Consider the following 57,671-nt stretch of genomic DNA (forward strand, 5'->3'; position numbering starts at 1 on the left):
TTCCTCATCACCGAAAGTACTTTACAACCCGAAGGCCTTCTTCATACACGCGGCATGGCTGCATCAGGGTTTCCCCCATTGTGCAATATTCCCCACTGCTGCCTCCCGTAGGAGTCTGGACCGTGTCTCAGTTCCAGTGTGGCTGGTCATCCTCTCAGACCAGCTAGAGATCGTCGCCTTGGTGAGCTTTTACCCCACCAACTAGCTAATCCCATATGGGTTCATCAAATGGCACATGGTCCGAAGATCCCATGCTTTGGTTTCTCAACTTTATGAGGTATTAGCAGTCGTTTCCAACTGTTGTCCCTCGCCACTCGGCAGATCCCCATACCTTACTCACCCGTCCGCCACTCGTCATCAAGTGCAAGCACTCATGTTACCGTTCGACTTGCATGTGTTAAGCCTGCCGCCAGCGTTCAATCTGAGCCATGATCAAACTCTTCAATTTAAAGTTTGATGCTCAATAACTGTCTCTGACATATTCAAATGAATCTTCAGTGTCACTTATCAAGACTTTATCTTTTAAGTCCGTAGACTTTATTCTTTCGTCTCGCAAGTGCCCACACAGATTGTCTGTTTCTTAATTTTTAAAGAGCTGACAGCTTATCATTTTACCAATCTTTTATTGAATTGGTTTGCTGTCTCAAGGGTTGCGTATATTACTCACTTCACTTTGCCTCGTCAACCCCTATTTTAGTTTTTTTGTCTTTTTTGAATTGAGTGATTGCTTTTTATTCAAATCACCTTGTTATAGAGCAATTTCTATTTGTTTAGCCACCTTGATAGCTTTATTGACGGCTTCTTGAATATTTTCTGCACGAGCCAGAGCCACGCCCATTCGTCTTGTACCTTTTACTTCAGGTTTGCCAAATAAACGTATATCAGTTTGTGGTTCATTAAGCGCCTTTTCTATATTAATAAAAGAGACTTCTTTTGAATAGCCATTAGCTATTATTACTGCTGATGCACTTGCACCATATAATTCAATATTGGTTATTGGTAAGCCTAAAATAGCCCGAGCATGTAGAGCAAATTCAGATAGATTTTGAGAAATTAATGTCACCATGCCTGTATCATGAGGACGAGGAGATACTTCACTAAACCACACTTGATCCCCTTTAACAAATAACTCAACACCAAATACACCATACCCTCCTAATGCTGCTGTTATTTTAGTAGCAATTTCTTCAGATAGTGCTAAAGCTTGGCTAGACATGGGTTGTGGTTGCCAAGATTCACGGTAATCACCGTTTTCTTGTCGGTGACCTATAGGCTTACAAAATGAAATACCGTTAATATGGCTAACGGTTAATAGAGTAATTTCATAATCAAAGTCAATAAAGCCTTCTATAATGACTTTCCCTTTACCAGAACGCCCACCTTCTTGAGCAAATTTCCATGCAGTATCAAGATCAGTTTCACTTCGTAGCAAAGATTGTCCTTTTCCTGACGAACTCATAACCGGTTTTACTAAACAAGGGAAACCAAGTTCTTGTACCGCTTTTCGAAATTCAACTTCATTCGAAGCAAATTGATAAGGCGATGTTGGTAATTTTAATTCTTCAGCGGCGAGACGGCGTATACCTTCTCTATTCATGGTAAGTTGTGTTGCCTTTGCTGTTGGGATAACGGTAAATCCTTCTTTTTCCAACTCAACTAAAGTAGCTGTTGCAATTGCTTCAATTTCAGGAACAATATAATCTGGTTTTTCAGCTTCAATGACTTTTCTTAAAGCATTGCCGTCAAGCATATTAATAATATGAAAGCGGTGAGCTACTTGCATTGCCGGTGCATTAGCATAACTATCTACAGCAATGACTTCGCAACCCAATCGTTGTAATTCAATTACGACTTCTTTAGCAAGCTCGCCAGCACCACAAAGTAGGACTTTAGTCGATGAAGATGAGAGTGGAGTACCTAATTTGGTCATAACTACCTCTAATACTTAACCTATATATTGTTCAGATATGCTAAAAACAAAAATCGGGACTATTATCCCGATTTTTTGATATTTACGATTATACTTGGTAAGGATCTCGTAAGATCATGGTCTCACTTCGATCTGGTCCGGTTGAGATAATATCAATTGGCGTTTCAGTTAACTCTTCAATTCGTTTAATATAAGCTTTGGCTGCATGTGGTAATGCATCATAACTTTTAATACCAAAAGTTGACTCCTCCCAACCCGGCATTGATTCATAAACTGGTTTGACTAAGCTCCACTCTTCAGCAGCAGCCGGTGCAGTTTTGATTACTTCACCATTTGGTAATTGATAACCTACGCAGATTTTCACTTCTTTAAGTCCATCTAATACATCAAGCTTAGTTAAGCAAAAACCAGAAACTGAGTTAAGTTGTACCGCTTTTCGAACAGCAACTGCATCAAGCCAACCTGTACGACGACGACGACCTGTTGTAGCACCAAATTCGTTACCTTGCTGACAAAGATATTCACCGATATGATCAAATAATTCTGTTGGGAATGGGCCTGCACCAACTCGGGTAGAATAAGCTTTAACAATACCTAGCACATAACCGACATAGCGAGGACCAAAACCAGATCCCGTTGCAACGCCACCTGCTGTAGTATTTGATGATGTTACAAAAGGATAAGTACCGTGATCAATGTCAAGTAATGTGCCTTGTGCGCCTTCAAACATGATTCTTTCGCCCTTTTTACGAGCATCTTCTAAAAGCGCTGGTATATCAGCAATCATGTCAACTAGAATATCAGCAATGGCTAGCGTCTCATCAAGAACTTTCTGATAATCAACAGCTTCTGTTTTGTAATAGTTAACTAATTGGAAATTATGATAAGCCATTACTTCTTTCAATTTTTCAGCAAATGCAGCACGGTCGCGCAAATCACCAACACGAAGTCCACGGCGAGCGACTTTATCTTCATATGCAGGTCCAATACCTCGTCCAGTGGTGCCAATGGCCTTACTTCCACGGGCAACTTCTCTTGCCTGATCAAGCGCTATATGATACGGAAGAATTAAAGGACAAGACTCAGAAATAAGCAATCTTTCTTTGACAGGAATACCTTTATCTTCAAGTGCCTTCATCTCTTTCATTAGAGCGTCCGGGCATAGCACAACACCATTAGCAATAATACTAATAACATCGTTACGTAATATACCTGAAGGAATTAAATGGAGAACTGTTTTTTCACCATTAATAACTAAAGTATGGCCAGCATTATGTCCACCTTGATAACGTACAACATATTTAGCTTTTTCTGTGAGTAAATCAACAACTTTACCTTTGCCTTCATCACCCCATTGTGTACCGAGCACAACAACATTATTACTCATAAATTATTTACTCATTGTGTTATTTAATAGATTTCAATTTCATGTATTGAAAAAATTCACTCTCAGGGCTGATGACCATAACATCATTACCTGTAAAACTTTGTTCATAAGCTTTTAAACTTCGGATAAAGCTAAAAAACGCTAAATCGTTACCAAAAGCATCGGCATAAAGCTTAGCCACATTAGCATCACCTTCACCACGAATAGTACGTGATTGTCGTTGAGCTTCTGATAAAATTTTAGTTGCTTGCAGGGTCGCTCTTGCTCGTTCTTCTTCAGCCTTTCTAACCCCTTCGAATCGTTTATCTCGCGCGATAACTTCTCGTTCTGCTCTCATTCGGGCATAAATCGATTCGGATACTTCTGTTGGGAAGTTTATTTTTTTAATTCTAACATCAATTACTTCAATACCAAATGCCCTTAGGCTAGTTTTAGTACTCTCAGGATCTTTTTGGGTATCGGCAACCAATTTTTCAATTGGTTCATTTTCTACAGCAACTTGAGTAGTACCATTTAAAGCATCTTTTACTCGAATCATGAGAGAGTTACGTGATGTTGTATCGGCGTTAGAATCATTAATAATGTCTTCATTACTCAATTTACCGATTTCTGCTCGTAAGCGACCATTTAATCTTGCTAAGAGTAAATCTTCAACATTATTACCGCCTGCCACAGTTTCATAATAGCGATTAAAGTCTATAATTTTCCATTGTACGAAATAGTCAACAATGAGTTCCTTTTTCTGTACATTAAAAAATCTTTGTTCGTTACTTTCATTAGGACTACTGGAGCTATTGGTTGTTTGAATTTTTGCATCTATAACTTTGACGCTATCCATACCGGGTATTTTAAAATGTAAGCCGGGTTCAGATAAACCAATAATCTTATTAAACCGTAAAACAACACCTCGGTAACCTTCTTCAATGACATAGGCACTTGAAAAGAAAGCACCAATTAAAATTAAAACCAGAGGGATCAATAATTTTCGCATACTCAATTTTTCTCCTTATCGTCCCAATTCTCTTGTTGATTTTCTAGTATGAACATCATTGTTATTACTATTGTCACTATTTGTTACGCCATTTTTTGACTCGGATTGCGTCGGCGGTAAGCTTTTTAACATTTCAGAAGAATTAGGTAAGTTAAAATTATAATCACTCTCTGAATTAGATGTATTGGAATTTGAAGCTTGTTCGCCTTTGTTTTTTAACAATTGCTCTAATGGCAATACCATTAAATTACCACTTTTATCATTAACAACCACTTTGTTGGTTTTCGCTAATATTTTTTCCATAGTTTCAATATATAAACGCTCTTTGGTAATTTCTGGAGCCGCTTTAAATTGTGGTAATATTTGTTCAAAGCGTGCTATATCACCGGTAGCTTCGAGTTCTACTTTAACTTTATAAGCATTGGCATCAGCTAAAATTCTCGCTGAACGTCCTTCAGCTTGTTGAACTAATTGAACTTTATCCGCTTCTGCTTGTTTAATTTCTCGTTCACTATCGCTTTGAGCTCGGATAGCATCAGCATAAGCATCTTGTACTTGGTCTGGTGGACTTGCAACTTGGAAATTCAAGTCAACAATAGTAATCCCCATATCATAATTAGTTATAACCCGAACTAGTTCGTCTTTAGTACTACTTTCAAGCACCGCTCTACCGTCAGAGATGATTGCATCAATATTTGAACTTCCCACAACTGTTCTAAGCGCACTATCGGCAGCTTGAGTTAGACTATTATCAACATTTGTCACCTTAAACAAATATTTTGCAGGATTACTGATACGATACTGCACATTCATTTGAACTTTAACCAAGTTTTCGCCTGTGGTGACAATAAGTCCTGTCACATCAAAATTTTTGGTACCTTGTGTATCAACTCTATAGACTTTGTCAATTAACGCTGGGCGCCAATTTAAACCAGGCTGAAGTATTTCTGATTGAACTTGACCAAAACGAGTAACAACACCACGTTCGCTTTGATTAATTGTATAAAATCCATTGATTCCCCAAATAAAAATTAATACAACAACTACTATACCTATTATTTTAGAGGCATTCATAGGTAGTTTAATTCCTGAAGAACCTTTATTATTATTTGAATTACCTTTTTTTAAGAGGTTTTTAATTTTATCCAATAAACCAACCGATGAACCGGAAGGTTTTTTGTTGTTATTATTACCCCATGGATCGTTATCTTGTCCGTTATTTCCGGGCTGATTCCACGCCATATTTTATATGCTCCATTTAACAATTAGTTGTTATTTTGCGTATTGATTAAGTATAACAGATCTGGCTCTTGTTTACAGAGACGATTCCATTCAATTGAGGGCATTCTCACATCCAAATGAAAACTACCATCGTCGTTAATAAATTCATTTTCTACCGCATTTAGCTGATACAAACGACTCCTTAATTTGGCTAAATGAGTGGGTAAATTCAATTTACAAATTTGAATCTGTTTAGCAAGTCGCTCTTTTAATGCGATAAATAGGAGATCTAATCCTAAACTATTTTGTGCAGAAATCCAAACACGAATTGGTATACCATTTTCATCACGATCTATACTCGCTTGTTTACCTTCAATTAAATCGATTTTATTCATAATGATAAGCGTTGGGATGTCATGCGCTTGTATTTCAAATAGAACTTCATCTACAGCATGCATGTTGTCCAATATATTAGGATCAGCGGCATCAACCACATGTAATAATAATGTTGCTTCTTGAGTTTCAAGCAAGGTAGCTTTAAAAGCAGCAATTAAATCATGTGGTAAATGGCGAATAAAACCAACAGTATCAGCAAGAACGACTTCACCAACATCTTCAACATTGATGCGTCTTAAGGTGGGATCGAGTGTAGCAAACAGTTGATCGGCGGCATAAACATCTGCATTGGTTAGTACATTAAAGAGTGTTGATTTACCGGCATTAGTATAACCAACTAGCGATATGGTTGATAAATCAGCTTTATTACGTGATTGGCGATTTTGATTACGCTGTTTTTCGACTTTGGCTAGTCTTGATAAAATTAATTGAATTCGATGACGAATTAATCGTCTATCTGTTTCTAATTGTGTTTCACCTGGTCCACGTAAGCCAATCCCACCTTTTTGTCGCTCTAAATGAGTCCAACCTCGCACTAAACGAGTTGATAGGTACTGTAACTGTGCTAATTCAACTTGTAATTTGCCTTCATGAGTTCTGGCTCTTTGGGCAAAAATATCCAATATTAATCCTGTTCTATCAACGACTCGGCATTCACATAATTTTTCGAGATTACGTTCTTGAGTTGGCGTTAATGTATGATTGACTAAAATGACTGAAGCCTCAAGTTGTTTAACTTTTTCAGCAATTTCGAGTGCTTTACCTTCACCAACAAAGTATTTCGCTTGCGGTGCTTTTCTGGAGGTAGTCACGATATCGAGAATATCTATTTGAGCTGAAGAAACTAAAACTTCAAACTCTTTAAGATCCTCGATATCGCTTTCTTGAGGAAAAAATACGTGGACTAATAAGGCTGATTCACCGCCTTTATATCGCTCAAACAATCAAACTCTCCACTGAAATAATCAGCTTTCGCTTTCCTCTTCAGGTTGAGATATCAAACCAGAAATAGGTCTTGATGGTACAACTGTTGAGATAGCATGTTTGTAGACCATTTGGCTTACAGTATTTTTTAATAGAATCACAAACTGATCAAACGATTCAATTTGTCCCTGTAATTTGATGCCATTAACCAAATAAATTGATACCGGAATATGTTCGCGACGTAGCAAATTTAAATAAGGATCTTGTAATGACTGCCCTTTTGACATGAGTATTTCCTTTAAGATGAAATAAAATAATAAGATGAAGAAATAAAACTGTACTCGCATTTTTATCTGACTGCGACACGCCACAGTATTATTACTTAAATTAACATAAAAAGCACCTATCTTAAACCAATCAGCCAAAATTTATGCACAAATAACTAAAATTTGTATAAATTGATAAAATCTTAACTAAGGAATATACTGAAACATTAGTTTAACCTGAAACTTCTTTACAACATGAACTTTTGTTGCTGGTAAAAATGGCAAGACAATAAGCTACCGGGTAGATAATTAATGATGCTAACTAAAACAGGTTGTTAAATGTAGCATTTATATTATCACTATTTAACCATGTGATAGGTTGCTTCCAACCTCTTAACCAAGTAATTTGTCTTTTGGCGAGTTGACGAGTTGCACAAATACCTTTAAATACCATTTCATCATAGCTGATATCACCATTTAGATATTCCCACATTTGGCGATACCCTACACAACGAATAGAAGGTAAGTTTAAATGTAGATCTGAACGTTGCATCAGTACTTTTACTTCTTGCTCAAAGCCCTGCTCCAACATCTGTATAAAGCGCTTTTCAATACGTTGATGTAAAATAGATCTGTCTTCTGGCATGATAGCAAATTGCATAATTTCATAGGGTAACGCTTCACCACTATTTTGTGTTAGTTCGGTCAAACTTTTACCTGAAATTAAATAAACTTCTAAAGCCCGATTAAGGCGTTGTGGATCGTTGGGATGTATTCTTTGTGCCGAAATTGGATCTACTTTTTTTAACTCCTCATGGATGGCCTGCCAACCCAATTTATTAGCTTTTTCTTCAATTTGTTGACGGATCTCACTATTAGCAGCCGGAAGTGGGGATAGACCTTCGATTAAAGCTTTAAAATAGAGCATTGTTCCACCCACTAAAAGTGGAATGCGATCATTTTTTAATGATGTTTCAATTTCAGCAAGCGCATCATGTCTGAAATTTGCCGCAGAGTAACTTTGTGAAGGATCGCATATATCAATCAATTTATGTGGATATTTTTGTTGTTCTTGCTTGCTTGGTTTAGCGGTACCAATATCCATACCCCGATAAATTAATGCAGAATCAACACTAATAATATCAATTGGATAACGATCATAAAGTTCCATAGCAAACGCGGTTTTACCCGATGCTGTCGGCCCCATTAACGAGATAATTTTTGGTTTATTCATGATAAAAATGATTGAGTAAATAATGATATATCAAGTGTGTGTAAAAATGTTTCCTGTTGTAACAAATTAGTATCGATTTGTTCTAACTGAGCCAATAATTGAATAACTTTAGCTACACTCCAACTTACGGTACGACTGTCATCACACTGGTTAGCTAACCAACTTGCAATTATGGTCGGATCTAATGTTACCTGTTCAGATGAAGATATAAAAGCAATCAAGGCTGGTAGTAACTGCTGCCAGTTCATTGTACGTAACATTTTAGGTACATTTTGTAGATACAATTTGGCTTTTTCAACATGAAAATCAAAACCTAAAAAAAGCAATTGCGGTTTATAGTTAGCCAGTGTTTGTTGCTCTTTGTGGTTAATTAAGATGGTTAAAGGAATAAGTAGTTTTTCAGATTCTTGCGATAATAGCTTTATTGCTGTTACTCTTTGCTGAGCAATTGGTAAATTCATTAACATTAATTTTTGCTGATTATCTTCATACTTTTCAAGCAATGCAATATCAGGTTGAATAACGGTTAATACCCGACCAAATTGAACTAAAGAAGAACAGTCAATTTGCTGTTGTAATGATTGTAAAGGTGAATTTCGTTTAGGAAACAAAGCGTCAATAACCGCTTTTTGTGATGAGGTTATTTGCTTATCATCTTGGGATAATAATGGTGGTTGTAAACGCTCAGTTGATTTTTTTTCCGGCTCATTAACCACATTAACTAATTGAGCATATAGCGCATTTTCTTTTATATGACTAGTAACCTTTTTCGCTGGTTGATTAGATGACAAATTGGGTTTTGGATTAGAAGGGTGATCAAAAATATTCTCACCAGCTGCTTGTCGATTGGGCGCAAGTGCAACTTTATCATCAACAATAGGTAAATTAGATTCTAATGCCATGACAATTGCTTGATAAACAAAATCATGAACTAACCTTGCTTCATGAAAACGAACTTCATGTTTAGCTGGGTGAACATTAACATCAACTTGTTTAGGATCTATTTGTAAAAAGACTACATAGCTTTGTTGTTCATTGGTTCGGCTTATATAAGCTTGACGTAAAGCATGATTGAGTAATTTATCTTTAATAACTCGACCATTGACATAAAAATATTGTAGTTCGCTTGTTTCGCTGCTTGCAACCCAACCTTGAATCAATAAGTCATCATGTTGCCAATCCAACTTCACCGCTTTTTGCATGAAAGCACGTCCACAAACTAACTCAACTCTTTTTTCAAGTGATGAAGATCGATATTGTTTAACCAATTTACCATTATGTTGTAAATTAAAAGTTACATCCGGTCGAGCAAGTGCAATACGTCTTACAAACTCCTCAATATGCATAAATTCTGTTTTTTCGGTCTTTAAAAAACGACGACGCGCAGGAGTGTTATAAAAAAGATCTAACACTTCAACGGTCGAACCAACAGGGTGAGCTGCCGGTTTAATCGTTGGCGTCATATCTCGACCTTCAGCATAAACTTGCCAAGCTTCAGATTGATTTGTTGTTCGAGAAGTTAAGGTTAAGCGAGATACAGAACTTATACTCGCTAAAGCTTCTCCTCTAAATCCAAGACTGACGATAGCATCTAAATCATCGAGTGTACTAATTTTGCTAGTAGCATGGCGAGCAAGCGCTAACGCCAATTCGTCTTTAGCAATACCACAACCGTTATCACGAATGCGAATTAATTTACAACCGCCTTGCTCAAGATCTATATCAATTTGGGTACTACCGGCATCAAGACTATTCTCAACTAACTCTTTGATGACAGATGCGGGGCGTTCTACCACTTCACCAGCAGCAATTTGATTAGCCAATTGTGGTGATAGAATATGAATTGCCATTAATGTCGCTCTCCAAACTTTGGATTTTGTTTTACATAATTTTTGATACCTTGATAGATCGCTTTAGCGATTTTATCTTGATGAGCATTACTATTTAGCAAACTCTCTTCACTTTCATTTGAAATAAAACCAACTTCGACCAAGATTGAAGGAATATCCGGTGATCGTAACACCCCTAAGCTTGCATGTTCGGGTTTACGCTTATGCAATTTAATAGTACCATTCATCTCTTTTAAGACTTGAGTAGCTAACTCATAACCTACTCGCTGAGAATAGGAAAATTGTAAATCGAGTACCGCTTGACTTAAATGGGGATCATGATCATCACTCAGGGCATCACCTGCACCACCTAATAATTGCGATTGTTTTTCATCCTGTTCGATCCAGCGACCAAGCTCTGTATCAGCGCGTTTAGTTGAAAGAACCCAAACTGATGCACCTGTTGCACTTCGATTAGGCGCGGCATCAGCATGGATCGATATTAATAGATTGGCTTTATTTTTACGGGCAATTTCAGAACGTTGAAAAACCGAGATAAAATTATCACTAGTTCGGGTTAACACACCTTTAAAACTCGGATCTTTATTTAATAGGTTAATTAATTTCTTAGCGATTGAGAGCGTCACCGTCTTTTCATATAACTTATTTTGACCGATAGCACCAGCGTCTTTACCTCCATGTCCAGCATCAACAGCAATAACCACTTTTGCGGCATATACAGAACTACAAAGTAGCAGTAACATAAAAAAAGTAAGTATTTTTTTCATTTCGTTTTTTATCGCGCGTTTTTATTATAATAAGTTAATAATAGCTTGACCTATATCACTTTTTGCTTTCACGCAAACAGTCCGTTCAAGTGCTAAGTAGGTCAAATGAATTTCAATATCAGCTTTTGGCAATACACCTTGAGCTTGCTCGGGCCACTCAATTAAACAAATAGAGCGCGATGAAAAATATTCACGAATGCCCATAAACTCTAACTCTTCTGGATCATTAAGGCGATACAAATCAAAATGGTAAACCGAAAAGTTAGCAAATTGATAAGGTTCAACCAAAGTATAAGTTGGACTTTTTACCGCCCCTGTATGCCCTAATTGTTGCAAAAATCCCCGACTTAGAGTTGTTTTACCTGCACCTAGATCACCAATTAAATAGATCACAATAACACTATCATGCATAGATAAATAATTTAAACAGCCGTTAGCTAGCTGTTTACCAAATGCAATTGTTTCTTGCTCATTAGCTAAAATAGTCGGTTTCATACAGATTCTTTGCTCAATAAATAGTGTTTATTATATACTAATAACCCTTGAAGATGCACGAAACAACATTATCTTGATTTTTTGACAAGAAGTTTCAGGTTAACTATACGTTTAAATATAATAAAAGTGTAAAATCATGTTACATACTATCGCAACCGCTAATCAATCAGCAATTGATCTACAACTTATTTCAGCACAAGATGTTGTACTATTTTGGCAAAATGGTGTTTTTATTTCATTAAAAGGTAACATATTATTAAATAACATTATCGAAAAAACAAATAATTGCTACATTTTAGACAGTGACATTAATGCTCGTGGATTAAGTCAGCTGATCGATCCAAGAGTAAAAGTAATTAATATGAAGCAAGTTATTGCACTGACAGCAAAATATTATCCGCAAATGAATTGGCAATCATGATCATTAACAAACCAATTTATACCAAGCTTTTATAGATCAATATTATAAAATATGAACACCACATGAGTAATTCACTCACGCAAATTTGCAAATACTGACACCTAGGTTTAATATAATTTTCATTTATCGTTAACTAAATTTTAAATCTTAATGGCAAATTTATTAACCTTAACAGAAAGTTATGAGCTGTTAAAAAAAGGTGAAGTTATTGCTTATCCAACCGAAGCTGTTTTTGGATTAGGTTGCGATCCCGATTGTGAAACAGCCGTATTAAAATTACTTGAATTAAAACAACGAAGTATTGAAAAAGGTTTAATTTTAATTGCCAGTGATTATCAACAACTCCAACCTTATATCGATGAAACAATGTTAACTACTGCGCAAAAACAACAAGCTTTGATGAGTTGGCCGGGACCGGTTACTTGGATTTTACCCAAAAATATTAAAACCCCTTATTTTTTAACTGGTAAATTTAATACCATTGCCGTACGCGTTACTAATCATCCACTAGTGTGTAAATTATGCGATCTTTTTGGTAAACCTTTAGTATCAACCAGCGCCAATCTTTCTGCTCATGAACCATGTCGCACTTTTAGTGAGATCGAAAAACAATTTGGTGCAAATTTCCCGATATTAGAAGGTGAAACAGGACAAAGATCGCAACCTTCAGAAATCAGAGACATTCAAACGGGTCAGATTATTAGGCAAGGATAAGCTTATGCAAAATTTATATATTGGAGTCATGTCAGGAACTAGCATGGATGGTATTGATATTGTGTTAGTAGATATTTCAACTGAAAAAGTCACTTCTCTCGCCAGTAATTGTTACCCAATGCCACCCGATCTTAAACAGGATCTACTTACACTTTGTGAAAATAAACAAACAACATTACAAAATTTAGGTGAGATCGATCATCGACTTGGTAAACTATATGCTCAAAGTATCAATCAATTTTTAGTAGAAAATCAAATTGATAAATATAAAATTAAGGCTATTGGTTGTCATGGGCAAACAATTTATCACTCACCAACGGGTCACTATCCATTTACCATGCAAATTGGTGATGCCAACATTATTGTGGCAAAAACAGGGATCACAACGATTGCTGATTTTCGTCGTAAAGATATGGCTTATGGTGGACAAGGTGCGCCTTTAGTACCAGCTTTTCATAAAGCGGTACTACAAGATCCTAATATTAATCGTGTGGTATTAAATATCGGCGGAATAAGTAATATTACAGTATTAATACCCAATTTACCGGTTATGGGTTATGACACAGGTCCTGGCAATGTATTACTTGATAGTTGGATACATCAACATCTTGGAAAGGCCTATGATAACAATGCCCAATGGGCCAAAACCGGTAAAATTAATATTGATCTATTAAAAAAATTATTACAAGAGCCATATTTTCAATTAGCACCACCCAAAAGTACCGGACGTGAACTATTTAATCTCGCTTGGCTCTATCAAAAATTGACTGGTTTTCATTTAAAAGCAGAAGATATTCAAGCTACGCTGGTTGAATTTACCGCTCTATCGATTGCACAAGAATTAAATAAACTCTCTGTCATCAAAACGCTGCCTTGTGAACTGTTAGTTTGCGGTGGGGGAGCAAAAAATCCATTAATTATGCAAAGATTAGCCAATTTGCTCCCTAAATGGTCAGTATTGACTACCACAGAAAAAGGGATAAATAGTGATTATATGGAGGCTATGGCATTTGCTTGGCTGGCTTATTGTAAAATCGAGGAGATACCGTCAAATATTCCTGAAGTTACAGGTGCTAGCCAAGCTGTTAGCTTAGGTGTGATATACCGATAATTTAACCAGTTACTCAGAGGATTTTGCTGGTTTATTAAATCCAATTAATTCTGAAATTTTAGCTGCACATTGACTTATTTCATTGACCAATTTAGCTTCATCTTCCGGAGTCTTACATCTGAAAATAGAGGTCGATAAGCTTAATGCGGCAATAATGTTTCCTAAACGATTATAGATAGGCACAGCAAAACATCGTAAACCTAGCTCTGATTCTTCATCATCTTTACCATATCCACAACGTTTAACTTCATCTAGTTCAGCTAAAAAGGCTTGTTTATCCGTGATCGTTTTCGGTGTGTATTGGTCAAAAGTGATGTTATCAACTAAACTTCTTTTGCTCTCTTCATCTAACCAAGCAAGCAAAACTTTACCTAAGCCACTGGCATGAATACTTGCTTGATTACCAATTTTAGAAGTTAAACAAAGACTATATTGTTCTGAAGCAACTTTATTAATATAAATAATCTGATCACCTTCACGCACGGCTAAATGTACGGTTTCTTTAGTTTTATCTCTTAGTTTTCGCATCTCTAAATCAGCAATTGCTAAGAAATTTTGGTGATACAGCACTCGATTACCTAAATCGAGTAATTTCAAATTAAGTGAATATTTATCTGAATCTTCTTCTTGATTGACATAACCTAACGTCTTCATTGTTTGTAAAAAGCGATAAGCTGTACTTTTCGGCATCATTACTTTTTGCGATAATTCTGATATTGCAATATCTTTCGATTCAGATAAAGCCTCTAAAATTCCAAAAACTTTTAAGACCGAAGCAACCGATTCTGGTGAACTATCGTTCATAATGAGCAAATCTCCTTACTAAAATTAGCCACGTTATTGATATTAATTGAAAAAATATAACTAATTAACACAGTTGGGTATATATCATAATTAGTTATGATCTGTTTTACTAGCTATTTTATAAAAAATCCAATCTTTGTGGCGTAAACACATCGAGAAGAACGCCTGCCTGTTTACAAACACATCCATGTTCAATATTTGGTTTTTTATATAATGTATCACCACTTCGAACAATTTTGGTTTCACTACCGATAGTAAATTCAAATTCGCCAGATAAAACATAAGTTAATTGCTCATGTGGATGATGATGCATTGCGCCAATAGCGCCTACTTCAAAATGTACTTCAACAGCCATCATATTACCATCATGCGCCAAAATTTTACGCTTAACCCCATTACCTAAATCATTTAATTCTACATCTGAATTAAAGCAAAACATGAAGATCTCCTACAATCACATAACGAATAAGAGATAATAATAACAACTTATTATCTCTTTGATTAACAAATATAAAATGCTATAAATTAAGGTTGTTTTCCTATATAAGCTAATATGCCACCGTCAACATAAAGAATATGACCATTAACAAAATTTGACGCCTCAGAAGCAAGAAAAACGGCTGCACCGGCTAAATCATCAGGTGTACCCCATCGTCCAGCAGGTGTTTTAGCGATAATAAACTGATCAAACGGATGACGAGAGCCATCAGTTTGTTTTTCACGTAATGGCGCAGTTTGTGGTGTGGCAATATAACCCGGACCAATACCATTACATTGAATATTGGCATGACCAAATTCTGAACAGATATTTTTGGTTAACATTTTTAATCCACCTTTTGCCGAAGCATAACCGACAACGGTTTCACGACCAAGTTCACTCATCATTGAACAGATATTAATAATTTTTCCACTACCTTTATTTATCATTGATGGTAATACAGCTTTAGCCATAATAAATTGACCGGTCAAATCAATATCAATAATTTTTCTATAATCAGCAGCACTGGTTTCCAGCATAGGTTTTCGCTGAATAATACCGGCATTATTTACTAAAATATCAATAACGCCATGCTCTTTTTCTATTTGAGTAATGGCTTGTTTAACCGCTACTTCATCGGTAATATCAAATAGGTAACCATGAGCATCAATACCTGCTGCTTTATAAGCATCAAGTCCTTTTTGTAAATTTTCTGGAACAATATCATTGAATACGATTTTTGCTCCAGCGGACGAAAGTGCTTTTGCAATTTCAAAACCGATACCATAAGAAGCGCCGGTAACAAGAGCAATTTTATTGTTAAGTGAAAATCTATTTAAAATCGACATAATTATATTCTCCAATATATTTCAGATAGACAGAAAATTATCTATCACATTTCTTTTAAGATATTAACAGGTACTTTGGTTAGATAAAGCGCAGGTACATCTTGTGCATCACATGAGTATAAAACATATTGATTATCAGGAGAGAATGAAGGATGAGGATGAGTCACTTGACGATCTCCTGCTAAAACTTTCCAAGAACTATTATGTTTAACTAGCTTATGTGCTGTTTTAGTCTTAGGCGCCAAAATATATAACCAAGGGTCATTTTCAATTTTATAACCACTAGTATCAATTACATCAACCGGACTTCCTGTTCCATCACCAATATACAGTGAGCCATCAAAATTACTCATTAAATGTGAACAAGCAGGCATCTCCATAATTTCTTTATCTTCATTTGTTACTGGATTATAAAGACGTATATAACGTTCTTGTTGTCCTTTCATATAAGAGACATAAGCAAGTCCTGATCCATTTGGAACCCAAAACTCATGTGTACAACTTTCTCCTGGTAAATTATCGTGCGCTTTACGTTCATTATCACCATTACTATCAACTAACCATATTCTGGCATCGACTAAATCATGAGGACCTTCATGGCAAAAAGCGATAGTATTATCATCAAATGGTCTAAAAATAGGGTGACCTAACCAAACGTTTTGATCTATCACTGTTTTAGCTATTCCGGTTTGAATATCAATGTTAATTAAACGACAATGTGGATTTTTGTCATAAAAGGCTTTAAATATTGTCCAATCGGTAAGAGGCGTCCAATCTTTTTTATCAATCTCAATCCCAACAATTTGAGTACAATCACTATTTGCCACCCAAGTTCCATAGCCTACCCAAGCATCAGGAACAGTATAAATATTTTTTTCTTCCAATGTGGCTAAATTTACCTGCTGTAAATTGCGTTCATTTTTAACATAATATAAAAATTTATCATCAGGGGATAAAAATCCGCCAAAAGTATTATCACCTGAATCTTCCGTTAGTTGCATAGCTGTTTGGGTTGCTATATCAAGTAAATAATAGTTACGATTTACATCAAATTCACCTGCAAACAATATTTTGCCATCTTTGGTAAAACATTTTTGATAGAAATAATTACGATGACAAAGTACATTTTCAGGTGTTAATCGTATAATTTCATTCTTTGAATCTTCGTCAATAAACGATGAAAACGATAATCGTACTATATTACCTTTTGCCATAAAAACTCCTGAATATAAAAGATCCTATTTTTTTATGAATAAATAGTAATATAAAAATAATCCTCGTTTTGTGACAAACATCACATTGCAATAAATTTATTAAAACATCGTTTTATTTTAATTAAAAAAATTGATATATTTTTTGGTAAGCATATAATGAAAATGAAATAATTTGAATATCAACACAGTAACAATTTTTGTGTAATTTGTTATTACTTTTTAATAGGTTAGAGGTAAATTATGAAAATAGCACTAATGAATGAATTTAGCCAAGCAGCTAAAAACCCAATTATTTTAAATGAATTGACAGGTGTGGCAAACAAATATGGACATACTGTTTTTAATGTAGGGATGGATGGCGACAACGATAATAAATTAACTTATGTTCATTTAGGTATTATTGGTGCTATTTTGTTAAACAGTAAAGCGGTGGACTTTGTTATCTCTGGTTGTGGTACTGGACAAGGTGCATTAATGGCATTAAATGCGTTTCCGGGTGTTAATTGTGGATATTGTTTAGATCCAACTGATGCTTATCTTTTTGCACAAGTTAATAATGGTAATGCTTTAGCATTAGCTTTTGCTAAAGGATATGGTTGGGGAGGAGAACTTAATGCTCGATATATTTTTGAAAAAGCATTCGAAGGTGAAAAAGGTTTAGGTTATCCACCAGAACGCCGTGAATCACAAAATGCCAATGCGATTATCTTAAATGATATGAAAAAAGCAGCCGGAAAATCATTAATTGAGTCATTAAAATCGATAGATCAAACTTTACTTAAAGATGCAATTAAAGGTGAACGTTTCCAAAAATGCCTATTTGAAAACAGCCAAGATGCAGAGTTAACCGCTTATATTAAAAGCGTTTTAGCTTAATAAGCATTTTTTAGATTGCTGTATTTTTGTGTCATTTTTAAATTTGTATCTTGAAATGACACACTACTTTTGGCGAAATTAAAGTATCTTTTTAATTTCGCCGGCACACTTAAATCAAACCAAATTTCTGTAATGCTTTGGCGATACCATCTTTATTATTAGTATCAGTAATAAATTCAGCTTGTTGTTTTAATTCATCAACCGCATTACCCATAGCAACAGGATGATCAACAGTTAAAAACATCTCAAAATCATTCATTCCGTCACCAAAAGCATAAGTAGGCACATCGGTAAAATCTTTATTTTGTAATAACTTATTAATACCAAAACCTTTAGATCCACCATGATTAAAAACATCAACGCAATAAGGCGCATTACGGATAAAGGTTAATTCAGGAAAAATTTCCCGATAATGTGATTCACCTTCCTCACATAATAATAGCAACATCTGTATAGATTCTTTTAAATAAAACTGATCATCAACAGGTGGAACTTGCTGTTTAAGGTAATGATAAAAAGCTTCCGCTGGTTTACCATGTTCTGACACTCGCATCTTTTCATGATTATAAAAAGATAAAGGAATGTTCATTTGTTGTTTAGAAAATTGATATATTCGATTAATGACATCTTGATCTATATTATTAGTAAAAACTGTTTCGCCTTCGTATAAAACTGCTTGTCCATTCATGCCTATAATAGAATCAATCTGTGTTTTTTCCATTAAATTAGCAACTTCACAAGGTGTTCTACCTGTAGCAATAACAGGAATAATATTATTATGTTTTAGCTTTATTATAGCTTCAAGTGTACTTGGTAATACTTCGATTTGGCTATTAAACAGCGTTCCATCTAAATCGAAAAAAACGATAGCTTCCGGTTTTTTACTCATTTTACAAATCCAAAATATGTTTAATAAATGGTATAGTTAATTTACGTTGTTGAGCTAAAGTTGCCACTTCAAATTTTTCTAATAATGAAAACAGCGTTCGCATATCACGATTAACACGTTTTAATAAAAATAGTCCTACTTCGGTTGATAATTCAAATCCACTCAATTGCGCCCTTAATTGCAAAGCCTTGAGCTTATCATCATCACTTAACTCTTTTAATTGATAAACTTGTCCCCAAGTCAATCTAGACACTAAATCGGGTAACATAAATGAGAGTTGTTTAGGTGGTGCATTAGCAGTAATCAATAATTTAGTAATATTTTTCTCAGTTAAACGATTAAATAAATCAAAAATAGCTTCCTCCCACTCACGATATCCTGCAATAGCATCAATATCGTCTAAGCAAACTAAGTCATAATTATCTAGTCCTTGTAAGATTTCAGGTACTAAATAACAATGTTGTTTCAAAGGAATATAACTAGCTAATTTATTTTGACTGGAGGCATGCAACAGATGAGTTCGACCCGCAGCAGTAGTCGACCACATATAAAAGACGTTAAAACCTTCCTTATCAAGTAAAGTTTGTAATGAATCAAACAATAACTGATTATCACCCACATAAAAACTGTCAAAAGTCTCATTGCTAGGTAATATAAAAGGTAAAGGTAGCTGCGAAAGAGTAATAAAATAGCCTCACAATAGAAAAAAATTCATACTAAGTATAAATTTGCTTTCACAAAAATCAATCACTTTTATAGAAAAGAGATAAGATATCAAAAGATACTATAAAAAATTAGGTTCTTAGACAATTATATGCCGATCAAAACGTCCATAAATAATAGCAAAGCCTGATTGTAAAATAACTTAAAACTACATAAAGATCTCATCATTATCTTCCACAGTAAAACAAACTGTTTTTTTTAACCCTAAACTATTTCTCTTAGCAGATTTAAGATTATTCTATTACTTGCGTAACTTTAGTTTTGTTACTGTTATTGTACGTATAATTGTAGGTTATTTTTCAGCGAAATAATTGGATCACAACTTAACTAATCGCTTTAAATAGATCATCATATCGATTTATTGTCACTTACATAAGCATAAAATATAAGCAATAAAAGATAAATTTTAAGCGATCAAACTTATTTTTTGTGGATAACTCTGTGATAAATCCCCATAATAACTTGTGATAAGCATATTAATAACCTTGAACTAGAATTCACATGTGGATAACTTAGCTATTTATAAACAGGTTTAATTTAAAAAAGATCGGATCAATTAACAGAATTCACCGATAAATAAGATCCTATAAAATAATCATAAAATATAGTTATACACAAAAACGATCCGATCTAATAATAATAAAAATAAAAAGATCACATAAAAGATCTTATTTAATTTATTTGGCGATCCAAACAGATCATTTGACGTAACCAAAAAGATGAGTAAAATCCCTTACGCTAAATTAAACCAAATCACCATGTCTAAAATTACGATCATTTACATGCAAAACAATAACGAGGCTTTTTATGTTTTATCCAGATCTTTTTGATGTCATCATTGTCGGTGGCGGTCATGCAGGAACAGAAGCGGCAATGGCATCAGCAAGAATGGGGCGAAAAACACTACTTTTAACCCATAATATCAATACATTAGGTCAAATGTCTTGTAACCCCGCAATAGGTGGTATAGGTAAAGGACATTTGGTTAAAGAGATCGATGCTATGGGAGGATTAATGGCTCATGCTATTGATCTTGCAGGGATCCAATTTCGGATCTTAAACAGTAGCAAAGGGCCAGCAGTTAGAGCAACCCGCGCTCAAGCCGATCGATCTTTATACCGTAAAGCTGTGAGAACCGCACTGGAAAACCAAGAAAATTTAATGCTATTTCAACAATCCGTTGAAGATGTGATCATTGAGAACGATCAGATCACCGGTGTAACCACTCAAATGGGCGTTTCGTTTAAAGCTAAAGCTGTTGTCTTAACGACCGGTACTTTTTTAGACGGAAAGATCCATATCGGACTTGATAACTACAGCGGTGGTAGAACAGGCGATCCTGCTTCTATTGGCTTATCTAAAGCGTTGCACCAATATCCATTTAGAATGGGTCGATTGAAAACAGGAACACCACCTCGTATTGATGCCAGAACCATTGATTTTTCACAATTAGGTACACAATATGGTGATGATCCTGTTCCTGTATTTTCGTTTTTAGGTAAAGCAAGTGAACACCCACAACAGATCCCTTGTTATATCACAAGCACTAATGAAACAACGCATGAGATCATTCGTAATAATTTAGATCGTAGCCCGATGTATACTGGTGTTATTGAAGGCGTTGGTCCAAGATATTGTCCTTCAATTGAAGATAAGATCATGCGTTTTGCTGATCGTAATTCACATCAGATCTATTTAGAGCCTGAAGGATTAGATAGTAATGAAATTTATCCTAATGGGATCTCAACGAGTTTACCTTTTGATACTCAGCTTGCTTTTGTTCGTAGTATGAAAGGACTTGAAAACGCAAATATTGTAAGACCAGGCTATGCGATCGAATATGATTACTTTGATCCTAGGGATCTTAAGCCAACGCTTGAAAGTAAAGTTATAAAAGGACTCTTTTTAGCAGGACAAATCAATGGTACAACCGGTTATGAAGAAGCCGCAGCTCAAGGTATGCTTGCCGGTCTTAACGCTGCTCGTTTTGTTTATGATCAAGATCAATGGTATCCAACGCGCGATCAAGCTTATTTAGGCGTGTTAGTTGATGATCTTTGTACGCTTGGTACTAATGAACCTTATCGAATGTTTACCTCACGCGCTGAGTATCGTTTGATGCTTCGTGAAGATAATGCAGATATTCGCTTAACTGAGATAGGTCGAAATCTTGGAATGGTTGATGATTATCGTTGGCGACGTTTTAATGAAAAATTTGATGCTATTGAACAAGAAAGAGCGCGTTTACGTGATATTTGGGTTCATCCTCATATTGAATCAATTGACGAAGTTAATGCAGTATTAAGCGCTAATTTGACCAAAGAAGCGAATGGTGAAGAGTTACTTAAACGTCCAGAAATGAACTATCAAACATTAAAATCACTATCATTATTTGCACCGGGCTTAAGCGATGAACAAGCTGCCGAACAGGTTGAAATTCAAGTCAAATATGACGGTTATATTAAGTTACAAATTGAAGAAATTGAACGTCAAAAACGTAATGAAGAAACATTAATCCCAGATCATATTGATTATGCTGAAATTTCTGGTTTATCTAATGAAGTTGTTGCGAAATTAAAACAACATAAACCGGTCTCTATTGGCCAAGCTTCACGTATATCAGGTATTACGCCAGCTGCTATTTCGATGTTATTAGTTTATTTGAAAAAGAAGAATTATGTTAAGAAAGAAACTCTCTAATTTAATCGATCAAACTGATCTTTCGATCTCAGAACAACAAAAAGATCAGCTTATTCACTATGTCACCTTGCTAGATAAATGGAATAAGGCGTATAACTTAACCGCAGTACGTGATCCTAATGAAATGCTAGTAAAACACATTATGGATAGTTTAGTTGTTTCACCTTATTTAGTCGGTAAAACCTTTATTGATGTTGGTACCGGACCAGGTTTACCTGGCATACCACTTGCTATTATTAATCCGGATAAGCAGTTTGATTTGGTTGATAGCTTAGGTAAAAGAGTTCGTTTTTTGAAACAGGTTCAGTTTGAATTAAAATTACCCAATATAAATCCAATACAAAGTCGTATTGAAGAGTATACACAAAAACAGTTTGACGGTGTTATAAGTAGAGCTTTTGCCTCTTTGCAAGATATGCTTAATTGGTGTAAACATCTTCCTAATGATCAAGGATCTTTTTATGCTTTAAAGGCGAATGATCTCGATCCGATCCCAGAAGGATTTACCTTAAAACAAACCGTCAAACTAACGGTTCCACAACTAGATGCGCAAAGATGTTTGGTTATTATTCAGTAATTTTATACTGAAACGTATAGTTAACCTGAAACATCTTTACAATGTTAATTTTTGCGTTTTTTCAAGTAATCCTTAATTCCGTCAACAATGGCTTTAGATACTTGATTTTGGAATGAAACAGTCTTTAATTTTTGTTCTTCACCAATATTACTGATAAAGGCTGTTTCGACTAATACTGACGGGATATCTGGAGCTTTTAATACGGCAAAACCAGCTTTTTCTATCGATGGCTTATGTAATTTATTTACACCTTTCATACGATTTAATATCGCTGTGCCAAGTAATACACCATTACTTAGTGTTGTTTTTTGCACTAAATCTAAAATAGTATTATCTAAATACTTATCCCCGCTTCGGCTCACGCCCCCTATTTGGTCGGCTTCATTCTGGGTTTGTGCTAAGTAGCTCGCAGCAGAACTACTCGCACCACGCGTGGATAATGAAAAGACCGAAGATCCTTTTACTGCTCGACTAGCAAATGCATCAGCATGGATAGAGATAAAAAGATCTGCATGTAAAGATCGTGCTTTGGCAACGCGTACTTTCAAAGGGATAAATATGTCTTCGTTACGTGTCATATAGACTTTAATCTGAGGTTCTTTCTTAAGCAGATTATAGGTTCGACGTGCAATTTGTAACACAATATCCTTTTCTCGGGTCTTTTTATAACCAATAGCGCCCGGATCTTCACCACCATGACCGGGATCGAGCATAACAATAATAGGTGCATTCTTCTTTTTATTGGTTGGCGTTTTTATTTCTGCCTGTTTTTTATTAAGATCCCCTTTTTTATACTCTTCTAATAATGCTAATAAAGGATCATCATCAGCTGAATTTGGTTTTGAAGGATAAAGATCGATGACTAAACGATCTTTAAATTCTGCAACCGGTGCTAATGTAAAAATATTAGGCTGTACATCTTGTTTTAATTCGATCATGATCCGAACTGTTTTGGGATCACGTTGAAGAACACGAATTGATTTTATATAAGGATCACGGCTTAAGACTTTTGATGAAATTGTTTTTAAGGTTGGATTTAAATTTAAATTGTCAATATCAATGGCAATTCGTTCAGGGTTACTTAGAAAAGTACGTTTATAACTAAGATTAACGTTCGATTCTAATGTGATTCTGGTATAGGTTGACGACGGCCAAACGCGAACGGCGACGATTTGTGCCATTGGCGCAGCCAAGCCAATTCGAGAGACTGACAATAAACAAGTAGCAATAATACCTTTAATTAAAAGGCGCTTTGTTGGACTAAATGTTTTTGGCATACCTAAACACTTTTTTGTTATATGAATTAAGCGCGAATAATACCATAAAATAAAAAGATGTTAAAAAGAATGATTCTCATCATAACGTGTTTTTTCGTTAAAGAGATAGCTTATTTTTCATTATAATTCATCTATTTTATAGTTTGCTAAATTTTAGCATGTCATAGTAATCGATGTTTATAATCTAACATTTTGAATTAATACATAAAAAAACGAAAAAAGTGTTAAATTATTATTAATCATCATAAGTAATATAAGTGACAGACTTTATAATATCATTTTATATTTTATTATAGACCCTACATTAACAAAGGATTACAATATATTTCGCTAAAATCGCGGATTTAAAGCCGTTTTCATTTTAACAATTAAATATAGCTGAGTTATTGATGAGCAAGAAACTACATATCAAAACTTGGGGCTGCCAAATGAATGAGTATGACTCTAATAAAATGGCAGATCTCCTTTTATCTACCCACGGGTTAACTTTAACAGATGATGCAGAAGAAGCCGATATTTTACTATTAAATACTTGTTCTATTCGTGAAAAAGCCCAAGAGAAAGTCTTTCATCAATTAGGTCGTTGGAAGAACCTTAAACAACATAACCCAAATATAATTATTGGTGTTGGTGGTTGTGTTGCTTCTCAAGAAGGCGCTCATATTCGTAAACGCGCTCCTTTTGTTGATATTATTTTTGGACCACAAACTTTCCACCGTTTACCCGAAATGATCGAACAAATAAGAAGTGGTAATGGTAATCATGTGGTCGATGTAAGTTTTCCGGAAATTGAAAAATTCGATCGCCTTCCTGAGCCTCGTAGTGAAGGGCCAACTGCATTTGTATCGATTATGGAAGGATGTAATAAATATTGTACTTACTGCGTTGTGCCATATACACGAGGCGAAGAAGTCAGTAGGCCTTGTGATGATGTGATTTATGAAATAGCGCAACTTGCTGAACAAGGCGTACGAGAAGTTAACTTGCTTGGTCAAAATGTTAATGCTTATCGTGGACCAACGTTTGATGGTGATATATGTTCATTTGCTGAGTTATTACGTTTAGTTGCCGCTATTGATGGTATTGATCGTATTCGTTTTACCACCAGTCATCCTATTGAATTTACTGATGATATTATCGATGTTTACCGTGATACCCCTGAACTGGTCAATTTTTTACATTTGCCGGTGCAAAGCGGATCAGATCGTGTGTTGAATCTAATGAAACGTACTCATACGGCAATTGAATACAAATCAATTATTCGTAAATTACGTAAAGTGCGACCAGATATTCAAATTAGTTCCGATTTTATTGTTGGATTTCCGGGTGAAACGCAAGAAGATTTTGAACAAACCATGAAACTCATTGCTGATGTTAATTTCGATTTAAGTTATAGTTTTGTTTACTCTTCTCGCCCAGGTACGCCGGCAGCCGAAATGGAAGATAATGTATCCGAAGAAGAGAAAAAACAGCGTCTTTATATTTTACAAGAACGCATTAATCAGCAAGCGATGCAATTTAGTCGTCGTATGCTAAATACAGTACAACGTATTTTAGTTGAAGGACCATCTAAAAAAGATATTATGGAATTAACTGGTCGAACTGAAAATAATCGAATTGTTAATTTCCAAGGTCGTCCTGATATGATTGGTAAGTTTGTGGATGTGGAAATAACCGATGTTTATCCTAATTCACTACGAGGTAAAGTTGTGCGAACAGAAGATGAAATGGATTTACGCGTCAGTGAGTCCCCATTGTCTGTTATTTCACGTACACGTAAAGAAAATGATTTAGGCGTAGGAATTTATCACCCATAAGAAATGAGTAGTAAAGAATTTAACAATTTAAATTAAAAAAAATTTATTCAATGAAATATAAGGACGATAATATAATGTTTATTATATTTGGAACGCGTGGAAGGGAAGTTCACGAAAAAAGTGGGCAATTTAATTGCCCAAAATGTTGTTCTCAACAAAATACAGTTACTGATGAAAAACAGCAACAATATACACAAATAAAAGTAGCTAAATATTTTACTCTGTTTTTTATTCCTATTTTCAGTTATGAAACATTAGGAAGATACATCAAATGTGATCATTGTCATTCTGAATATAATGAAAAGGTTTTAGAGTATGTACCGCCAACATTTGCAGAACAATTAGCCTCTTATGTTGAACAAGAGTTAAAAACGGGTACACCTATCTCAATGCTAATAAATAAATTAAAAGCACAAGGACTTGATCAAGATCAATCAACAAAAGCAGTTGATTATATTGTGGCTAATAATATTGTCACTTGTCATCAATGTAATATGGACTTTTTAAAAGGCGTTGAAAAATGTTCATTATGTGGACAACGTATTAGTCAGTAAAAATGAATTATTAGAGGACTTATTTTTGAATATTACGAAACATGAAATATTGCTTGAACCAGCAGATAATCAAAGACTTAATAGCCTTTGTGGTCCTCATAACGATAACCTTAAACAAATAGAACGTCGTCTTGGTATTGAAATTAATCATCGTGGAAATCAATTTACAATAACAGGTGATGTTATTTGTGTTAAAGCAACCGGTGAAATTTTACAAACACTTTATAAGCAAACGAAAGTAAAAGATAAAATCGTAGATATTGAACCTGAACAGATCCATTTAGCCATTAAAGAGTCAGGTGCGCTGGAAAAAGCAAGTGAACATCTACCTGCTTATGTGGATCAGCATGGTAGCAAGTTAGTAATGATTAAGACCAAACGAGGTATAATAAAACCAAGAACACCTAATCAAGCGCAATATATTGCCCATGTTTTAGATTATGATATCTCATTTGGTATTGGGCCTGCTGGTACGGGTAAAACTTATTTAGCCGTTGCTGCTGCGGTTGATGCGCTGGAAAAACAGCAAATTCGTCGCATTGTGTTAACCCGACCAGCGGTTGAAGCAGGTGAAAAACTTGGCTTTCTACCCGGTGATTTAAGTCAAAAAGTCGATCCATATTTGCGTCCACTTTATGATGCATTATTTGAAATGCTCGGTTTTGAAAAAGTAGAAAAACTTATCGAGAAAAGTGTCATTGAAGTTGCTCCTCTAGCCTATATGCGCGGACGCACACTTAATGATGCATTTATCATTCTCGATGAAAGCCAAAATACTACTATTGAACAAATGAAAATGTTTTTGACTCGTATTGGTTTCAATTCTAAAGCGGTAATAACTGGTGATATTACGCAAATAGATCTACCTCGTCATCAAAAATCAGGTTTGCGCCACGCGATCGAAGTATTGAGCCAAGTAGATGAAATTAGTTTCAATTTTTTCAATAGCGAAGATGTAGTACGCCATCCGGTGGTTGCCAGAATTGTCAATGCTTATGAAAAATGGGAAGAGCAAGAACAACTTCATAATCAACAACCTACGGAAAGAAATAACTAAAGGAGTATTATTATTTCTATCGCACGTAATAAAAATAGAACCGAAATTCGGGACCACTCACAAGAGGCCAATCTTTTTTTGCGTCGGGCGCTGTTTGCCTTTGTTGTGATCATTTTATTGGTGATAATTTTACTCACCAATTTAGCCGATCTCCAGATCTCCAATTTTAGCTATTACAGTACCAAATCCAATAATAATCGTATTGAAATCATTCCTATTCCACCTAGTCGCGGTATGATTTATGATCGTAATGGTACAGCATTGGCCATTAACAACATCACTTATCAGCTTAATATCATTCCTGATAAAATTAAAAATCTAAATGACCAGTTTGATGAATTAAAAAAAATCGTTGATTTAACTGATGAAGACATAGAAAATTTTCAAAAAGAACGACGCAACTATAAAGCGCATCGCCCGGTACCACTAAAAGATAATTTAACTGAAAAGCAAATCGACCGGTTTGTTGTCGATCAACATCGTTTTCCGTTTGTTTCTATTGTTGGTATACAGCATCGTTACTACCCTTTTGGTGCATCACTGACCCACATTCTTGGTTATATTTCTAAAATCAATAGTCAGGACAAACAACGTTTAGATGACGAAAATAAAACCAGTGATTATGTTGCGACGCAAAATATCGGTAAAATGGGCATTGAACGTTATTATGAAGATGTGCTGCATGGTTATCCAGGTTATGAAGAAGTAGAAGTAAATAGTCGGGGACGTATTGTCCGTCAGCTCAATCAACACCCACCTCAAGCTGGTGAAGATATCTATTTATCTATCAATTTGAAATTACAACTCTATATTGAACAACTTTTAGAAGGAAGAAAAGCGGCTGTAGTTGCATTGAATCCTAATAATGGTGAAATCTTAGCTTTAGTTTCAAGTCCTAGTTATGACTCTAACCCTTTTGTTGGAGGGATCTCTAGTGCCAAATATAGCGCATTACTAAATGATCCAGATAAACCCTTGTTTAATCGCGTATTACTAGGTGCTTATCCTCCGGCATCAACCGTTAAACCATTTATATCTATTGCTGCGCTAAGTGAAGGAGTTGTTAGTCCTAAAAGTGTAATTAACGATCCCGGCTGGTGGCAATTACCCGGAACAGAAAAACGATATCGTGACTGGTTAAAATGGGGACATGGTCGTGTTGATGTATTAAAAGCAATTGAAGAGTCAGTTGATACTTACTTTTATCAAGTAGCCTACGACATGGGGATAGATCGCTTAAGTCTTTGGATGAATAAGTTTGGTTATGGTGAACGTACAGGTATTGATATCTCACCGAATGAAGAAACGCGGGCGGTAATGCCAAGTCGTGAATGGAAATTAAAACGCCATAAAAAACCTTGGTTACAAGGTGATACGATTCCTGTTGGTATTGGGCAAGGCTACTGGACAGCAACGCCTATGCAAATGGTTAAAGCACTATCAATCTTAATCAATAATGGTAAAACTTATACACCACATTTTTTATTATATAAAAAGAGCGACATATTAAAGTCTGACCAAAATCAACCAGAGGTTAATCAAAATCAGTTTGAAGAAGACAATAGTTTAACCAGTGTTAATCCTAATTATTGGGCCTTAGCTAAAGAAGGTATGCATAGAGTGATGTTTGGATCACGAGGAACAGCAAGAAAAGTTTATGCGGATGCTAAATATCAAGCTGCAGGTAAATCTGGTACCGCCCAAGTATATAGTTTGAAAGAAGATGAAGTTTATAATGCGCATAAAATTCCTGAGCATTTACGCGATCATGCCCTATTTATTGCCTATGCACCTTATGATAAACCAACGATCGCTTTAGCAATCGTACTGGAAAATGGTGGGGGCGGAAGTTCACATGGTGGAGCGGTAGCACGCAAAATATTAGATTATTACCTATTAGGTAATGACTCAACCGAGTTAGACGATTCATCATCACCCAATACAGGACATGAAGATTAATGATTAATAATAACAAGCAATCTTTTTGGCAAAAGATACATCTCGATCCACTTTTTTTCCTTTTTGTAGCTATATTGCTTGGCTATAGTCTTTATATACTGTGGAGTGCCAGTGGCCAAGATATCGACATGATGCAAAGGCGCGTCATACAGATCTTCTTAGGTTTTTCTGTCATGATTATTCTTGCACAATTTTCACCGAGAACTTATGAAAAATGGGCGCCTTATCTTTATATAATTTGCATAATTGTCTTATTATTGGTAGATATTTTTGGTTACACCAGTAAAGGTGCGCAACGGTGGTTAGATTTAGGGGTATTACGCTTTCAACCTTCTGAAATAGCCAAAATTGCAGTGCCATTAATGGTCGCGAAATTTATTAACCGTGAAGGATGTCCACCACCTTTAAAAACAACATTACAAACACTCGCTATTATTGGCGTTCCTACATTACTTGTTGCGATGCAACCTGATTTAGGTACCGCGATTTTAATTGTAATGTCGGGAATATTCATCATCTTTTTAGCGGGTATTCACTGGCGATTTATTATTATTTCGATAATTTTAATTGCGGCTTTTTTACCAATTATGTGGTTCTTTTTAATGCATGATTACCAACGTGAGCGAATCTTGACGCTCTTTAATCCTGAACGCGATCCGCTTGGTACCGGTTATCATATAATCCAGTCAAAAACAGCGATTGGATCAGGTGGAATTTGGGGTAAAGGTTGGTTAAGTGGCACGCAATCACAATTGGAATTTTTACCTGAACGACATACTGACTTTATATTTTCTGTCATCGCTGAAGAGTTTGGTTTTGTTGGCACCATTGTATTACTGATCCTTTTCCTTTGCGTTATAGCAAGAGGATTAATTATTGCTTCACGGGCGCAAACAACATTCGGCAGAATATTGGCTGGTGGACTTGTTTTAGTCTTTTTTGTTTACGCCTTTATTAATATCGGCATGGTCAGTGGAATCTTGCCGGTAGTTGGTGTACCATTACCATTAATTAGTTATGGTGGCTCATCTTTAATAGTGTTAATGGCTGGTTTTGGCATCATGATGTCTATTCACACTCATCGGTATATGTTATCTAAAAATATTTAACGGAATTTAAATAAATGACAAAAAAATTAAAATTATCTGTTGCAATGTTAGTCCTTGCAATTTGTTCATCTGCATCGGCCGAAATCAATTTTCCTATACCTGAAATTCCGCAATTAGATGCAGAATCTTATATCTTAATTGATGCCAAATCTGGCGAAATTTTAGCGCAATATAAAGCAGAACAACAACGCGATCCCGCTAGTTTAACTAAAATGATGACCAGTTATGTAGTTGGTCAAGCTTTGAAATCAGGTCGTATAAGAAATGATGATATGGTAACGGTGAGTAAAGATGCATGGGCAACCGGCAATCCGGTTTTAAAAGGATCATCATTGATGTTTTTAGAAGTAGGTAAAACGGTTTCTGTTAGTGATCTGAATAAAGGTATTATTATTCAATCCGGTAATGATGCATGTATTGCTATGGCTGAACATGTCGCAGGTAGTCAAGGTGCCTTTGTTAATCTTATGAATGAATATGCCAATAAAATTGGCTTACAACATACCCATTTTGAAACAGTTCATGGACTTGATGCACCCGGACAATATACCACGGCTAAAGATATGGCTTTTTTAGGACAAGCCTTAATTCGTGATTTACCGACTGAATATGCGATCTACAAAGAAAAAGAGTTTACTTATACCTTGTCTAAACCACAGTTAAATCGTAACGGTTTGCTATGGGATACCACATTAAATGTTGATGGCATTAAAACAGGTCATACTAACGCGGCTGGTTATAATTTAGTTGCCTCTGCTGTTGATGGTAATACCCGTTTAATTTCAGTGGTTCTTGGAGGAAGAACCTTCAAAGGTCGTGAAGAAGAGAGTAAAAAATTATTAGTTTGGGGATTCCGCTTTTTTGAAACTGCCAATCCGGTTAAAGAGGGAACCCCACTCACCACAGAATCAATTTGGTATGGTGATGAAAATAAAATCCAATTAGGTGCAATTAATGGTGCTTATGTAACGGTACCAAAAGGTCGTTCAGCGGATGTACAAGTTCAATATACTATCGACAACTATATTTATGCACCTATTACTAAAGGTACTGCTGTTGGTAAAATGCAATTTTTACTCGATGGTAAAATTATTAATGAACAACCTTTAGTTGCTCTACAAGATGTTGAAGAGACAGGATTCTTTGGTGGTATTTGGGATTGGATCGGCTTACAGTTCTATAAACTATTTCATTAATTAAATCATGACTACAGTTACTATAAGTGAAATAACGTAACTGTAGTTTTTACTCTAAAAATTATCTACATTCCATTTCAGAAAAAGTTAATTAAATTGTAAAGATGTTTCAGGTTAGCTATACGTTTTAATATAAAACAGACCTCTTTTAGCTCACTTACACTATTATCTCATCACTCTATTATCATAAAAATGACTCTTTTTATACTTAAAATAGCATAAATATAAATAGAACTAGTAATTTTTAACAAAATATGATATAAAACGCGCGTTATTTTTAGAAATAACAATATAATTTAATTATTAATTAACGTTATAACACACACATATCATCACTCTTTTCCGGGGTGCCTTTTGCTTAATAGTAACAAGGTCGGTAAAAGCGGATATGTGGAGGCATAACCCCAACGTCAAAATGAGGAAATCATGACTACAGTATCTATGCGCGATATGCTACAAGCTGGTGTACACTTTGGACACCAAACCCGTTATTGGAACCCAAAAATGAAACCATTTATTTTTGGTGCTCGTAATAAAGTTCATATCATTAATCTTGAAAAAACAGTTCCAATGTTCAACGAAGCTTTAGCTGAATTAAATAAAATTGCTGCTCGTAAAGGCAAAATTTTATTTGTTGGTACAAAACGCGCAGCGAGTGAAGCAATTAAGCAAGCAGCTGAAAGCTGTGGACAATATTACGTTAATCACCGTTGGTTAGGTGGTATGTTGACTAACTGGAAAACCGTTCGTCAATCAATCAAACGTTTAAAAGATTTAGAAACACAAGCTAGTGATGGTACATTTGATAAATTAACCAAAAAAGAAGCGTTAATGCGCTCTCGTGAAATGGCTAAATTAGAAAATAGCTTGGGTGGAATTAAAAATATGGGTGGCTTACCCGATGTAATTTTTGTGATTGGTGCAGATCATGAACATATTGCTATCAAAGAAGCTAACAATTTAGGTATTCCAGTCATTGCTGTTGTTGATACAAATTCAGATCCAGATGGTATTGATTACATCGTACCAGGTAATGATGATGCAATTCGTGCAATTCAATTATATGTGAATGCGGTTGCAGAAGCTGTTCGCACTGGTCGTGAACAAAATCAATCTCCAGTATCTGAAGATAGCTTTGTTGAAGAAGCTCCAGCAGCTGAGTAATAACTCAAATATTTTCAGGGTCGTTCATATAAAAAGATCGACCCATTCTTATGAAAATCATCACAATGGTTAAATAGAGGATTTAAAGATGGCTGAAGTTACCGCTTCTATGGTAAAAGAACTGCGTGAAAGAACTGGCGCAGGCATGATGGAATGTAAAAAAGCATTAGTTGAAGCAAATGGTGATATCGATCTTGCTATCGACAATATGCGTAAATCAGGTCAAGCAAAAGCGGCTAAAAAAGCTGGCCGTGTTGCAGCTGAAGGTGTAATTATTTCTAAAATTTCTGATGATAAAAAATCCGGTGTAATTTTAGAAATTAACTGTGAAACAGACTTTGTTGCAAAAGATGCAGGTTTCTTAGCATTTAGCGAAAAAGTTGCAACTACAGCATTAAATGACCATATTAAAGATCTTGCTACTTTACAAGCAAAATTCGAAGAAGAACGTACAGCACTTGTTGCTAAAATTGGCGAAAATATCGGTATTCGTCGTATTGAAGAAATCGCTGGTGATATTGTTGGTGGTTACCAACATGGCGCACGTATCGGTGTTTTAGTTGCAGCTAATAGCGGTTGTGATGATGAACTTGTTAAACACATCGCAATGCATATTGCAGCAAGCAAACCAGAATATGTTACACCAAATGATGTACCTGCTGATGTTGTTGAACATGAGCGTAGAATTCAAATTGATATTGCTATGCAATCTGGTAAACCACGTGAAATCGCTGAAAAAATGGTTGAAGGCCGTATGCGTAAATTCACTGGTGAAGTATCACTAACAGGTCAACCATTTGTTATGGATCCAAGTAAAACAGTGGGTGATTTATTAGCTGAGAAAAAAGCGACTGTTGCTACATTTATCCGCTTCGAAGTGGGTGAAGGTATCGAAAAAGTCGAAGTTGATTTTGCAGCCGAAGTTGCTGCGATGTCGAAACAATCTTAATTGTTTTACAAAAAACCGCCGTAAAGGCGGTTTTGTTTATCTACAAAATATTTTAAAATTACTATCAGCTAGTTAATCTAGCTGTTTAGGCAATTAAATAACGAAATAGTGAGACTTCATATGGTAACCCCTTTTTACAAACGTATTCTTCTTAAACTTAGCGGTGAAGCATTGCAAGGCGATGAAGGTTTTGGTATTGATGCAACTGTTCTTGATCGTATGGCTCAAGAAATTAAAGAACTAATTGAAATGAATGTTGAGGTTGCTGTTGTTATTGGGGGTGGTAATCTATTTCGTGGTGCCGGTCTTGCTAAAGCGGGAATGAATCGAGTGGTTGGCGATCATATGGGCATGTTAGCAACAGTGATGAATGGACTGGCTATGCGTGATGCTTTGCATCGAATTGAAGTTAATGCTCGATTAATGTCTGCCATCCCATTAAATGGAGTATGTGATGATTATCGTTGGACAGAGGCAATTAGCTTGCTTCGTCATGGTAAAGTGGTTATCCTTTCAGCTGGAACAGGTAATCCTTTTTTTACAACCGATTCAGCGGCCTGTTTGCGCGGTATTGAAATTGAAGCAGATGCTGTTTTAAAAGCGACTAAAGTTGATGGTGTTTATTCAGCCGATCCAGTTAAAGATCCAAATGCAACACTTTATAAAACCTTAAATTATGAAAAAGTGTTAGATGATGAACTCAAAGTGATGGATTTAGCCGCATTTACTTTAGCTCGTGATCATAATCTACCAATTTGTGTGTTTAATATGAATAAACCAGGCGCATTACGTCGCGTTATTTTAGGTGAGCCAGAAGGGACATTAATTAATAATCAGGCAACAGTAAGCTGTTAGTCTTCTTTATTTCAAATAAGGTTTTTTATTATGTTAAATGAGATTCAAAAAGAAGCGCAAGTGCGCATGGAAAAAAGTATCGAAGCGTTTCAAACTCATATTTCTAAAGTCAGAACGGGTCGAGCTTCACCAAGTTTATTAGACGGTATAATGGTGGAATATTATGGTAGCCCTACACCGCTTCGCCAATTAGCCAATGTGGTTGCAGAAGATGCCAGAACACTAGCTATCACCGTATTTGATAAATCACTTACACCTGTTATCGAAAAAGCCATTTTAACCTCGGATTTAGGATTAAATCCAGCCTCAGCTGGCACTGTAATTCGAGTACCATTGCCACCGTTGACTGAAGAACGTCGCCGCGATTTAACTAAAATCGTACGTAATGAAGCGGAACAAGGACGCGTATCAATTCGTAATATTCGTCGTGATGCTAATGACCAAATCAAAGCATTGCTAAAAGATAAAGAAATTTCCGAAGATGATGAACGTAAATCACAAGATTTGATTCAAAAAGTGACAGATGCAGCGATTAAAAAGCTTGATGCTGCTTTAGCTGATAAAGAAAAAGAGTTAATGGAATTTTAATCCTCTATTTTGAAAGCCTAGTTGTTAAAACTAGGCTTTTTTTATTTAAATAATCTGCTCCTTAAGATCTGTTTTTTGGAATTAGTTAATCATGAAGAAATGGATATTTACCTTCCTAATATTCTTATTGGTTGGATGTGATGATAAGCAATATCCACCATTAATGGTCTTATCAGAATCGCAAAAAGAAGTTAATGATTCCAATCAATTATATGCAGATCAGTATTATGTTTATTTAACAGCAAATTCGAAAAAAGTTGATTTGGGCGCTAATAATGATAAAGGTATCAATCCTAAAGATAAGTTAGTTTCCAAGCATGATTTATCGTTGATCTTCGATCAAATAAGTGAATCAATTTTAGCAACCAGTTATACCACATCATCATTACCCAACGATTTAGATCATGTTGATTTTAGTAGTTGTATTTTATGGGGTATAGATCAAGATGAATATAAAAAAAATTACTCAATACGTTATAAACCTTCTATTTTACATGATGTGGTGTTTAACTTAGTTGATCAACAATTAGTTAATGAAAATCATGAGGTTGTAAAGTTAAATAATGATGATAAATCGCTTAGATTTGGTTCATTATCTGACACAAAAGATAACCAAGTTTGTGCGAATCAATCGTTCGGATTTGCTTTAATTGATCATGCTACATATCATAAATTGAGTGGTAAGGTTAAATTGCGCGTTGCTTATCCTGTCTCATACCAATCTCTTAAACTCAATAAAAGCGATATTGGCCACACAAACAATTTTTTAGGTAACAAAATTGAATTAATTGCATTAGAAGGTAATCGTATTCATATTAAGTTATCAAAGCAAGATTTAGACAAAAATATCATACTAGGATTTTATAATGGTGATAACTATTTTGCTGGAAATTGGTCTTCGGTAACGTTACCTTATTCAACTTATGACGCAATGCGGCGCCATCCAAATTTTAATTATGAGCAATTTGTAGCGTATTTTTCAGATCAGTTTGATGATTGGCAAACTCAAGCTATTAGTACAGATGAACCTCATGTGATGATTATTTCACTGTTTGATACCAGTCAAATATCAAGTATTGTATTTAATTCGGCAGATGAAATGGTTGAACGTATTTATACCATACCGGTTGATATTAATGTTGATAAACTTAAAAACGATTAATTGTAACAGGCTCTGTATTTAGTACTTATTGGTTTAAATTGTCTATATTCGGTAATTAGTTTTGTTTCTAATTATCATAGTTTAAGTATATAATGTTATAAAAATAACATTATAACGCTATATTTGTTAATTTTATAACATTATTAACTATAATTAGAGGAAAGCTTATGGATTATGCAAAGTATATTGATCATACTTTACTGGCGATGAATGCGACAGAAGTTCAAATACGGAAACTATGTGATGAAGCAAAGCAGTACCATTTTTATTCTGTATGTGTGAATTCTGGTTATGTACCTTTAGCCGCTAGTTTATTAAAAGGTAGTGATGTCAAGGTTTGTTCGGTAGTTGGTTTTCCTCTTGGTGCTATGTTAACTTCTGCAAAAGCATTTGAAACTGAAATGGCGATTAAAGCGGGCGCTGAAGAAATCGATATGGTTATCAATGTCGGTTGGCTCAAAAGCAATGATTGGAATGCCGTTAAAAATGATATTGATGCTGTTTTCAAAGCATGTTGTTCAGTACCATTGAAAGTTATTTTAGAAACTTGTTTGTTAACTAAAGAAGAAATCGTAAAAGTTTGTACAATCTGCAAAGAAATCGGTGTAGCGTTTGTTAAAACCTCTACCGGCTTTAGTGTATCTGGTGCAACGGTTGAAGATGTGAAATTGATGCGAGATACCGTTGGTGATAAAATGGGCGTCAAAGCATCAGGTGGTATTCGCGATCAGCAAACTGCTCAGAAAATGGTTCAAGCAGGTGCAACACGGTTAGGTGCAAGTGCAGGCATTGCGATTGTTTCAGGCAATTCAACCTCATCAAGCAACTATTAATTGATCCTTTCATAAGCTACTGCAAAGTAGCTTATTGCTGTTTAATGGAATGGCAATGGAAACACAACCTCAAAAAAGAGTTAATACACTTATTGAGTATCTAAAATCGACCGATAAAATTCATTTAAAAGATGCCGCTCAAATGTTAGCGGTCTCAGAAATGACGGTACGGCGTGATATTAGCAATCAACCTTCACCTTTAATGGTATTAGGTGGTTATATCGTTAATCAATCTCAAAATCAAATTACCCAATATTTTGTCAGTGATCAACAAGATAAGCAGGTTGAAGAAAAACGTTACATAGCTAAACTTGTCAGTCAATTAGTTAAAGAAAACGATACGATTTTTTTTGATTGTGGTACCACCATACCCTTTATTATTGATGCAATTAATGATGCGATATCTTTCACAGCAATTTGTTATTCACTTAATGCCTTTTTAGCGTTACAACATAAACCCAATTGTAAAATCATTTTATGTGGCGGACACTATCAGCTCAATAATGCAATCTTTACAAGTATCAGCCCACATAATCAATTAGATTTTGTTTGTCCTAATAAAGCTTTTATTTCGGCTGCTGGCATAGATCTTATACAGGGCGTTACTTGTTATGATTTTGATGAACTCAGTATGAAGCACCAAGCGCTGGATAAATCTTGTCAGAATATTTTAATCGCAGATCATACTAAGTTTAACCAAGTTAAGCCGGCTTTTATTGCGGAACTTAATCGGTTCTATCAAGTTATTACTGATAAAGCGCCAAGCTCCCAGTATCTTTCTTTTTTTAACGATAATAATATTGGTTTAATTTATTAATTATGAAAAATATTACAATTTTAGGTTCAACAGGATCAATTGGTTGTAGCACTTTAGCGGTTATTCGGCAAAATTCGTCACAATTTAACGTTTATGCATTAGTTGGTGGTAAAAATATCAGCAAAATGACCGAACAATGCCAAGAATTTAAACCTAAATATGTGGCTATGGCTGATGAGCAAGCGGCAATTGCATTGAAGTCTAATTTGCTTAATCTAAATTTAGATATTGAGGTATCAAGTGGCGAACAAGCTATTTGTGATTTAGCTCAATTACCGGAAGTCGATTATGTTATGGCGGCTATTGTAGGCGCCGCAGGATTAAAACCGACCCTTGCTGCTATTAAAAAAGGCAAACGTATTTTACTCGCTAATAAAGAGTCACTAGTGACATGTGGCCACTTATTTATGCAAGCAGTTAAACAGTATGGCGCACAGTTATTGCCAGTTGATAGTGAACACAATGCTATTTTTCAGAGTTTACCGGCTTGTATCCAACAAGATCTCGGTTTTGCCAGATTAGCTGAACATGGGATCACTAAAATTGTGCTAACAGGATCGGGTGGGCCTTTTCGGAATTTAGATATCAATGAACTAGCTTTGGTTACTCCAGAACAAGCTATTAAGCATCCTAATTGGTCAATGGGTAAAAAAATCTCAGTAGATTCAGCAACCATGATGAATAAAGGACTTGAATATATCGAAGCTCGTTGGCTATTTAATGCAAGTATTGACGAAATGGAAATAATTATTCATCCACAATCAATTATTCACTCTATGGTACGCTATAAAGACGGAAGTGTAGTTGCGGAGCTAGGTGTACCTGATATGTGTACGCCAATTGCTTATGCTATGTCTTATCCTGACCGAATATCATCGAGTGTACCACCATTAGATTTTAGCCAAATCTCGGCGTTAACCTTTAACGAACCGGATTTTAATCGTTATCCTTGTTTAAAACTTGCGATTGAGGCATCAAAGCAAGGACAAGCAAGTACAACAGCACTTAATGCGGCTAATGAAGTTGCAGTTGACGCCTTTTTACAGAATAAAATTGGGTTTATGGATATAGCCAAACAGGTATCAACGGTGTTGGATAAACTTAATTTACCCGAACCGTCGACGATTGAAGATGTGCTTGCTATAGATGAATGGGCAAGATCACAGTGCCATGCTAGGTAATAGCAGTACTAAATGTAATAGCTATAAATTAGGGAGTTGCTTATAAGTTCGACAAGGACTCCCCATGGCGACAACATTATCCGGAATATCACGATCAACAATGCTGCCAGCTGCGATCACCGAATTATTGCCAATGGTTACACCAGGAAGTACTATCACATTCCCTCCTATCCAAACACTATTACCAATGGTAATGGGTTTTGCAAACTCAAGTCCACTATTACGAATCTCACTCTCAAGTGGATGACCTGATGTATAAAAACCACAATTAGGTGCAACCAGTACATTATCACCAAATGTAATTTTAGCCGCATCTAACATAATACAGTTGTAATTAGCAAAGAAGTTCTCGCCAATTTCAATATTGTAGCCGTAATCACACTGAAAACCTGGCATAATGGTAAATTGTTGCGCTGTTTTACCCAATAGCGCAATAAATAGTTGTTTTCGTTTCTCCGTTTCAATAGGTGATAAATGATTTAATTGAAAGCACAGATCTAGAGCATGAAGCCGTTCGTTTGCTAATAAACTATCTCTACCTGGATCATAAAGAAGACCAGCTAACATTTTTTCTTTTTCTATCATAATATTAACTTACCTGTTTGGCTGATAAAGTTGGATTATCACTGATAAAAGATTGTAAAAAAGCACTATCAGGTAATGCAGTGAGCGCACCTTTTTTGGTAGTGGCTAAAGCTCCACATGCGCTAGCAATGGTCATCATACTTTCTAACATCAATTTATCTTCAGGCATACCAGATGAAGCAATACTACTTAATAAACCTGCGACAAAAGCATCTCCAGCACCTGTAGTATCAACACTATTTACTTGAAAAGCATCAAAAGAAAAGGTTTTTCCTTGCCATAAAACAATACTGCCATCTTTACCTTTAGTCACTAATTTCAATGGTGCATGATAATGTTGCTGTAATTTTTGTAACGCATTATCCCAATCATTACATTCAGTTAACCAAAAAAGCTCATCGTCCGAAAGTTTTAATATGTCGGCATCATGGCAAAATTGGTTAATTATAATGCGCATTTCATTTTTATCTGTCCACATCTGCTCACGCAAGTTGACATCAAAACTAATTAACCCTTTTTTGGCGGTAAGCTTTTCAATTGCAGACTTTAATGTTTGTCTACAAGTATGGCCAACTAAGGCTAAAGAACAGAAATGTAGAATATCTTGGTTAAAATCAGGAATAGCTTGTTCTGATAAAAATTGATCGGCTGAAGGAGAAACCAAAAAAGTAAAACTACGTTCGCCATTATCACCTAAATCGACAACTACCGTACTGGTTCTATGGTGCTTATCTTTTTCAAGACTTTGACAATCAACATGATATTCACAGAATGTCTTTTCCATAAAATGACCAAAGGGATCGTTACCAACTCGACCAATAAATGCCGAAGGCAAACCTAATTTCGCTACACCAATAGCAACATTAGCCGGCGCACCACCTGCACAGGCTTGATAATTCATATTACCAAAAGGTAATAAATCAATGACAGCATCTCCAAGAGACCAAACTTTAGTATTATTCATGTTATTACTCAATTTAAAGTTAGTGATAGCAGTACACAGGTTTAATATAAATGGGCAAACCAACCTAACTAAACCTTGCCAAAAATTATCTTGTTATCTTATTAATCACTATTTATTCAATCAGTGATCTAAAAGCAAGCAAAGTGGGACACAAATATAAATATTACTACAGACTAAATTATTTAAAAAAAAATTCATTGTTAACGTTAAAAATATGTGACTATCATCACATATTTTATCTCTAATTTCATTAACAGTTAACGTTAACAATATGTTTGAGGTAATATGTAAACATATGGTTATTAAATAGAATAAAAAAGGGGTTTTTATGTCTACTGCAATCAAGAAAGCTAATCAAGCTGTTCAAGAATTAGAAAAAATCACTAACAAACAATACTATCCTCATTTTCATCTAGCACCATTATCTGGTTGGATGAATGATCCTAATGGTCTTATCTATTTTAAAGGGCAATATCATGTTTTTTATCAACATCATCCTTATGATGAAAACTGGGGGCCAATGCATTGGGGACATGCGATAAGCGATGACTTAGTCACATGGCGTAGGTTACCAATTGCTTTAGCACCCGATCAACCATGTGATAAAAGTGGCTGTTTTTCTGGATCAGCTGTAGATAACAATGGCGAATTAAGTTTAATTTATACCGGCCATATTTGGTTAGAAGGCCAAGGCAAACAAGAAAAAATTCGCCAAACTCAATGTCTTGCTACCAGTAAAGATGGGATTCATTTTGAAAAACAAGGTACTATCATAAAACCAAATGACGGTATTATGCATTTTCGTGATCCTAAAGTTTGGCAACAAGACGGCCAATGGTGGATGGTTGTTGGACAACGCGATCTTGACGATATTGGACAAATTTTACTGTATCGTTCTGATGATTTAAGAAGTTGGACATTAGATCACGTTCTAATAAGTAATATTGATCCTAATGTTTATATGCTTGAATGTCCTGACTTTTTCCCTCTGGGTGATAAATGGGTATTGATGTTCTCTCCACAAGGTATGCAAGCCAAAGGTTATCAGTATCGTAATTTATATCAATCTGGCTATATTGTTGGTAACTGGCAACCAGGACAACAATTTTCAATTATTAAACCTTTTCAGGAAATGGATTTTGGTCATGATTTTTATGCACCACAATCTTTTCTAGCTGCTGATGGCCGACGTATTATGTTTGCTTGGATGGATATGTGGGAATCTATAATGCCAAGTAAAAAAGATAAATGGATGGGAAGTCTTACTTTACCGCGTGAATTAATTTTAGATCGCAACAATAAAGTTCGTAATCGTCCAATTAAAGAACTAGAAATGTTACGTGAAAAACCAAAATCATTAACAGATATAGTTGTAAAAGACCAACTAAAAAACACTGATATCGAATCAATTAGCTGTGAGCTTGAAGTAGAAATTGATTTATCACAAAGTAATGCTGAACGTTTTGGTTTACAACTCTCTGCAACGAAAGATGGTAAACAAGCAACACTCTTGTATGTTGATTTACAATCAAATCGGCTTGTACTTGATCGTAGTTTATCAGGTCTTGAATTAAAAGGTTATCGAACTGTACCATTGCCTAAAACCAAGACATTAACTTTGCATATTTTTGTCGATGCATCTTCGGTTGAGGTATTTGTAAATCGGGGTTTATATAGCTTTTCGAGCCGTATTTATCCGAAATTACCAGCCAGACGTATGGTTAATCTCTTTGCAGAAAATGGAACCGCTAAAATCACCAAATTAGACAGTTGGCAATTAAAATCAATTTACCAATAATGGATATTTGACCTCATCACTACTGGTGATGAGGTTATTTCAATACCATTTATAATGACTCTCTTTGTAAAAAAGGTGAGGCAATATAAGTGACCTCTTTATCGTTTTTTCCCTTGATAATATGTAAAGCTGCTTGCTCACCAATCTCATAATGTGGTAGTTGAACTGTAGTAAGCGGTGGATAAAACAGTTCGCCAGTTCCAACCATATTATCATAACCTAAAACCGCAACATCACTAGGAATATGACATCCTTTACCCAGTAAAAATTGATAGGCAACAAAAGCGATACGATCATTGCCACAAATTAATACATCAAAATCCGGTTTATTGTGACAATGCTGTTTTAATATCTCTGTTGTCATCATATATTCTTGTGCCAAATTATCTGGCGTGTAAAAGGTATGATAACTACTGAGATCATTCAAATTTCGACCAGCATCTATCCAAGCTTGTTCAACGGCTCTACGTCTAATATTGCCGGCCAATGTTTGTTCTGACAAATAAATACATAAAGGTTTTTTATAACCCTTTGCAATAACTTGTTGAGTGGCTTGATATTGACCTAAATAATCATCAGGGATATAACAGGCTAGTTGCTCCGCATCGCTAATACAATTGGCTAAAACTAGATTTTTATCGCGTAATTTCTCTGGTAGCTCTACTTTACGCAGACCCATCGTTGTATAGATAATACCATCAGGACGATAAGATAACAGCGTATCAATTGCATGATCAGGATCTTTATCATCAAACAAATTTACGATAAACGTATTCCAACCATATTTTTGAGCGGTTTTTTCAATAGCTTGTAGTAATTCAACTGAAAAAGGTGTCATTGCTGTTTCTAATGCTAATACGCCAATTGCACGGGGGCCTGAATTGTCCCCACGAATTTTACGAGCAGATAGATCAGGTACATAATTAAGCTGTTTAATAGCCTGTTTTACACGCTTATAAGTCTCTTTATTTAATTTGTCAGGATTATTTATAGCTCGTGAAACTGTCATCAAAGAGACAGACGCTAGCTTTGCAACATCCTTTAATGAAGCCATAGTTAAATCCTTTTGCTCAGCATTAGTAAAAAATTAATCAATGATATTAACCCTGTGAGATGATATCACAATTATAAATGATAAAAAGTGTGATGAAAGTAACAATTATGAAAATTGATTCTGTCTATTTTATAACAAATGTGTCATTAATGTTAACATTAACATGTTAACGTTAAACTTAAACAATATAAGAGTAATAAAAATGAATATGATACGAAATAGAAATTATTGGTTCTCATCAGGTTATCTTATTACCTTCTATGCAGCATGGTCACTTTGGTGGTCTTTTTATGCAATTTGGTTAAAAAGTAAAATTGGTTTATCTGGCGAACAACTTGGCATTGTTTATGCGGCGAATTCTGCAGCAGCTATGTTTTTTATGATTTTTTATGGTGTTATTCAAGATAAGTTACAAATAGGTAAAGCGGTGGTTACCTTCCAAAGTATTATGATGATGCTTATTGGCCCATTCTTGATTTATGTCTATGAACCATTATTACAAAACAATTTTATTGTTGGTGTTTGTATTGGTGCGCCAGTTTTAAGCGCCGGATTTATTTCTGGTAGTGCTTTGATTGACTCATTTGTCGAACGTATTAGCCGCTTGTTTGGCTTTGAATTTGGACCAGCTCGGTTTTGGGGATCTTTTGGTTATGCCATGGCTACGTTTTTAGCGGGTATTTTATTTGGTATCGATCCACACATTAACTTCTGGATGGCATCAGTTGTATCAGTTATATTTTTTACAATTAACCTAGTATTTAAACCTAAACACTATCCAGAACAATCCAAAACAGATAACGTTGTTGTTGAACAAAAATCAACGATTCCAACCATGAGTGAGATCTTATCTCTGTTTAAATTAACCAAATTTTGGTTGTTTGTATTCTTTGTAATCGGTACATATAGTTTCTATACTATTTATGATCAACAACTATTCCCTAACTTTTATACCAGTTTTTTTGAAACACCAGAAAATGGTTACAAAGTGTATGGTTATTTAAATTCCTTCCAAGTCTTTTTAGAAGCTGGTTGCATGATTATAGCACCTTACTTTATTTATAAATTAGGAGCCAAAAAGTCATTATTGGTGGCTGCATTAGTTATGATTTGCCGAATTTCTCTTTCTGCAACGTTAGACAATATATACCTTATTTCATTGGTTAAACTATTTCATGCCATTGAAATACCGCTATTTATATTGGCAATGTTTAAATATATCGTAGCTAATTTTGACGCAAGATTATCGGCAACCCTGTATTTAGTTGGCTTTAATATTTCATCAAATATTGGTGTGATTGCATTATCTACTCCAGTGGGTAAATTATTTGATAATTATAATTATTCAACAACATTTTATATTCTTGCCGGCGTCGTGTTGGTTATTTCGGTGATAGCGATATTTACATTAAGTGAAGGGAAAAAAACTGAAAAAGCCTGATGTTGAGAATAGTTATAAGCTAATTAAATGGTTAACAGCAAATTACTTATTGTAAATTTAAATACGAAACGTTGCACACAATACTTGCTTCCGTATAGAGTTTGCGAAACAATGTAAATAACTTTTTATTATTGTGGGTAGGATAGAGTTGTGGACGAAGTAAAAATGGCTGTTAAACCTGATATGTTATGGCGAACCATTTGCCATGAAGCATCTCAATTGGTTGAAAGTGAACCTATGTTGGCAAGTTATTTTCATGCAACATTACTAAATCATGAAAATCTTGACAGTGCGTTAAGTTATATTTTAGCAAATAAACTATCGACCCAAGTCATGCCGGCAATTGAGATACGCGAGATTGCCTGGCAGGCTTATAAAGCCGATGAAACTATTATTCAATCGGCTATTACAGATATTATTGCTGTTTATGTTCGCGATCCAGCAACCAACTATTATTCTACTCCATTACTTTATTATAAGGGGTTTTTATCCTTACAGGCTTATCGTATTGCCCACTGGCTGTGGAAGCAAAATCGTAAATCACTAGCTGTATTTTTGCAAAGTCAAATTGCAATTGTATTTGGCGTTGATATTCATCCCGCGGCCAAAATAGGATCGGGTGTAATGTTCGATCATGCAACCGGCATTGTCATTGGTGAAACGACGGTTATTGAAAATGATGTTTCTATTCTGCAATCTGTGACATTAGGAGGAACCGGTAAAGAGAATGGTGATCGTCATCCAAAGATCCGTGAAGGCGTCATGATTGGCGCACATTCTACTATATTAGGAAATATCGAAATCGGTAAAGGGGCTAAAATTGGTGCAGGTTCGGTTGTATTAGAATCAGTGCCACAACATACCACCGTTGCTGGAGTACCAGCTAAAATCGTTGGTAATCCGAATTGTGAAAAACCTGCATTAAATATGGATCAAGAGATTTAAAATAACGTTGTTATTAGGCGAGAATATCTCCGTCGACCTTTGCCGACGGAGCAATCAAGATAATTATTGATTACCTTTAACATTAACATCCATTGTCGGGTATGGAATATTAATCCCATTTTCAGTCAAGCGATTTTTAATATTTTCGAGTAATTCCCCTTTAACTGGACCATAGTTTTCATTTAAAGTCCAAACTAATACATTAAAATTCATGGAGGAAGCATCTAAAACATCTAAACGAATAATTGGTTCTTTGTTGGTTAAAATATTTTTAGTTTGATTGATAGCTTGCGTTAACACTTGATAAACCTTTTGAATATCCGAATCATAACCGACATTAATCACCAGATCCAAACGTCTTTCAGGTAAACGACTAAAGTTGATGATATTCGCATTGACAACTTGCCCATTAGGAATAACGACCATTTCATTTGTTGGTGTAATGAGTGTGGTTGAAAAAATTTGGATAGAATCAATTATGCCTTGTTGACTATTAATAGTAACGGTTTCACCAACTCTGAAAGGACGGAAGATAATTAAAATAACCCCTGCGGCAAAATTAGATAAAGAACCTTGTAATGCTAAACCTACTGCCAATCCGGCTGCACCTATTACCGCAACAATGGAGGCGGTTTGTACACCTAATTGACCAAGAACAGCAACTAAAGTGATAATAATAATGGCATAGTAAGTTAATGCACTTACAAATTTGACAACCGTAGGATCAACATTACGATTGCTTAAAATATATTTTAATTGTTTGCCAATAAATTTAGCTATTGTTTTACCAATGAAGAAAATTAAAATGGCAAAACAGAAATGCACAATATAGCTAATTACAATACCATCATACTTATCAATAAATGAAAGTATACGATCAAAAATATCTTTAGAATTCATTTTATTGCCCTTAGTAATTGATGCGAGGAAATATCAATATAAACTATCAAAATGACTTAAACTAACTGTTTAGCTAATAAAGCCCAACGTGTATCGAAATTGGTTGTGGGTAAATATTTAAAACCTGAACGAGAATAACGAACCATCATACCTTCACAGAACGCTAATAATTGGCTAGATAAAACACGCTCATCAGTAGTAAAAGCAATACCTTCACGGATTTTACGTTCACGTAAAACTTGCCTAATTTGTGTTTCAATTCGTTCAAATAGCTGGCTAATCCGATCTTGTAACTGTTCTTGTTCAAACATTAATGCATGCCCGGTCATAATTCTGGTTAATCCCGGGTTTTTTTCGGAAAAACCTAATATCAACGCCAAAATAAGTTGTAAACGAACAAAGGTTTTTGGTTCATCTTGCAAAATTACATTGATTCGTGAAAGCAGGATATCTTCAATATAGGCAATTAAGCTTTCAAACATTTTGGTTTTGCTAGGGAAATGTCGATAAAGTGCGGCTTCGGAAACGCCGACCGTTGCCGCTAATTTCGCTGTAGTAATGCGCTGTGTACCTTCATTAGATTCAAGCATTGTTGCCAATGCTTGTAAAATATCCTCTTTACGATTTTTATTTTTGGTACTCACAATCATTTTTTACCCGAATGTCCAAACCCACCCTCACCACGTTGAGATTCGGTGAATTCATCAACAATGTTAAATTCAGCTTGTACCACAGGTACAATAATTAATTGAGCGATTCGGTCGCCCATTTCTATAATAAAAGGTGTTTGACTACGGTTCCAAAGCGGAACAAATAATTGACCTTGATAGTCCGAATCGATTAAACCAACTAAATTACCAAGAACAATACCATTTTTAGATCCAAGTCCTGAACGCGGTAAAACTAGTGCAGCAAGGTTAGGATCGGCTATATGCATAGATAAACCGGTTGGAGTTAAAATGGTTTCTCCCGGTTTTATTTCCATGGTTTTTTCAAACATAGCGCGTAAATCTATACCAGCAGATCCTTCTGTTGCATAAGTTGGAAGTGGGAAATCACTACCTAAACGCTTATCTAAGATTTTAATATCAATTTTTCTTTTCATTATGACTCGCTTTATATCGTGTTATAACTGCTTCAAGTAACTGCTGTGCTAAAACATTTTTATTGCTTAATGGTAGCGTTTGTTCACCATTTTGCCAATAAAGGGTTAATGCATTTTGATCAGAATTAAAACCAATTTTTTTATCTGAAACGTCATTAGCACAAATCATATCTAAATTTTTTGCGGTTAATTTTTTTAGTGCATAGTTCTTTACATCATTGGTCTCAGCTGCAAATCCAACTACAAATGGGCGATGTGTTTGTAATGCTGCAACAGAAGCAATAATATCCGGATTTTTGACCAATTTAATAATGAGTTCATTATTATCATTGGTTTTTTTGATTTTCTGTGTAGCGATTGTGGCAGCATGATAGTCAGCCACCGCAGCACATGAAATAAAAATTGTTGATTTTTGTGCATGGCTTAACGCTACTTCATACATCTCTTTAGCACTTTTTACATCAATACGTGTAACATTATTGGGGGTTGATAAATGTACTGGACCACTAATTAATGTTACCGTAGCGCCCATATCTGCTGCGGCTTGAGCAATAGCAAAGCCCATTTTGCCAGAACTATAATTACTAATGTAGCGTACTGGGTCGATCTCTTCAACTGTTGGTCCAGCGGTAATCGTAATAGATATATCAGCTAGTTTAGCAGAAGATGAAAAATAGTAATTAATATTTTCAACAATAGTTGTAGGTTCTAGCATTCGTCCTGGTCCAATATCACCACACGCTTGATAACCATTATCTGGACCTATAATGGAAATATTTCTTGAAGCAAGTATGGCCAAATTATGTTGTGTCGCTGTTGCACTATACATTTGTTGATTCATTGCTGGTGCTAACATTATTGGTGCAGGTGTAGCTAAACAGATAGTCGATAATAGATCATCGGCAATACCATTTGCTATTTTAGCGATAATATTCGCGGTGGCTGGTGCGATTAATAGCAGATCGGCCCATTTAGCAAGTTCAATATGGCTCATAGAAAGTTCTGCTGAAGGATCAAAGAGATCACTGGAAACACGATTGCCAGAAACCGCTTGTAGTGTCATTGGTGTGACAAAATGCTTAGCAGAGTCAGTCATTACCACATGTACTTGCGCGCCTGCTTTTTTTAACTGACGAACAAGATCCGGACACTTATAAGCAGCAATGCCACCTGTAATCCCCAATAAGATATGTTTACCAGATAAATTCATGATCAAGCTTCCTTCACACCCAAATCGAAAGCGCTATATTACCACAATTAGACTAGATAATAAGTAGCTCTTTCGCATTGGCTAATGTTGCTTCGGTAATTTTATCACCACCTAGCAATCGGGCGAGTTCGTTTAATCGCCCATTATTATCTAATTTCTGCATATCCGTTGAAGTCTGTTTTCCATTAGTTTGTTTACTAACAAAATAGTGCTGATTTGCATAACCGGCTACTTGAGGTAAATGCGTGACTGTAATAACTTGTGTTGATTCAGCTAGTTGTCTTAATAATTGTCCAACTTTAGCCGCCGTTGATCCACTAATTCCCACATCAATTTCATCAAAAATTAATGCTGGTGTATCCATTTTTTGTGCGGTTAACACTTGAATGGCGAGTGCTATTCGAGACAGCTCCCCTCCTGATGCAACCTTAGCAAGAGGTTGCATATCTTGCCCTACATTGGTACTGACTAAAAAAGTAACTTGATCTGCACCATCTTCATTTAAACGATTTTCATCAAAGGTTATCTCAATGCTAAATTGTCCGTTCGGCATTGATAATTCTTGCATAATAGCCTTTACTTTTTTGGCCAGAGTTTTACTGGTTGTTACTCGTTTTTGATGTAGCTTATTTGCTATTTCTAAAGCGGTTTGATGATATTTACTAATATCAGCTTTAAGTTGTTCACTTTGTTCATCTTGTTGATTAATTTGTTTAAATTCGGCTAATAAATTTTGATGTAATTCAGGTAACGCTTCGGGAGCAACATGATGTTTACGTGCCAGAGTGATTTGTTTAGATAATCTTTGTTCAAGTTGCATAACGCGCGCAGGATCTAACTCTAAATTTTCACTATAATGACGAAGTTCATAACTTGCTTCTTTAATTTGGATCGACGCATCTTCTAACATGTTATAAACGCTATTTAGGGTAGGATCGAGTCCTACTAATTCTTGAACGCTATTTTTGACACTACTTAATAAGTTACTGACATTATATTCATCCGCTTCATCTAATAACATGACCGATTGTTGGCTAAGATTAATTAACTGCTCACTATTAGCTAAACGTTTATATTCTTCATCAATTTGTTGATATTCACCATCAATTGGTGAGAATTCATTTAACTCTTTTAATTGATATTGTAATAGTTGCATATGAGCATCGCGTTCTTGCTTTGATGTTTCATATTGTTGATAAGCAGAGCGTGCTTGTTTCCATTGCTTATAAGCCTGATTCATTTGTGTAAGCAGTGTTGGTTCATTCATATAATGATTTAAGATAAGCTGTTGATAGTCACTACGCAAAAGCCGTTGATGCTCGTGTTGACCATGAATTTGAATCAGCATTTGTCCTAAATCTTTTAATTGTGAAATAGGTACAGCCCGACCATTAATAAATGCTTTAGAACGTCCATCTTGGTTGATAACACGACGCAAAATACATTCATTACCTTCATCAAGTTGGTTTTCAGTTAACCAAGTAAAAGCAGCCGGTGTATCGTCAAGAACAAAGGAGGCTGAAATATCGACCCGATCAGCACCATGGCGAATAGAAGAAGCATCAGAACGATTGCCTAAACAAAGCCCCAACGCATCAATGGCAATAGACTTACCCGCACCGGTTTCACCGGTAATAGCAGTCATACCTGTTGTGAAATCAACTAAAAGCTGATCGACGATAGCAAAATTATTAATAGTTAATTGGGTGATCATAGTAAATTATTACATAGAACCAGTTAAATTTAGCATAAGTATAGCAACAAAAGCACTGTAAATAAATACAGTTTCATTAAATAAGCTAAACAAGTTTAATTGATAACCTAGGTAACCAATCTTCTTAACTTCGATTATCTATCATTCTATTGTGAATAATTGGTTATAAACCATTGTTACAAATTCATAATCAATAAGGTTTATTGAGCTTATTAAAGAGGTTACTCCAAATATTGTTAGCTTGATTAACAAGTGATTTATGAAAAATAGCAGAAATTGAAAAGCCATTGATCGATAAGTTATCAATGGCTTTTGGGGCAGATAGTTGTTTTTGCAAACGCTAATAGTTTGCCATTATTACAATAATGAACTAATTACTTCATAAATTAACTGTAGATTTAAAATTACCAAAGAAATGGTTGCTATCCAGCCTAAAATAATCGTTAGTTTACAGTTAACAAATTCCCCCATAATTTTTTTGTTAGAGGTAACCATTATTAAAGGAACCATTGATATAGGTAAGGCAATACTTAAAAATACTTGGGTATATATCAATAAATTTTCTACGATACTCTCTCTATCTCCCCATATCCAGATACATAAAATAACCGGCGTTACCGCTAAACCTCGACTTATAAGCCTTCTTGCCCAAAGTGGAATGGAGAAGTTTATAAATCCTTCCATGACTATTTGCCCTGTCAAAGTACCTGTAATAGTGGCGTTTTGACCTGATGCAAGTAAAGCAACTGCAAATAGTGTTGCCATGATTGAACTCGCTACAGGCCCTACCATTTGTGGATTTTTTAGAGCATCATAAAGTTGCGTGAATCGACCAAGATCATCAGGATCATTACCAAAAAATAGCGATGCACCGAGAATCAATAACAAGCAATTAATTATAAATGAAAAGGATAATTGTATATTAGAATCGATTGTTGCATATTTTATGGCTTCTTTTAGGCTTGCTGTTTTCTTCCTATCATACTTTCTGGTTTGTACGATAGATGAGTGTAAATATAAGTTATGTGGCATAACGGTTGCACCAACGATACCGAGTGCAATTACTAGTGCAGAATCGTGACCCTTGATCGAGGCGGTAAAGATATCAGTTCTAGGAATGAAGCCATTTATAATGTCACCAAATTCAGGCGATGCTCTTAAAACTTCATAGGTGAATATAATAAAAATGGTTGCAATTAAGCAAAATACAATAGCTTCGATTTTTCTAAATCCAAATTGCATAAGTAATAAAAGAATAATTACATCAAATACCGTCAATAGCACACCGATGAGTAATGGAATATCAAATAACAAGTTTAGCGCTACCGCACTACCAATAACTTCGGCTATTTCTGTCGCGATAATTGCCAGTTCGGTCGATATCCATAAACAAAAAGATACCTTTCTGCCCACCATGGACTTAGTTGCTTGGGCTAAATCCATGCCGGTGACGACACCTATTTTTACACACATAGCTTGAAGTAGCATGGCGATTAAACTTGATATTAATATAACGGATAACAGTAAATAACTATAAAGCGCCCCACCTTGGATTGAGGTGATCCAATTGCCGGGATCCATGTACCCCACGGCAACTAACGCACCCGGACCAGAAAAAGCCCACAGTTTGCGAAAAAAACCAGACTGATGATCCGGTATACGCACAGTATTATTTATTTCTTCAAGGCTAATCATCGATGTTTTTATCATAACTGTAATCTCTATCGTAAAAGGTAATAAATTTATTCTACTGATAATGAGAATCATTATCAATAAAAAAATAAATTATTTTAATCCTTTTGTGACGTTCAATTTAATAGATAAGGAAAATCTGTTTATCAGTAAAAAAGAAAATAAATTGATGCTAATAATAAAAAGAAGGGAATAATTATTACAGAACAATTGCTGTGCATATTTTATACGATTTTCTTTTTTCTGAAATTGTTGTGTAATATAATTTAAGTACATATTAACTCTAACTTAGGAAATAACCTTGTATGTTTGGAAATAAAACAAATCGTCAGATTATTATTTGGACAACAATTATAGGTGGATTTATTAGTGCGTTAGTTAAATGGGGTTCCGAAGTTAATATGCCACCCCGCGTACCCGGAGAAATTTCACCACCCGCTGCACATATTGATGCATGGCTTGGTTGGTTAGGTATCAATTCTCACTCCCTTGATTATGTCTATCAAACAGCGATTGTTTCTGGTGCTGTCACGCTTTATCACTGGTTATTTAGTTTTGCTTTTGCTTTTGTGTATGTTTTTATTGCATTTTATTGGAACAAAATCCGATTATGGTATGGAGCATTTTACGGAATTATTATTACCGTAGTTATGCATGGCTTTTTGATACCATTACTTGGATTTCGTCATCCGGCTTATGATGCGCCAGGTGTAGTGGGTTGGTTATGGAATTTGAATGGTTATGAGTTATGGAGTGAAATTTTAGGTCATATTTATTGGAGCGTATCTATTGAAATTTGTATGATTGCTGTGCTTGCTCATTTTTCAAGACCAATTCATGGAGAGTGGCGTCAGTAGTCAATTTGATTTTATTGTACTCAATGCTAAATCCTTCTATAAACAATATAGAAGGATTTTTTATTATAAAAAGTTATGCCCTTTGTTTGTAACATTGTTACTACTCAATGAAGCTTAGTATCACTAAGTTACCATGTAATGAAAATTAGCAACCAATCAACGATAGATTGATATCATTTAGTTATTTACGATCTAAATTTAACACTTATCTTTAATGCTTATTGATATGTCATTTTTTGACTACTTTTATTGTAGGATTTAGCGATTAGGTGCATTCACTTTTTATTATGTCGGATTATTGAGAGGGTAAAAAAAGATAACAGAAAATAACATTGCCATAATAATATAATCATTTATTTTTATATTTTTTTTGAATAAAAAATAGATCACATTAAAACAACAATTAGCAATAAAAGTGAGAATAATTAAACAATTGGTGAGTAGATGTTGATCGAGAATCGAGTAACTATGATTTCCTATAAGAGGTAAAATAACAATACACTCAAGTAACATAATAGCAAAAGGAATAATATACATATGTGTTTACCTTTCAAAATCTTTACTCAAGTATTCTATATTAGAAAATTATGAATAACAAAACTATTCATTATGATAAGTTAAATCGTTATTGATATAGATAAAAACTATAACAACTAATAAAAAACTAGAATTATTCAATAACATTTTTTTTTGTTATCTTCTTTATCACTAAAGAAAAGTGATAAAAGGACATAAAAATGAATACTGCTGTTATCGGATATCCTCGAGTTGGTAAGCTTCGTGAACTTAAATTTGCCACTGAAGCTTATTTCAAAGGTAATAAAACGCAAACTGAATTATTAACTGAAGCTAAAGCGTTACGTGCTGAGCATTTAAAACAACAAGCTGCACAAAAAATCGCATTCATTTCATCTAATGATTTTTCATTTTATGATGCCGTATTAGATACAGCCTGTTTACTTAATGTTATTCCAAAACGTTATCAAGATTTAGGTTTACCAGAACTTGATCGTTATTTTGCTATGGCTCGTGGATATCAAGGTGACAAAGGTGATGTCCGCGCATTAGCGATGAAAAAATGGTTTAACACCAATTATCACTATTTAGTACCTGAAATTGAAGATTCAGTGCAGATTAAACTCATAGGTACTAAACCGTTTGACGAATATCAAGAAGCAAAAACACTGGGTATACAAACTAAGCCGGTGGTGATTGGGGCATTAACCTTTTTCAAATTAGCCCAGTATTTAGGTAACAAACAGCTTACTGATTTTAAAGCAGATATTATTAAAGCTTATCAAGATATTATCCAAAAATTCACGGATCTTGGCGCCGAGTGGCTCCAAATTGATGAACCAATTTTAGTCACTGATCTCAATAAAGATGATATCGCACTATTTACTGAGCTTTATCAAGCTATTTTATCTGTTAAAGGGAATACCAAAGTGGTGTTACAAACCTATTTTGGTGATGTGCGCGACTGCTACAAAGAGTTAGTAGCATTGCCATTTGATGGTATTGGTCTTGATTTTGTTGAAGGTAAACAGTCTTTAAATTTACTCAACAATAATGGTTTCCCAGCGAATAAGGTATTATTTGCTGGCGTAGTAAATGGCAAAAATATCTGGAAAAACAATTACCAAAAAACCTTAGCGTTATTAAATCAAATTAAACAAAAAGCTGAAAAAATTGTTATTAACACATCTTGCTCATTACTGCATGTACCGTACACATTACAAAATGAGACCAAACTAACTATCCAGCAACGTGCCTACTTTGCCTTTGCTCAAGAGAAACTACAAGAGCTTGCAGAACTTGGTCAATTGTTAAATGAAACCAATCCAGATAACAACGTAGCTTATAAAGCTAATCAAACGCTATTTACCCGTGAGCGTGAAGGCGCCAATCAAAGCGTTCGTCAAAAAGTCGCCGCTTTAAAAGCGTCTGATTTTACTCGCTTACCTGAGTTTTCTGTCCGTGAAGCCACACAGAAACAAGCGTTTAATTTACCATTATTGCCAACCACGACTATCGGTTCATTCCCACAAACGCCGGATGTTCGTTTAAATCGTGCTAAATTTAAAAAAGGAGAAATTTGCCTGAATGAATACACTGAATTTAACAAACAGAAAATTGCGCAGTGCATTAAGTTGCAAGAACAAATCGGTATTGATGTATTAGTTCATGGAGAATTTGAACGTAATGATATGGTGGAATATTTTGGTGAAAGCTTAAACGGATTTGTCTTCACTGAAAAAGCATGGGTACAATCTTACGGTACTCGTTGTGTTAAACCACCTATTGTGTGGGGGGATATTTCACGTTCTAAACCAATAACCGTTGAATATTCACAGTATGCACAAAGTCTTACCGATAAACCAGTTAAAGGTATGCTAACTGGACCGGTAACCATTCTTAACTGGTCGTTCCCGCGTGAAGATATTTCACAAAAAGAATCAGTATTCCAAATTGCATTAGCTATTGGTGACGAAGTATTAGATCTGGAAGCCGCTGGCATTAAGATCATCCAAATTGATGAAGCGGCACTCAAAGAGAAATTACCACTGCGTAAAGCCGATTGGAATAGTGAATACCTTGACTGGGCAATTCCGGCATTTAGATTAGTACATAGTAAAGTGCAAGCTGATACCCAAATTCACACCCATATGTGTTACAGCGAATTTGCTGACATTATTAAAGATATTGATGCATTGGATGCTGATGTTATCTCATTTGAAGCATCTCGCTCTAACTTACAATTAATTGATGTACTAAAAGCAAATAACTTTAAAACTGAAGTTGGTCCTGGTGTTTACGACATTCACTCACCGCGCGTACCGCCAGTTGCTGAAATTAAAGCAACAATTGAGAAATTACTTGCCAAAATTGAAAAACAAAAATTGTGGATCAATCCCGATTGCGGTTTAAAAACTCGTGGTGAGAAAGAAGTGGTCGAAAGTTTACAACATTTAGTACAAGCAACCTTAGAAGTAAGGAAAACACTTAATTAATGCTGTTGTTACTCAGTAATATAACTTTGTCATAGCTTGTGTTTTTGCCACCTCACACTGGTGGCAAAAGTATCAATGCAAAAATGACAGTACTAATGGATGATCTAAATGAAAACCAATCAACTCTTTAATAAAAAAACAGTATTCTCCTTCGAGGTTTTTCCCCCTAAAAAAAGCTCACCTTTAGAGACAATTTATAGCACATTACGTGAACTAGGTTACTTTAAACCTGATTTTATCAGTGTTACTTATGGTGCCGGAGGAAGCTTAAATGGACAGACAACAATCGATATCGCTCATGCCGTTAAACATACTTATGGGATTGAAAGTGTTGCTCATTTACCGGGTATTAATTTTGATAAAGCTGAAATAAAGAAAATCCTCACCGATTTAAAATGTGCTGGCATTGATAATGTGCTTGCTTTACGTGGTGATATTAGTCCTAATGTTAAACCCAAAGATGACTTTAGATTTGCCAGTGAATTGGTGACTTTTATTAAAGAAAATGGTGATTTTAACATTATCGGTGCCTGCTACCCAGAAGGGCATCTTGAAGCACCGACACTTAAGCAAGATCTGATTCACCTAAAAGAAAAAGTCAATGCCGGAACCGATCAACTAATTTCACAACTGTTTTTTGATAATGACTATTTTTATACTTTTTTAGATAAAGCCCATGATATGGGGATTCATGTACCGATTGAAGCGGGAATTATGCCGGTTACTAATAAAAATCAAATTGAAAGAATGGTCACAATGTGTGGTGTAAATCTACCGAAAAAGTTCAAACAGATGATGCAAAAGTATGAGTATCATCCCGAAGCCTTTCGCGATGCAGGTATCGCCTATGCGATTGATCAGATTGTGGATTTAATATCACAAAATGTCGACGGTATCCATTTATACACCATGAACAATAGCTATATTGCCAGACGCATAAGCGAAGCAGTATCAACCTTACTAGCCGTACCAAAAGTACAATAAAGATTTCTGATTGAAGTAAGATAGATTAAACGATAGGTTAGAATTGGTTGCGGGGGCTGGATTTGAACCAACGACCT

Annotated in this window: 52 protein-coding genes, 1 tRNA gene, 1 rRNA gene and 1 pseudogene (1 of these 55 running past the window's edge); 26 read left to right on the forward strand and 29 right to left on the reverse strand. The window is 35.2% G+C overall.

Annotated elements, in window-relative coordinates; genetic code table 11:
• The 11 genes and pseudogenes from A9G11_RS01985 to tsaE all read right to left on the reverse strand — a co-directional run.
• Positions 1-448 (reverse strand): 16S ribosomal RNA (locus tag A9G11_RS01985); the annotation flags it as partial.
• A 300-nt stretch (positions 449-748) separates the two neighbouring features.
• Positions 749-1,930: a formate-dependent phosphoribosylglycinamide formyltransferase gene (purT, locus tag A9G11_RS01990; RefSeq protein ID WP_065617866.1), complete on the reverse strand. Its 1,182-nt coding sequence runs from the start codon at positions 1,928-1,930 to the stop codon at positions 749-751.
• 88 nt (positions 1,931-2,018) lie between these two features.
• Positions 2,019-3,317 (reverse strand): adenylosuccinate synthase, encoded by a 1,299-nt coding sequence (locus A9G11_RS01995; protein ID WP_065617867.1) that lies wholly within the window; start codon positions 3,315-3,317, stop codon positions 2,019-2,021.
• A 19-nt stretch (positions 3,318-3,336) separates the two neighbouring features.
• On the reverse strand, positions 3,337-4,308 hold the full coding sequence (gene hflC, locus A9G11_RS02000; RefSeq protein ID WP_065617868.1) for a protease modulator HflC: 972 nt from the start codon (positions 4,306-4,308) through the stop codon (positions 3,337-3,339).
• 15 nt (positions 4,309-4,323) lie between these two features.
• Positions 4,324-5,550 carry an FtsH protease activity modulator HflK gene (gene hflK, locus A9G11_RS02005; RefSeq protein WP_065617869.1) on the reverse strand — a complete coding sequence of 409 codons (1,227 nt, stop codon included), beginning with the start codon at positions 5,548-5,550 and terminating at the stop codon, positions 4,324-4,326.
• 23 nt (positions 5,551-5,573) lie between these two features.
• Positions 5,574-6,869 carry a ribosome rescue GTPase HflX gene (gene hflX / locus A9G11_RS02010; protein WP_065617870.1) on the reverse strand — a complete coding sequence of 432 codons (1,296 nt, stop codon included), beginning with the start codon at positions 6,867-6,869 and terminating at the stop codon, positions 5,574-5,576.
• A 21-nt stretch (positions 6,870-6,890) separates the two neighbouring features.
• Positions 6,891-7,136, reverse strand: coding sequence for an RNA chaperone Hfq (gene hfq, locus A9G11_RS02015; RefSeq protein WP_065617871.1), 246 nt, complete (start codon positions 7,134-7,136; stop codon positions 6,891-6,893).
• Between the two features lie 301 nt (positions 7,137-7,437).
• Positions 7,438-8,349, reverse strand: coding sequence for a tRNA (adenosine(37)-N6)-dimethylallyltransferase MiaA (gene miaA / locus A9G11_RS02020; protein WP_065617872.1), 912 nt, complete (start codon positions 8,347-8,349; stop codon positions 7,438-7,440).
• Positions 8,346-10,199 (reverse strand): DNA mismatch repair endonuclease MutL, encoded by a 1,854-nt coding sequence (mutL, locus tag A9G11_RS02025; RefSeq protein ID WP_065617873.1) that lies wholly within the window; start codon positions 10,197-10,199, stop codon positions 8,346-8,348. Before mutL ends, miaA begins: the two co-directional genes overlap by 4 nt.
• Positions 10,200-10,219: 20 nt before the next feature.
• Positions 10,220-10,924, reverse strand: a pseudogene (locus A9G11_RS02030) (N-acetylmuramoyl-L-alanine amidase); the annotation flags it as partial.
• Between the two features lie 66 nt (positions 10,925-10,990).
• The gene (tsaE, locus tag A9G11_RS02035; RefSeq protein ID WP_065617875.1) at positions 10,991-11,461 is read right to left on the reverse strand and encodes a tRNA (adenosine(37)-N6)-threonylcarbamoyltransferase complex ATPase subunit type 1 TsaE; all 471 of its coding nucleotides are present in this window, start codon (positions 11,459-11,461) and stop codon (positions 10,991-10,993) included.
• Positions 11,462-11,597: 136 nt separating this feature from the next.
• Between tsaE and tusB the strand changes: the two genes are divergently transcribed.
• The 3 genes from tusB (at position 11,598) to A9G11_RS02050 (ending at position 13,707) form a co-directional block, all read left to right on the forward strand.
• Positions 11,598-11,882, forward strand: coding sequence for a sulfurtransferase complex subunit TusB (gene tusB / locus A9G11_RS02040; RefSeq protein WP_065617876.1), 285 nt, complete (start codon positions 11,598-11,600; stop codon positions 11,880-11,882).
• A 150-nt stretch (positions 11,883-12,032) separates the two neighbouring features.
• The gene (locus tag A9G11_RS02045) at positions 12,033-12,596 is read left to right on the forward strand and encodes a Sua5/YciO/YrdC/YwlC family protein (protein WP_065617877.1); all 564 of its coding nucleotides are present in this window, start codon (positions 12,033-12,035) and stop codon (positions 12,594-12,596) included.
• Positions 12,597-12,600: 4 nt separating this feature from the next.
• A complete protein-coding gene (locus A9G11_RS02050) occupies positions 12,601-13,707 on the forward strand; it encodes an anhydro-N-acetylmuramic acid kinase (protein WP_065617878.1) in 1,107 nt (368 codons plus the stop codon).
• A 9-nt stretch (positions 13,708-13,716) separates the two neighbouring features.
• Here A9G11_RS02050 and kdgR read toward each other — a convergent pair whose 3' ends face one another.
• From kdgR to A9G11_RS02070, 4 genes are all read right to left on the reverse strand, one after another.
• On the reverse strand, positions 13,717-14,511 hold the full coding sequence (kdgR, locus tag A9G11_RS02055) for a DNA-binding transcriptional regulator KdgR (RefSeq protein WP_081298383.1): 795 nt from the start codon (positions 14,509-14,511) through the stop codon (positions 13,717-13,719).
• A 118-nt stretch (positions 14,512-14,629) separates the two neighbouring features.
• The gene (locus A9G11_RS02060) at positions 14,630-14,950 is read right to left on the reverse strand and encodes a cupin domain-containing protein (protein WP_065617880.1); all 321 of its coding nucleotides are present in this window, start codon (positions 14,948-14,950) and stop codon (positions 14,630-14,632) included.
• An 86-nt stretch (positions 14,951-15,036) separates the two neighbouring features.
• On the reverse strand, positions 15,037-15,831 hold the full coding sequence (locus tag A9G11_RS02065) for a gluconate 5-dehydrogenase (RefSeq protein WP_065617973.1): 795 nt from the start codon (positions 15,829-15,831) through the stop codon (positions 15,037-15,039).
• 50 nt (positions 15,832-15,881) lie between these two features.
• Positions 15,882-17,051: an oligogalacturonate lyase family protein gene (locus A9G11_RS02070; RefSeq protein WP_065617881.1), complete on the reverse strand. Its 1,170-nt coding sequence runs from the start codon at positions 17,049-17,051 to the stop codon at positions 15,882-15,884.
• A 240-nt stretch (positions 17,052-17,291) separates the two neighbouring features.
• Here A9G11_RS02070 and A9G11_RS02075 point away from each other — a divergent pair, with 240 nt between their 5' ends.
• Positions 17,292-17,927 carry an RpiB/LacA/LacB family sugar-phosphate isomerase gene (locus A9G11_RS02075; protein ID WP_065617882.1) on the forward strand — a complete coding sequence of 212 codons (636 nt, stop codon included), beginning with the start codon at positions 17,292-17,294 and terminating at the stop codon, positions 17,925-17,927.
• Between the two features lie 109 nt (positions 17,928-18,036).
• On the opposite strand, the gene A9G11_RS02080 is transcribed toward A9G11_RS02075, so the two are convergent.
• Entirely contained in the window at positions 18,037-18,816 is a 780-nt protein-coding gene (locus tag A9G11_RS02080) for a Cof-type HAD-IIB family hydrolase (protein WP_065617883.1), read from the reverse strand.
• A gap of 1 nt (position 18,817) precedes the next feature.
• A complete protein-coding gene (hda, locus tag A9G11_RS02085; RefSeq protein ID WP_065617884.1) occupies positions 18,818-19,501 on the reverse strand; it encodes a DnaA inactivator Hda in 684 nt (227 codons plus the stop codon).
• A gap of 845 nt (positions 19,502-20,346) precedes the next feature.
• Here hda and mnmG point away from each other — a divergent pair.
• The gene (gene mnmG / locus A9G11_RS02090) at positions 20,347-22,239 is read left to right on the forward strand and encodes a tRNA uridine-5-carboxymethylaminomethyl(34) synthesis enzyme MnmG (RefSeq protein WP_065617885.1); all 1,893 of its coding nucleotides are present in this window, start codon (positions 20,347-20,349) and stop codon (positions 22,237-22,239) included.
• Positions 22,217-22,816 carry a 16S rRNA (guanine(527)-N(7))-methyltransferase RsmG gene (gene rsmG / locus A9G11_RS02095; protein WP_065617886.1) on the forward strand — a complete coding sequence of 200 codons (600 nt, stop codon included), beginning with the start codon at positions 22,217-22,219 and terminating at the stop codon, positions 22,814-22,816. Before mnmG ends, rsmG begins: the two co-directional genes overlap by 23 nt.
• Positions 22,817-22,860: 44 nt before the next feature.
• On the opposite strand, the gene A9G11_RS02100 is transcribed toward rsmG, so the two are convergent.
• Complete coding sequence (locus tag A9G11_RS02100; RefSeq protein ID WP_065617887.1) at positions 22,861-24,093, reverse strand: N-acetylmuramoyl-L-alanine amidase; 1,233 nt, start codon at positions 24,091-24,093, stop codon at positions 22,861-22,863.
• 389 nt (positions 24,094-24,482) lie between these two features.
• On the opposite strand from A9G11_RS02100, the gene miaB reads away from it, so the two are divergent.
• The 14 genes from miaB (at position 24,483) to ispC (ending at position 39,334) form a co-directional block, all read left to right on the forward strand.
• On the forward strand, positions 24,483-25,910 hold the full coding sequence (gene miaB, locus A9G11_RS02105) for a tRNA (N6-isopentenyl adenosine(37)-C2)-methylthiotransferase MiaB (protein WP_065617888.1): 1,428 nt from the start codon (positions 24,483-24,485) through the stop codon (positions 25,908-25,910).
• A 74-nt stretch (positions 25,911-25,984) separates the two neighbouring features.
• A complete protein-coding gene (locus tag A9G11_RS02110) occupies positions 25,985-26,464 on the forward strand; it encodes a zinc-ribbon domain-containing protein (protein ID WP_065617889.1) in 480 nt (159 codons plus the stop codon).
• Between the two features lie 25 nt (positions 26,465-26,489).
• On the forward strand, positions 26,490-27,521 hold the full coding sequence (locus tag A9G11_RS02115; protein WP_065617974.1) for a PhoH family protein: 1,032 nt from the start codon (positions 26,490-26,492) through the stop codon (positions 27,519-27,521).
• Between the two features lie 78 nt (positions 27,522-27,599).
• Complete coding sequence (gene mrdA / locus A9G11_RS02120) at positions 27,600-29,480, forward strand: penicillin-binding protein 2 (RefSeq protein WP_218056014.1); 1,881 nt, start codon at positions 27,600-27,602, stop codon at positions 29,478-29,480.
• Positions 29,480-30,589 (forward strand): peptidoglycan glycosyltransferase MrdB, encoded by a 1,110-nt coding sequence (gene mrdB, locus A9G11_RS02125; protein ID WP_065617891.1) that lies wholly within the window; start codon positions 29,480-29,482, stop codon positions 30,587-30,589. Before mrdA ends, mrdB begins: the two co-directional genes overlap by 1 nt.
• Before the next feature lie 14 nt (positions 30,590-30,603).
• Entirely contained in the window at positions 30,604-31,785 is a 1,182-nt protein-coding gene (locus A9G11_RS02130) for a serine hydrolase (RefSeq protein WP_065617892.1), read from the forward strand.
• A 426-nt stretch (positions 31,786-32,211) separates the two neighbouring features.
• A complete protein-coding gene (gene rpsB / locus A9G11_RS02135; protein ID WP_065617893.1) occupies positions 32,212-32,949 on the forward strand; it encodes a 30S ribosomal protein S2 in 738 nt (245 codons plus the stop codon).
• A gap of 88 nt (positions 32,950-33,037) precedes the next feature.
• Complete coding sequence (tsf, locus tag A9G11_RS02140; protein WP_065617894.1) at positions 33,038-33,898, forward strand: translation elongation factor Ts; 861 nt, start codon at positions 33,038-33,040, stop codon at positions 33,896-33,898.
• 120 nt (positions 33,899-34,018) lie between these two features.
• Positions 34,019-34,753: a UMP kinase gene (gene pyrH, locus A9G11_RS02145; RefSeq protein WP_065617895.1), complete on the forward strand. Its 735-nt coding sequence runs from the start codon at positions 34,019-34,021 to the stop codon at positions 34,751-34,753.
• Positions 34,754-34,783: 30 nt separating this feature from the next.
• Entirely contained in the window at positions 34,784-35,341 is a 558-nt protein-coding gene (gene frr, locus A9G11_RS02150) for a ribosome recycling factor (RefSeq protein ID WP_065617896.1), read from the forward strand.
• 91 nt (positions 35,342-35,432) lie between these two features.
• Positions 35,433-36,503, forward strand: a complete 1,071-nt coding sequence (locus tag A9G11_RS02155; protein ID WP_065617897.1) for a hypothetical protein — start codon at positions 35,433-35,435, stop codon at positions 36,501-36,503.
• A gap of 167 nt (positions 36,504-36,670) precedes the next feature.
• The gene (deoC, locus tag A9G11_RS02160) at positions 36,671-37,336 is read left to right on the forward strand and encodes a deoxyribose-phosphate aldolase (RefSeq protein WP_065617898.1); all 666 of its coding nucleotides are present in this window, start codon (positions 36,671-36,673) and stop codon (positions 37,334-37,336) included.
• A 55-nt stretch (positions 37,337-37,391) separates the two neighbouring features.
• Positions 37,392-38,153, forward strand: a complete 762-nt coding sequence (gene deoR, locus A9G11_RS02165) for a DNA-binding transcriptional repressor DeoR (RefSeq protein ID WP_065617899.1) — start codon at positions 37,392-37,394, stop codon at positions 38,151-38,153.
• Positions 38,154-38,155: 2 nt separating this feature from the next.
• On the forward strand, positions 38,156-39,334 hold the full coding sequence (gene ispC, locus A9G11_RS02170; protein WP_065617900.1) for a 1-deoxy-D-xylulose-5-phosphate reductoisomerase: 1,179 nt from the start codon (positions 38,156-38,158) through the stop codon (positions 39,332-39,334).
• Positions 39,335-39,355: 21 nt separating this feature from the next.
• Here the strand turns inward: ispC and A9G11_RS02175 are convergent, their stop codons facing one another.
• Both A9G11_RS02175 and A9G11_RS02180 read right to left on the reverse strand, forming a co-directional pair.
• Positions 39,356-39,922 carry a sugar O-acetyltransferase gene (locus tag A9G11_RS02175; RefSeq protein WP_218056019.1) on the reverse strand — a complete coding sequence of 189 codons (567 nt, stop codon included), beginning with the start codon at positions 39,920-39,922 and terminating at the stop codon, positions 39,356-39,358.
• Between the two features lies 1 nt (position 39,923).
• Positions 39,924-40,883, reverse strand: a complete 960-nt coding sequence (locus A9G11_RS02180) for an aminoimidazole riboside kinase (RefSeq protein WP_065617902.1) — start codon at positions 40,881-40,883, stop codon at positions 39,924-39,926.
• Between the two features lie 328 nt (positions 40,884-41,211).
• On the opposite strand from A9G11_RS02180, the gene A9G11_RS02185 reads away from it, so the two are divergent.
• Positions 41,212-42,681, forward strand: coding sequence for a glycoside hydrolase family 32 protein (locus A9G11_RS02185; protein ID WP_065617903.1), 1,470 nt, complete (start codon positions 41,212-41,214; stop codon positions 42,679-42,681).
• 49 nt (positions 42,682-42,730) lie between these two features.
• Here A9G11_RS02185 and A9G11_RS02190 read toward each other — a convergent pair whose 3' ends face one another.
• Complete coding sequence (locus A9G11_RS02190; protein ID WP_065617904.1) at positions 42,731-43,735, reverse strand: LacI family DNA-binding transcriptional regulator; 1,005 nt, start codon at positions 43,733-43,735, stop codon at positions 42,731-42,733.
• Between the two features lie 202 nt (positions 43,736-43,937).
• Here A9G11_RS02190 and A9G11_RS02195 point away from each other — a divergent pair, with 202 nt between their 5' ends.
• On the forward strand, positions 43,938-45,176 hold the full coding sequence (locus tag A9G11_RS02195) for an oligosaccharide MFS transporter (protein WP_065617905.1): 1,239 nt from the start codon (positions 43,938-43,940) through the stop codon (positions 45,174-45,176).
• Positions 45,177-45,341: 165 nt separating this feature from the next.
• Positions 45,342-46,121, forward strand: coding sequence for a serine O-acetyltransferase (gene cysE / locus A9G11_RS02200; RefSeq protein WP_065617975.1), 780 nt, complete (start codon positions 45,342-45,344; stop codon positions 46,119-46,121).
• A 63-nt stretch (positions 46,122-46,184) separates the two neighbouring features.
• On the opposite strand, the gene A9G11_RS02205 is transcribed toward cysE, so the two are convergent.
• From A9G11_RS02205 to A9G11_RS02230, 6 genes are all read right to left on the reverse strand, one after another.
• Positions 46,185-47,021: a mechanosensitive ion channel domain-containing protein gene (locus tag A9G11_RS02205; protein ID WP_065617906.1), complete on the reverse strand. Its 837-nt coding sequence runs from the start codon at positions 47,019-47,021 to the stop codon at positions 46,185-46,187.
• A gap of 56 nt (positions 47,022-47,077) precedes the next feature.
• Complete coding sequence (gene slmA, locus A9G11_RS02210) at positions 47,078-47,671, reverse strand: nucleoid occlusion factor SlmA (RefSeq protein ID WP_065617907.1); 594 nt, start codon at positions 47,669-47,671, stop codon at positions 47,078-47,080.
• The gene (gene dut, locus A9G11_RS02215) at positions 47,668-48,126 is read right to left on the reverse strand and encodes a dUTP diphosphatase (protein WP_065617908.1); all 459 of its coding nucleotides are present in this window, start codon (positions 48,124-48,126) and stop codon (positions 47,668-47,670) included. Before dut ends, slmA begins: the two co-directional genes overlap by 4 nt.
• Entirely contained in the window at positions 48,110-49,336 is a 1,227-nt protein-coding gene (coaBC, locus tag A9G11_RS02220; protein WP_065617909.1) for a bifunctional phosphopantothenoylcysteine decarboxylase/phosphopantothenate--cysteine ligase CoaBC, read from the reverse strand. Before coaBC ends, dut begins: the two co-directional genes overlap by 17 nt.
• 52 nt (positions 49,337-49,388) lie before the next feature.
• On the reverse strand, positions 49,389-51,050 hold the full coding sequence (recN, locus tag A9G11_RS02225) for a DNA repair protein RecN (RefSeq protein WP_065617910.1): 1,662 nt from the start codon (positions 51,048-51,050) through the stop codon (positions 49,389-49,391).
• A gap of 357 nt (positions 51,051-51,407) precedes the next feature.
• Positions 51,408-52,760: an Nramp family divalent metal transporter gene (locus A9G11_RS02230; RefSeq protein WP_065617976.1), complete on the reverse strand. Its 1,353-nt coding sequence runs from the start codon at positions 52,758-52,760 to the stop codon at positions 51,408-51,410.
• A gap of 287 nt (positions 52,761-53,047) precedes the next feature.
• Between A9G11_RS02230 and A9G11_RS02235 the strand changes: the two genes are divergently transcribed.
• Positions 53,048-53,599, forward strand: coding sequence for a YagU family protein (locus A9G11_RS02235; protein WP_065617911.1), 552 nt, complete (start codon positions 53,048-53,050; stop codon positions 53,597-53,599).
• Between the two features lie 285 nt (positions 53,600-53,884).
• Here A9G11_RS02235 and A9G11_RS02240 read toward each other — a convergent pair whose 3' ends face one another.
• Positions 53,885-54,136: a hypothetical protein gene (locus A9G11_RS02240; protein WP_065617912.1), complete on the reverse strand. Its 252-nt coding sequence runs from the start codon at positions 54,134-54,136 to the stop codon at positions 53,885-53,887.
• A 200-nt stretch (positions 54,137-54,336) separates the two neighbouring features.
• Here A9G11_RS02240 and metE point away from each other — a divergent pair, with 200 nt between their 5' ends.
• Positions 54,337-56,610, forward strand: coding sequence for a 5-methyltetrahydropteroyltriglutamate--homocysteine S-methyltransferase (gene metE / locus A9G11_RS02245; RefSeq protein WP_065617913.1), 2,274 nt, complete (start codon positions 54,337-54,339; stop codon positions 56,608-56,610).
• Between the two features lie 108 nt (positions 56,611-56,718).
• Positions 56,719-57,594 carry a methylenetetrahydrofolate reductase [NAD(P)H] gene (gene metF, locus A9G11_RS02250; RefSeq protein ID WP_065617914.1) on the forward strand — a complete coding sequence of 292 codons (876 nt, stop codon included), beginning with the start codon at positions 56,719-56,721 and terminating at the stop codon, positions 57,592-57,594.
• 44 nt (positions 57,595-57,638) lie between these two features.
• Here metF and A9G11_RS02255 read toward each other — a convergent pair.
• Positions 57,639-57,671: transfer RNA gene (locus A9G11_RS02255), tRNA-Met, on the reverse strand (it continues 44 nt past the right edge of the window).

The sequence above is a fragment of the Gilliamella sp. wkB108 genome (assembly GCF_001690195.1).
GTDB classification, from domain to species: domain Bacteria; phylum Pseudomonadota; class Gammaproteobacteria; order Enterobacterales; family Orbaceae; genus Gilliamella; species Gilliamella apicola_L.

Excerpts from the sequence above, each read along its gene's own strand:
- A9G11_RS02045 (WP_065617877.1), top strand. The coding sequence starts at position 12,033 with ATGGCAAATTTATTAACCTTAACAGAAAGTTATGAGCTGTTAAAAAAA.
- hflC (WP_065617868.1), bottom strand. The coding sequence starts at position 4,308 with ATGCGAAAATTATTGATCCCTCTGGTTTTAATTTTAATTGGTGCTTTC.
- mrdB (WP_065617891.1), top strand. The coding sequence starts at position 29,480 with ATGATTAATAATAACAAGCAATCTTTTTGGCAAAAGATACATCTCGAT.
- deoR (WP_065617899.1), top strand. The coding sequence starts at position 37,392 with ATGGAAACACAACCTCAAAAAAGAGTTAATACACTTATTGAGTATCTA.
- cysE (WP_065617975.1), top strand. The coding sequence starts at position 45,342 with ATGGCTGTTAAACCTGATATGTTATGGCGAACCATTTGCCATGAAGCA.
- metF (WP_065617914.1), top strand. The coding sequence starts at position 56,719 with ATGAAAACCAATCAACTCTTTAATAAAAAAACAGTATTCTCCTTCGAG.
- A9G11_RS02080 (WP_065617883.1), bottom strand. The coding sequence starts at position 18,816 with ATGAGTAAAAAACCGGAAGCTATCGTTTTTTTCGATTTAGATGGAACG.
- kdgR (WP_081298383.1), bottom strand. The coding sequence starts at position 14,511 with ATGAACGATAGTTCACCAGAATCGGTTGCTTCGGTCTTAAAAGTTTTT.
- mutL (WP_065617873.1), bottom strand. The coding sequence starts at position 10,199 with ATGGCAATTCATATTCTATCACCACAATTGGCTAATCAAATTGCTGCT.
- coaBC (WP_065617909.1), bottom strand. The coding sequence starts at position 49,336 with ATGAATTTATCTGGTAAACATATCTTATTGGGGATTACAGGTGGCATT.
- mnmG (WP_065617885.1), top strand. The coding sequence starts at position 20,347 with ATGTTTTATCCAGATCTTTTTGATGTCATCATTGTCGGTGGCGGTCAT.
- A9G11_RS02230 (WP_065617976.1), bottom strand. The coding sequence starts at position 52,760 with ATGATAAAAACATCGATGATTAGCCTTGAAGAAATAAATAATACTGTG.
- purT (WP_065617866.1), bottom strand. The coding sequence starts at position 1,930 with ATGACCAAATTAGGTACTCCACTCTCATCTTCATCGACTAAAGTCCTA.
- A9G11_RS02070 (WP_065617881.1), bottom strand. The coding sequence starts at position 17,051 with ATGGCAAAAGGTAATATAGTACGATTATCGTTTTCATCGTTTATTGAC.
- A9G11_RS02110 (WP_065617889.1), top strand. The coding sequence starts at position 25,985 with ATGTTTATTATATTTGGAACGCGTGGAAGGGAAGTTCACGAAAAAAGT.
- A9G11_RS02060 (WP_065617880.1), bottom strand. The coding sequence starts at position 14,950 with ATGTTTTGCTTTAATTCAGATGTAGAATTAAATGATTTAGGTAATGGG.
- hflK (WP_065617869.1), bottom strand. The coding sequence starts at position 5,550 with ATGGCGTGGAATCAGCCCGGAAATAACGGACAAGATAACGATCCATGG.
- metE (WP_065617913.1), top strand. The coding sequence starts at position 54,337 with ATGAATACTGCTGTTATCGGATATCCTCGAGTTGGTAAGCTTCGTGAA.
- A9G11_RS02050 (WP_065617878.1), top strand. The coding sequence starts at position 12,601 with ATGCAAAATTTATATATTGGAGTCATGTCAGGAACTAGCATGGATGGT.
- A9G11_RS02155 (WP_065617897.1), top strand. The coding sequence starts at position 35,433 with ATGAAGAAATGGATATTTACCTTCCTAATATTCTTATTGGTTGGATGT.
- tsf (WP_065617894.1), top strand. The coding sequence starts at position 33,038 with ATGGCTGAAGTTACCGCTTCTATGGTAAAAGAACTGCGTGAAAGAACT.
- A9G11_RS02100 (WP_065617887.1), bottom strand. The coding sequence starts at position 24,093 with ATGCCAAAAACATTTAGTCCAACAAAGCGCCTTTTAATTAAAGGTATT.
- deoC (WP_065617898.1), top strand. The coding sequence starts at position 36,671 with ATGGATTATGCAAAGTATATTGATCATACTTTACTGGCGATGAATGCG.
- miaA (WP_065617872.1), bottom strand. The coding sequence starts at position 8,349 with ATGAATAAACCAAAAATTATCTCGTTAATGGGGCCGACAGCATCGGGT.
- ispC (WP_065617900.1), top strand. The coding sequence starts at position 38,156 with ATGAAAAATATTACAATTTTAGGTTCAACAGGATCAATTGGTTGTAGC.
- rsmG (WP_065617886.1), top strand. The coding sequence starts at position 22,217 with ATGTTAAGAAAGAAACTCTCTAATTTAATCGATCAAACTGATCTTTCG.
- A9G11_RS02180 (WP_065617902.1), bottom strand. The coding sequence starts at position 40,883 with ATGAATAATACTAAAGTTTGGTCTCTTGGAGATGCTGTCATTGATTTA.
- A9G11_RS02130 (WP_065617892.1), top strand. The coding sequence starts at position 30,604 with ATGACAAAAAAATTAAAATTATCTGTTGCAATGTTAGTCCTTGCAATT.
- slmA (WP_065617907.1), bottom strand. The coding sequence starts at position 47,671 with ATGATTGTGAGTACCAAAAATAAAAATCGTAAAGAGGATATTTTACAA.
- tusB (WP_065617876.1), top strand. The coding sequence starts at position 11,598 with ATGTTACATACTATCGCAACCGCTAATCAATCAGCAATTGATCTACAA.
- A9G11_RS02185 (WP_065617903.1), top strand. The coding sequence starts at position 41,212 with ATGTCTACTGCAATCAAGAAAGCTAATCAAGCTGTTCAAGAATTAGAA.
- miaB (WP_065617888.1), top strand. The coding sequence starts at position 24,483 with ATGAGCAAGAAACTACATATCAAAACTTGGGGCTGCCAAATGAATGAG.
- A9G11_RS02190 (WP_065617904.1), bottom strand. The coding sequence starts at position 43,735 with ATGGCTTCATTAAAGGATGTTGCAAAGCTAGCGTCTGTCTCTTTGATG.
- tsaE (WP_065617875.1), bottom strand. The coding sequence starts at position 11,461 with ATGAAACCGACTATTTTAGCTAATGAGCAAGAAACAATTGCATTTGGT.
- pyrH (WP_065617895.1), top strand. The coding sequence starts at position 34,019 with ATGGTAACCCCTTTTTACAAACGTATTCTTCTTAAACTTAGCGGTGAA.
- A9G11_RS02195 (WP_065617905.1), top strand. The coding sequence starts at position 43,938 with ATGAATATGATACGAAATAGAAATTATTGGTTCTCATCAGGTTATCTT.
- rpsB (WP_065617893.1), top strand. The coding sequence starts at position 32,212 with ATGACTACAGTATCTATGCGCGATATGCTACAAGCTGGTGTACACTTT.
- A9G11_RS01995 (WP_065617867.1), bottom strand. The coding sequence starts at position 3,317 with ATGAGTAATAATGTTGTTGTGCTCGGTACACAATGGGGTGATGAAGGC.
- A9G11_RS02240 (WP_065617912.1), bottom strand. The coding sequence starts at position 54,136 with ATGTATATTATTCCTTTTGCTATTATGTTACTTGAGTGTATTGTTATT.
- dut (WP_065617908.1), bottom strand. The coding sequence starts at position 48,126 with ATGAAAAGAAAAATTGATATTAAAATCTTAGATAAGCGTTTAGGTAGT.
- A9G11_RS02075 (WP_065617882.1), top strand. The coding sequence starts at position 17,292 with ATGAAAATAGCACTAATGAATGAATTTAGCCAAGCAGCTAAAAACCCA.
- recN (WP_065617910.1), bottom strand. The coding sequence starts at position 51,050 with ATGATCACCCAATTAACTATTAATAATTTTGCTATCGTCGATCAGCTT.
- hfq (WP_065617871.1), bottom strand. The coding sequence starts at position 7,136 with ATGTCAAAAGGGCAGTCATTACAAGATCCTTATTTAAATTTGCTACGT.
- frr (WP_065617896.1), top strand. The coding sequence starts at position 34,784 with ATGTTAAATGAGATTCAAAAAGAAGCGCAAGTGCGCATGGAAAAAAGT.
- A9G11_RS02205 (WP_065617906.1), bottom strand. The coding sequence starts at position 47,021 with ATGAATTCTAAAGATATTTTTGATCGTATACTTTCATTTATTGATAAG.
- A9G11_RS02235 (WP_065617911.1), top strand. The coding sequence starts at position 53,048 with ATGTTTGGAAATAAAACAAATCGTCAGATTATTATTTGGACAACAATT.